This is a genomic window from Pelatocladus sp. (assembly GCF_059505505.1).
In genome coordinates this window covers 1-56,643 of record NZ_JCACKS010000199.1, presented here as the reverse complement: position 1 = coordinate 56,643, position 56,643 = coordinate 1, and the positions used below count along the sequence as shown (strand labels likewise).

The 56,643-nt window shown below is 40.1% G+C and carries 53 protein-coding genes, 1 pseudogene and 1 CRISPR repeat array; of the genes and pseudogenes, 26 read left to right on the top strand and 28 right to left on the bottom strand.

The features are described 5' to 3' along the window. Nucleotides 1-97: 97 nt before the first annotated feature. Nucleotides 98-506: a CRISPR direct-repeat array (repeat unit 37 nt; unit sequence GTTTCAATCCCTAATAGGGATTAATGTTAGTTGCAAC). Between the two features lie 327 nt (nucleotides 507-833). The 3 genes from AC5JMK_RS15320 to AC5JMK_RS15310 form a co-directional block, all read right to left on the bottom strand. Further along, on the bottom strand, nucleotides 834-2,180 hold the full coding sequence (locus AC5JMK_RS15320) for a TldD/PmbA family protein (RefSeq protein ID WP_096675803.1): 1,347 nt from the start codon (nucleotides 2,178-2,180) through the stop codon (nucleotides 834-836). Between the two features lie 275 nt (nucleotides 2,181-2,455). Continuing rightward, nucleotides 2,456-3,898: a TldD/PmbA family protein gene (locus tag AC5JMK_RS15315; RefSeq protein ID WP_096675802.1), complete on the bottom strand. Its 1,443-nt coding sequence runs from the start codon at nucleotides 3,896-3,898 to the stop codon at nucleotides 2,456-2,458. Between the two features lie 100 nt (nucleotides 3,899-3,998). Further along, nucleotides 3,999-4,592, bottom strand: a complete 594-nt coding sequence (locus tag AC5JMK_RS15310) for a chromophore lyase CpcT/CpeT (protein ID WP_096675801.1) — start codon at nucleotides 4,590-4,592, stop codon at nucleotides 3,999-4,001. A 169-nt stretch (nucleotides 4,593-4,761) separates the two neighbouring features. On the opposite strand from AC5JMK_RS15310, the gene psb29 reads away from it, so the two are divergent. Next, on the top strand, nucleotides 4,762-5,469 hold the full coding sequence (gene psb29, locus AC5JMK_RS15305) for a photosystem II biogenesis protein Psp29 (protein WP_495910479.1): 708 nt from the start codon (nucleotides 4,762-4,764) through the stop codon (nucleotides 5,467-5,469). Nucleotides 5,470-5,962: 493 nt separating this feature from the next. Here the strand turns inward: psb29 and AC5JMK_RS15300 are convergent, their stop codons facing one another. The 3 genes from AC5JMK_RS15300 to AC5JMK_RS15290 all read right to left on the bottom strand — a co-directional run bounded on the left by AC5JMK_RS15300 (nucleotide 5,963) and on the right by AC5JMK_RS15290 (nucleotide 8,077). Further along, nucleotides 5,963-6,334, bottom strand: a complete 372-nt coding sequence (locus tag AC5JMK_RS15300; protein ID WP_096675799.1) for a phage holin family protein — start codon at nucleotides 6,332-6,334, stop codon at nucleotides 5,963-5,965. Between the two features lie 206 nt (nucleotides 6,335-6,540). After that, nucleotides 6,541-7,182: an ExbD/TolR family protein gene (locus AC5JMK_RS15295; RefSeq protein WP_096675798.1), complete on the bottom strand. Its 642-nt coding sequence runs from the start codon at nucleotides 7,180-7,182 to the stop codon at nucleotides 6,541-6,543. Nucleotides 7,183-7,303: 121 nt separating this feature from the next. Then, on the bottom strand, nucleotides 7,304-8,077 hold the full coding sequence (locus tag AC5JMK_RS15290; protein ID WP_096675797.1) for a MotA/TolQ/ExbB proton channel family protein: 774 nt from the start codon (nucleotides 8,075-8,077) through the stop codon (nucleotides 7,304-7,306). Nucleotides 8,078-8,639: 562 nt separating this feature from the next. Between AC5JMK_RS15290 and AC5JMK_RS15285 the strand changes: the two genes are divergently transcribed. Continuing rightward, nucleotides 8,640-8,819 carry a competence protein ComE gene (locus AC5JMK_RS15285; protein ID WP_096675796.1) on the top strand — a complete coding sequence of 60 codons (180 nt, stop codon included), beginning with the start codon at nucleotides 8,640-8,642 and terminating at the stop codon, nucleotides 8,817-8,819. 82 nt (nucleotides 8,820-8,901) lie between these two features. Beyond that, nucleotides 8,902-9,291, top strand: a complete 390-nt coding sequence (locus tag AC5JMK_RS15280; RefSeq protein ID WP_096675795.1) for a hypothetical protein — start codon at nucleotides 8,902-8,904, stop codon at nucleotides 9,289-9,291. Between the two features lie 59 nt (nucleotides 9,292-9,350). Here AC5JMK_RS15280 and AC5JMK_RS15275 read toward each other — a convergent pair whose 3' ends face one another. Beyond that, complete coding sequence (locus tag AC5JMK_RS15275; protein WP_495910478.1) at nucleotides 9,351-10,367, bottom strand: zinc-dependent alcohol dehydrogenase family protein; 1,017 nt, start codon at nucleotides 10,365-10,367, stop codon at nucleotides 9,351-9,353. A 472-nt stretch (nucleotides 10,368-10,839) separates the two neighbouring features. Between AC5JMK_RS15275 and ppk1 the strand changes: the two genes are divergently transcribed. From ppk1 to AC5JMK_RS15260, 3 genes are all read left to right on the top strand, one after another. Beyond that, nucleotides 10,840-12,981: a polyphosphate kinase 1 gene (ppk1, locus tag AC5JMK_RS15270; protein WP_096675793.1), complete on the top strand. Its 2,142-nt coding sequence runs from the start codon at nucleotides 10,840-10,842 to the stop codon at nucleotides 12,979-12,981. A gap of 1,103 nt (nucleotides 12,982-14,084) precedes the next feature. Then, on the top strand, nucleotides 14,085-15,791 hold the full coding sequence (locus AC5JMK_RS15265) for a GMC oxidoreductase (RefSeq protein WP_495910477.1): 1,707 nt from the start codon (nucleotides 14,085-14,087) through the stop codon (nucleotides 15,789-15,791). Nucleotides 15,792-16,092: 301 nt separating this feature from the next. Then, nucleotides 16,093-17,265: a GAF domain-containing protein gene (locus AC5JMK_RS15260; protein ID WP_495910476.1), complete on the top strand. Its 1,173-nt coding sequence runs from the start codon at nucleotides 16,093-16,095 to the stop codon at nucleotides 17,263-17,265. 129 nt (nucleotides 17,266-17,394) lie between these two features. Here AC5JMK_RS15260 and AC5JMK_RS15255 read toward each other — a convergent pair whose 3' ends face one another. Beyond that, nucleotides 17,395-17,769: a DUF4870 domain-containing protein gene (locus AC5JMK_RS15255; RefSeq protein ID WP_096675789.1), complete on the bottom strand. Its 375-nt coding sequence runs from the start codon at nucleotides 17,767-17,769 to the stop codon at nucleotides 17,395-17,397. A 322-nt stretch (nucleotides 17,770-18,091) separates the two neighbouring features. Here AC5JMK_RS15255 and AC5JMK_RS15250 point away from each other — a divergent pair, with 322 nt between their 5' ends. Next, nucleotides 18,092-18,490 (top strand): nuclear transport factor 2 family protein, encoded by a 399-nt coding sequence (locus tag AC5JMK_RS15250; RefSeq protein WP_096675788.1) that lies wholly within the window; start codon nucleotides 18,092-18,094, stop codon nucleotides 18,488-18,490. Between the two features lie 16 nt (nucleotides 18,491-18,506). On the opposite strand, the gene AC5JMK_RS15245 is transcribed toward AC5JMK_RS15250, so the two are convergent. Continuing rightward, the gene (locus AC5JMK_RS15245) at nucleotides 18,507-18,971 is read right to left on the bottom strand and encodes a hypothetical protein (protein ID WP_096675787.1); all 465 of its coding nucleotides are present in this window, start codon (nucleotides 18,969-18,971) and stop codon (nucleotides 18,507-18,509) included. Nucleotides 18,972-19,153: 182 nt separating this feature from the next. Between AC5JMK_RS15245 and bchI the strand changes: the two genes are divergently transcribed. The 3 genes from bchI (at nucleotide 19,154) to rbp (ending at nucleotide 21,210) form a co-directional block, all read left to right on the top strand. Continuing rightward, nucleotides 19,154-20,263 (top strand): magnesium chelatase ATPase subunit I, encoded by a 1,110-nt coding sequence (gene bchI, locus AC5JMK_RS15240; RefSeq protein WP_096675786.1) that lies wholly within the window; start codon nucleotides 19,154-19,156, stop codon nucleotides 20,261-20,263. An 83-nt stretch (nucleotides 20,264-20,346) separates the two neighbouring features. After that, nucleotides 20,347-20,646, top strand: a complete 300-nt coding sequence (locus AC5JMK_RS15235) for a hypothetical protein (RefSeq protein WP_096678929.1) — start codon at nucleotides 20,347-20,349, stop codon at nucleotides 20,644-20,646. A 267-nt stretch (nucleotides 20,647-20,913) separates the two neighbouring features. After that, a complete protein-coding gene (gene rbp, locus AC5JMK_RS15230; RefSeq protein ID WP_026719452.1) occupies nucleotides 20,914-21,210 on the top strand; it encodes an RNA-binding regulator in 297 nt (98 codons plus the stop codon). A gap of 150 nt (nucleotides 21,211-21,360) precedes the next feature. Here rbp and AC5JMK_RS15225 read toward each other — a convergent pair whose 3' ends face one another. Together AC5JMK_RS15225 and AC5JMK_RS15220 are read right to left on the bottom strand one after the other, a co-directional pair. Beyond that, the gene (locus AC5JMK_RS15225; RefSeq protein ID WP_096675785.1) at nucleotides 21,361-22,209 is read right to left on the bottom strand and encodes a metal ABC transporter permease; all 849 of its coding nucleotides are present in this window, start codon (nucleotides 22,207-22,209) and stop codon (nucleotides 21,361-21,363) included. A gap of 63 nt (nucleotides 22,210-22,272) precedes the next feature. After that, the gene (locus tag AC5JMK_RS15220; protein ID WP_096675784.1) at nucleotides 22,273-23,094 is read right to left on the bottom strand and encodes a metal ABC transporter ATP-binding protein; all 822 of its coding nucleotides are present in this window, start codon (nucleotides 23,092-23,094) and stop codon (nucleotides 22,273-22,275) included. Nucleotides 23,095-23,169: 75 nt separating this feature from the next. Between AC5JMK_RS15220 and AC5JMK_RS15215 the strand changes: the two genes are divergently transcribed. Together AC5JMK_RS15215 and ygfZ are read left to right on the top strand one after the other, a co-directional pair. After that, complete coding sequence (locus tag AC5JMK_RS15215) at nucleotides 23,170-24,246, top strand: metal ABC transporter substrate-binding protein (protein ID WP_096675783.1); 1,077 nt, start codon at nucleotides 23,170-23,172, stop codon at nucleotides 24,244-24,246. A gap of 234 nt (nucleotides 24,247-24,480) precedes the next feature. After that, the gene (gene ygfZ / locus AC5JMK_RS15210; protein ID WP_096675782.1) at nucleotides 24,481-25,464 is read left to right on the top strand and encodes a CAF17-like 4Fe-4S cluster assembly/insertion protein YgfZ; all 984 of its coding nucleotides are present in this window, start codon (nucleotides 24,481-24,483) and stop codon (nucleotides 25,462-25,464) included. Nucleotides 25,465-25,624: 160 nt separating this feature from the next. Here ygfZ and AC5JMK_RS15205 read toward each other — a convergent pair whose 3' ends face one another. From AC5JMK_RS15205 to AC5JMK_RS15180, 6 genes are all read right to left on the bottom strand, one after another. After that, nucleotides 25,625-28,300 carry a DEAD/DEAH box helicase gene (locus AC5JMK_RS15205; protein ID WP_096675781.1) on the bottom strand — a complete coding sequence of 892 codons (2,676 nt, stop codon included), beginning with the start codon at nucleotides 28,298-28,300 and terminating at the stop codon, nucleotides 25,625-25,627. Between the two features lie 150 nt (nucleotides 28,301-28,450). Further along, nucleotides 28,451-29,263, bottom strand: coding sequence for a pyrroline-5-carboxylate reductase (proC, locus tag AC5JMK_RS15200; RefSeq protein WP_096675780.1), 813 nt, complete (start codon nucleotides 29,261-29,263; stop codon nucleotides 28,451-28,453). 83 nt (nucleotides 29,264-29,346) lie between these two features. Continuing rightward, complete coding sequence (locus tag AC5JMK_RS15195) at nucleotides 29,347-29,946, bottom strand: cell division protein SepF (protein ID WP_096675779.1); 600 nt, start codon at nucleotides 29,944-29,946, stop codon at nucleotides 29,347-29,349. Between the two features lie 666 nt (nucleotides 29,947-30,612). Further along, nucleotides 30,613-31,284 carry a YggS family pyridoxal phosphate-dependent enzyme gene (locus AC5JMK_RS15190; RefSeq protein ID WP_096675778.1) on the bottom strand — a complete coding sequence of 224 codons (672 nt, stop codon included), beginning with the start codon at nucleotides 31,282-31,284 and terminating at the stop codon, nucleotides 30,613-30,615. Then, nucleotides 31,281-31,559: a transcriptional coactivator PipX gene (pipX, locus tag AC5JMK_RS15185; protein ID WP_096675777.1), complete on the bottom strand. Its 279-nt coding sequence runs from the start codon at nucleotides 31,557-31,559 to the stop codon at nucleotides 31,281-31,283. Before pipX ends, AC5JMK_RS15190 begins: the two co-directional genes overlap by 4 nt. A gap of 488 nt (nucleotides 31,560-32,047) precedes the next feature. Further along, nucleotides 32,048-32,281: a hypothetical protein gene (locus AC5JMK_RS15180; protein WP_096675775.1), complete on the bottom strand. Its 234-nt coding sequence runs from the start codon at nucleotides 32,279-32,281 to the stop codon at nucleotides 32,048-32,050. Between the two features lie 134 nt (nucleotides 32,282-32,415). On the opposite strand from AC5JMK_RS15180, the gene rfbC reads away from it, so the two are divergent. From rfbC to AC5JMK_RS15145, 7 genes are all read left to right on the top strand, one after another. Then, the gene (gene rfbC / locus AC5JMK_RS15175) at nucleotides 32,416-32,988 is read left to right on the top strand and encodes a dTDP-4-dehydrorhamnose 3,5-epimerase (protein WP_096675774.1); all 573 of its coding nucleotides are present in this window, start codon (nucleotides 32,416-32,418) and stop codon (nucleotides 32,986-32,988) included. Between the two features lie 24 nt (nucleotides 32,989-33,012). Beyond that, nucleotides 33,013-33,222 (top strand): hypothetical protein, encoded by a 210-nt coding sequence (locus AC5JMK_RS15170; RefSeq protein ID WP_096675773.1) that lies wholly within the window; start codon nucleotides 33,013-33,015, stop codon nucleotides 33,220-33,222. Between the two features lie 534 nt (nucleotides 33,223-33,756). Continuing rightward, a complete protein-coding gene (gene rfbD / locus AC5JMK_RS15165) occupies nucleotides 33,757-34,641 on the top strand; it encodes a dTDP-4-dehydrorhamnose reductase (protein ID WP_495910475.1) in 885 nt (294 codons plus the stop codon). A 51-nt stretch (nucleotides 34,642-34,692) separates the two neighbouring features. After that, the gene (locus tag AC5JMK_RS15160) at nucleotides 34,693-35,769 is read left to right on the top strand and encodes a glucose-1-phosphate thymidylyltransferase (RefSeq protein WP_096675771.1); all 1,077 of its coding nucleotides are present in this window, start codon (nucleotides 34,693-34,695) and stop codon (nucleotides 35,767-35,769) included. After that, the gene (locus AC5JMK_RS15155; protein WP_495910474.1) at nucleotides 35,766-36,614 is read left to right on the top strand and encodes a glycosyltransferase; all 849 of its coding nucleotides are present in this window, start codon (nucleotides 35,766-35,768) and stop codon (nucleotides 36,612-36,614) included. The genes AC5JMK_RS15160 and AC5JMK_RS15155 overlap by 4 nt, the downstream gene beginning before the upstream one ends. Nucleotides 36,615-36,829: 215 nt before the next feature. Beyond that, on the top strand, nucleotides 36,830-37,405 hold the full coding sequence (locus AC5JMK_RS15150) for a Uma2 family endonuclease (protein WP_495910473.1): 576 nt from the start codon (nucleotides 36,830-36,832) through the stop codon (nucleotides 37,403-37,405). Further along, nucleotides 37,406-38,515, top strand: coding sequence for a glycosyltransferase family 4 protein (locus AC5JMK_RS15145; protein ID WP_495910472.1), 1,110 nt, complete (start codon nucleotides 37,406-37,408; stop codon nucleotides 38,513-38,515). A gap of 105 nt (nucleotides 38,516-38,620) precedes the next feature. Here AC5JMK_RS15145 and pyk read toward each other — a convergent pair whose 3' ends face one another. Beyond that, complete coding sequence (gene pyk / locus AC5JMK_RS15140; protein WP_096675767.1) at nucleotides 38,621-40,390, bottom strand: pyruvate kinase; 1,770 nt, start codon at nucleotides 40,388-40,390, stop codon at nucleotides 38,621-38,623. A gap of 472 nt (nucleotides 40,391-40,862) precedes the next feature. On the opposite strand from pyk, the gene crtR reads away from it, so the two are divergent. Next, nucleotides 40,863-41,759 (top strand): beta-carotene hydroxylase, encoded by an 897-nt coding sequence (gene crtR / locus AC5JMK_RS15135; protein WP_096675766.1) that lies wholly within the window; start codon nucleotides 40,863-40,865, stop codon nucleotides 41,757-41,759. Between the two features lie 646 nt (nucleotides 41,760-42,405). Here crtR and AC5JMK_RS15130 read toward each other — a convergent pair. After that, entirely contained in the window at nucleotides 42,406-43,677 is a 1,272-nt protein-coding gene (locus AC5JMK_RS15130; protein WP_096675765.1) for a serine/threonine-protein kinase, read from the bottom strand. Between the two features lie 243 nt (nucleotides 43,678-43,920). Between AC5JMK_RS15130 and AC5JMK_RS15125 the strand changes: the two genes are divergently transcribed. Next, nucleotides 43,921-45,000, top strand: a complete 1,080-nt coding sequence (locus tag AC5JMK_RS15125) for a PstS family phosphate ABC transporter substrate-binding protein (RefSeq protein ID WP_096675764.1) — start codon at nucleotides 43,921-43,923, stop codon at nucleotides 44,998-45,000. Here AC5JMK_RS15125 and aroH read toward each other — a convergent pair. The 3 genes from aroH to AC5JMK_RS15110 all read right to left on the bottom strand — a co-directional run bounded on the left by aroH (nucleotide 44,983) and on the right by AC5JMK_RS15110 (nucleotide 47,073). Continuing rightward, a complete protein-coding gene (aroH, locus tag AC5JMK_RS15120) occupies nucleotides 44,983-45,372 on the bottom strand; it encodes a chorismate mutase (protein ID WP_495910471.1) in 390 nt (129 codons plus the stop codon). The two genes, AC5JMK_RS15125 and aroH, sit on opposite strands and share 18 nt — an antisense overlap. A gap of 157 nt (nucleotides 45,373-45,529) precedes the next feature. Further along, entirely contained in the window at nucleotides 45,530-46,339 is an 810-nt protein-coding gene (sppA, locus tag AC5JMK_RS15115) for a signal peptide peptidase SppA (protein ID WP_096675762.1), read from the bottom strand. Between the two features lie 446 nt (nucleotides 46,340-46,785). Beyond that, complete coding sequence (locus tag AC5JMK_RS15110; RefSeq protein WP_096675761.1) at nucleotides 46,786-47,073, bottom strand: hypothetical protein; 288 nt, start codon at nucleotides 47,071-47,073, stop codon at nucleotides 46,786-46,788. A 502-nt stretch (nucleotides 47,074-47,575) separates the two neighbouring features. Here AC5JMK_RS15110 and AC5JMK_RS15105 point away from each other — a divergent pair. From AC5JMK_RS15105 to plsY, 4 genes are all read left to right on the top strand, one after another. Next, entirely contained in the window at nucleotides 47,576-48,373 is a 798-nt protein-coding gene (locus AC5JMK_RS15105) for an MlaE family lipid ABC transporter permease subunit (RefSeq protein WP_495910470.1), read from the top strand. Nucleotides 48,374-48,423: 50 nt separating this feature from the next. Next, nucleotides 48,424-48,840, top strand: coding sequence for a DUF3119 family protein (locus tag AC5JMK_RS15100; RefSeq protein WP_096675759.1), 417 nt, complete (start codon nucleotides 48,424-48,426; stop codon nucleotides 48,838-48,840). Between the two features lie 131 nt (nucleotides 48,841-48,971). Then, nucleotides 48,972-50,222: a DUF3086 domain-containing protein gene (locus tag AC5JMK_RS15095; RefSeq protein ID WP_096675758.1), complete on the top strand. Its 1,251-nt coding sequence runs from the start codon at nucleotides 48,972-48,974 to the stop codon at nucleotides 50,220-50,222. Between the two features lie 108 nt (nucleotides 50,223-50,330). Continuing rightward, complete coding sequence (plsY, locus tag AC5JMK_RS15090; protein WP_495910469.1) at nucleotides 50,331-51,008, top strand: glycerol-3-phosphate 1-O-acyltransferase PlsY; 678 nt, start codon at nucleotides 50,331-50,333, stop codon at nucleotides 51,006-51,008. 45 nt (nucleotides 51,009-51,053) lie between these two features. On the opposite strand, the gene AC5JMK_RS15085 is transcribed toward plsY, so the two are convergent. The 5 genes and pseudogenes from AC5JMK_RS15085 to AC5JMK_RS15065 all read right to left on the bottom strand — a co-directional run bounded on the left by AC5JMK_RS15085 (nucleotide 51,054) and on the right by AC5JMK_RS15065 (nucleotide 53,441). Next, nucleotides 51,054-51,767, bottom strand: coding sequence for an SDR family oxidoreductase (locus AC5JMK_RS15085; protein ID WP_495910468.1), 714 nt, complete (start codon nucleotides 51,765-51,767; stop codon nucleotides 51,054-51,056). Nucleotides 51,768-52,066: 299 nt separating this feature from the next. Further along, nucleotides 52,067-52,465: a type II toxin-antitoxin system VapC family toxin gene (locus tag AC5JMK_RS15080; protein WP_495910467.1), complete on the bottom strand. Its 399-nt coding sequence runs from the start codon at nucleotides 52,463-52,465 to the stop codon at nucleotides 52,067-52,069. Between the two features lie 6 nt (nucleotides 52,466-52,471). Next, nucleotides 52,472-52,708: a hypothetical protein gene (locus AC5JMK_RS15075; protein ID WP_096675752.1), complete on the bottom strand. Its 237-nt coding sequence runs from the start codon at nucleotides 52,706-52,708 to the stop codon at nucleotides 52,472-52,474. Between the two features lie 60 nt (nucleotides 52,709-52,768). Further along, a pseudogene (locus AC5JMK_RS15070) lies at nucleotides 52,769-53,140 on the bottom strand (DUF4351 domain-containing protein); the annotation flags it as partial. Continuing rightward, nucleotides 53,139-53,441, bottom strand: a complete 303-nt coding sequence (locus tag AC5JMK_RS15065; RefSeq protein ID WP_495910466.1) for a hypothetical protein — start codon at nucleotides 53,439-53,441, stop codon at nucleotides 53,139-53,141. The pseudogene AC5JMK_RS15070 and the gene AC5JMK_RS15065, both read right to left, overlap by 2 nt. Nucleotides 53,442-53,603: 162 nt before the next feature. Between AC5JMK_RS15065 and bchD the strand changes: the two genes are divergently transcribed. Next, nucleotides 53,604-55,637 carry a magnesium chelatase ATPase subunit D gene (bchD, locus tag AC5JMK_RS15060; protein WP_495910465.1) on the top strand — a complete coding sequence of 678 codons (2,034 nt, stop codon included), beginning with the start codon at nucleotides 53,604-53,606 and terminating at the stop codon, nucleotides 55,635-55,637. 32 nt (nucleotides 55,638-55,669) lie between these two features. Here bchD and AC5JMK_RS15055 read toward each other — a convergent pair whose 3' ends face one another. After that, on the bottom strand, nucleotides 55,670-56,422 hold the full coding sequence (locus AC5JMK_RS15055) for a Rossmann-like domain-containing protein (protein WP_495910464.1): 753 nt from the start codon (nucleotides 56,420-56,422) through the stop codon (nucleotides 55,670-55,672). Between the last annotated feature and the right edge of the window lie 221 nt (nucleotides 56,423-56,643).

The window sequence follows — 56,643 nt, the reverse complement described above, 5'->3', positions numbered from 1 at the left end:
AGATGCACAGCTTTATCTTAATAAATGTACTTCATTAGACCGGTAAACGCTATAGTTGCAACATGGTTTTCTTGTGAAGAGTACATTCAAAGATATGGTTTCAATCCCTAATAGGGATTAATGTTAGTTGCAACTTGAGTTTGAGAATAAAGTCACGTCTTATTATTTAATAGTTTCAATCCCTAATAGGGATTAATGTTAGTTGCAACATTAAAATTTGTGGATGTATTTGCTGAAAGATTTTATGTTTCAATCCCTAATAGGGATTAATGTTAGTTGCAACAATGACTAACCAAGAGGTTGTTGATTATCTCTTAGAAAAAGAGTTTCAATCCCTAATAGGGATTAATGTTAGTTGCAACGCGATCGCGCAAGTTAGTAATGCCGTCAGTTTCATGTTTCAATCCCTAATAGGGATTAATGTTAGTTGCAACCCGTTCTGTCATAAGGCCTTTCAATTGAAGGGTAAGTTTCAATCCCTAATAGGGATTAATGTTAGTTGCAACTGCTCAATCCAGTAGCCTTGCTGTATTTGGTTTTCAAGGTTCAGTGGTGCAGACCTGGAGTAAATATAGCGTTTGAGAGATCGCACTGTCAAGAGTGCATAATAAAAAATTGGCTCAAATGCTTTACTGGGAAGAGTTTTAGACATTGCGCGAACCTCTATTTTTATGTAAATGCTTCAAACCCAGAACAGGTAAGGCTTTCAGGCATAAAAATTGAGTCTCCATGTAAAACACCTACAGGTCTGCACCATCACAGAAACTCAACATTTATTTTAATCTTTACATGAAAGGATAATTTTTGTGAAATAGTTGATACAGATCATTACCTTACAATGTATAAGTAAAATCTTCCACCAACATCCCAGGAACCATACTACCTCCCAGTTGCCGACCTTCATAAGTTCCGACTTCGGGGATAAATTCTTGAAAATTGGTGAAATCGAGTAAATTTTCACCCCAAAAACGATAAAGACTATCGTCAAACCGCAAATTCTCTATGGGTGCGATGATTTCGCCATTTTCTACCCAAAAACAGGCATAACGCGTCATACCTGTAATTCTACCCGTGGGGCGATCGCTCCAATTTAAATAATGTAAGTTTGATACATATAATCCTGTATCCAAATTTGGCAGAATTTGATCAAATTCTAAACTCCCCGGATTTACTTCTGGCGATCGCAAAGATTCATGACTATTAGCACCGTTAGGAGTTTTTTGATATTCTTTGGCGGTACGAGAATTTATCAAGGTATTGACTAATCTTCCTTGAGTAATTATTGGTAATTCCAGGGCTGTCATTTCTCCCCATTCATTAAAACGTGGTACTGTTCCTCGTTGAAAGTTTTCTTTGAGATTAAACTTAGAAGAAAGCTGTTTTTCTTGACGCGAAAGAGCAGCTAAAGCACTATTTCCTTGTTGTAAATCAGCTTCACTGGTAGCACCCCAAGAAAGCATCATTAATAAGTTGTCAACCGCTTCTGGGGCAAAATAAGTTCTATATTGTCCCCGTGGTAACTGCTTAACTGGACGAGCCAGTAATTTTAGTTGTTTTTTTGCTTCTTGAATTTTATTGATATAAGCTTGTTGATGCCAATCGCTACCTGCAAATATACCTTTAACAGCTTGTCTTTCGCTGTTAAATATAGAATAATCTAGGGTAAAAGAATCAGTAGCAAACCAGTGTTTTTGTCCTAGAGAATCAGCATAAGCATTAACTACAACTCCGCCAGCATACAAACCTGTAAAATCTAATTCTGGGACTGATTCTAAAATATTTGATACTACTGCTTCTTCAGTCAATAAATTACCAGAATATACTTCTCGACTAGTATTAGTTCCTGATGGCAATACTAAATAAGGATCTAAAAGTACAAAAGGAAGTTCTGCGCGTAATTCTTGCAAAGCTTGATATGTGACTTCCCAATCGATTTCCCAATTTCCAGTAAAAGGAATTTGTCTAAAACTACTGCGCTGGCCTTGTATTAAACTTAGGTCAATCCAGCCATCAGCCACTAAACCAGTTTGTCTAACTTTGGCATGATTAAAGCGAGTAAATTGACTGCGTTCGCTATTTAATCTGACAGTAAATTCTTCAGTTGCTAGTTTTTTAAGCAATAAAGTATCAATCAGTTGGTTAAAGCTGATTTCTAAAGCAGTGAGTTCCTGGTTGTTCATAATGAGGATTGGGGAAGGTAGGGGTCCCCTCTGGGGATAAGGGGCAGGTGGGGGCCACTGGAGGGGATGAGGGGTAACGGGGATTGAGGAGACAAGGGGAGCCACTGCGTTGCGTGGGTCCCCCGCGTTGTAGCAGGTGGTGGGGACAAGGAGGACAAACAGGACAAGGAGCAACAAGTGTAGGTTTTTTATAAAGCAATGAGTGATGAATATAATCATCGTTTCATAAATTCCTACACCCTTACATTCTTATACCCTTACACCCCTAATAATTTTTACGTATCGCCGCCGAATACTTCGACGTTGGTAAATAGACAAACGGGTGAACCATGTCCTACCCAAATAACTTGATTTGGTTCTCCTTTACCACAGTAAGGAGTACCGTACATTTCCCAGGTTGAGGAGTTTCCAATTTTGGTTAAGCTGTGCCAAAATTCTGGAGTCGTAGCTCGATAGTTAGGATTACGCAAGGTTTTGGTTAATTTTCCGTTTTCAACTAATTTAGCGTACTCGCAACCAAATTGAAATTTATAGCGGCGATCGTCTATTGACCAAGAACGATTAGCTTCCATGTAAACGCCGTGTTCTATGTCAGCAATAATTTCCTCAAACGAAGCTTTACCTGGTTCTAAATTTAAGTTTGCCATGCGATCAATTGCGGGTCGATTCCAAGAACAAGCACGCGCACAAGCTACTCCTGGGATACCTGCTCTTTTTTGGCTTTCTAAACTACCTAAACCCCGCAATAGCAAACCTTCTTTGATTAAATATTCTCGTGTGGCGACAGCACCAGTGTCATCGTAACCATAACTAGCTGATTCACCAGGTACAGTGGGGTCAAAAGTGATATTCATCAGGGGAGAACCATACACCAAAACCCCAAAATCATTTTTGTGGACAAAGCTACCACCAGCGTAGTTACGTTCATCACCTAAAATTCTGTCTAATTCTAGGGGATGTCCCACACTTTCATGAATTTGTAGCATCATTTGGTCTGGGGCTAATACTAAATTAGTGCGTGTAGTTGGACATTCTTGTGCTGTTAAAAGTTCTACTGCGCCCTCTCCTATTTGCTGCACTTTTTGCCAAAGATTGTCTGGTTCGAGTAATTCCATACCTCCTTGGAAATAATTGGCTTCCCAGCCGTTGTTGGTGCGTTGTTGGACGATCGCTCCATCTTGGGCGATCGCTCCATAATGGGTACTGAGAAACAGAAATTTTTGATAAACTTCTGAGCCGTTGCTGCTGACAAACCATGTTTCTCGTTCGCCTGTATTTGCACCAGCCGTAGTTTTGACGATTTGCTCGGAAACTTTGAGGGTTTGGCAAATACGGACTAGCAAATCGTTAATTTCCTTAGTATCTAGAGCATCTAGTGGCTCAAGAAATGGCGAAACGTATTCACCAACTACTCTAGGACGTTCGCTAGCAGCTTTAAACGGATGTATCCACCATTGTTGAACTGCGAGTGCTTGTTGATACGCCTTTTTGGCAGCATTTTGTAAACTTGTTAGTTGGAGAGAATTAGTTGCTGCATAGCCAATACAGCCGTTAACCATGACTTCTAGCATGGCTCCTGTGGTGGCAGATTTGCCGTGGCGTTGGGGTAAGCCATCACGAACAGCACGATGAAACAATGTTTCTTTGACTACTCTGATGCCGAGCCAATCAGCAGGAATATTGATGTGAGCGATTGCTAGTGTTAATTCAGACCACATTTAGAAAGTAAAAAGTAAAAAGTAAAAAGTAAAAAGTAAAAAGTAAGATCTCACTGTTCGCGTCATAGACTTGAACTAAGAGGAATTATCCACTAAGTCACTACTGTTCTCGCTTGGTGTAGCGATAAGGACCCATAATCGCTCCCCAAGTTGCGCTACCAGTGTTAGGGTCAATTCCTTTGTCGTAAGTTTTCAACTCTTGTTGAGAAACTTCAAACCCCAAGGAAACTTGTATGGTGTTACCTGCGTAATTAAAGCAGCAACGAGTATTTGCAGGTGGATTGGCAGTAAATTTATATTGGTTGGGAGCTACTGTTTCTTGACTAACGTTAAGAACGCAACCAGGTAACAAATCTAGTTTATCAGGTGTCAGGGTTTTAAGTAACGAAGGGTTACGACCAGCACCCCGTAAAGCTGCTGGGTCTTTAGGCATATAATATTGTACTTTTAGAGGTACATTTTGGTCGTACCCTGACGTGAGCCGCATTATTCTTTGGCGGTAGGGTTGGTCTAATTTAACAATATTGGCTTGTTCGGCAAATAGAGTAATACTGTCTTCTGAAAATAGAGGTATAGGTATTTGCCACAAACGTAGGTGGACGTACCAAGCAGGTTCTGCCAAAGCTTGTTCTCTATTGTCAAATTCACCCGCTAGATATTGAGCTAGGGCTATTAACTCTAGTGAAGAGGTCATAGGATTTTAGATTTTAGATTACTCTTTGAGAAGCCGCTATCGCGTCTATGGATTTTAGCTTAACCGAACTAGCACTTAATCCCCAATCCCCTCAAAACCCAAACTTGGCAAAGTGACCTGTAAGCGAGAAAATAAACATACGTCGCCCTAAAATATTGAAATTTTTTTTGTGAATAACGTCCGTACGGTATCAGATACAAAGCGCACTTTCCACACTCTCCACACCCGACCGATTAATACCATTTATCGGAGAGTGGTAGAGGAATTGATGGTAGAAATGCACCTGCTCGCAGTAAATATTGATTTCAGCCATAACCCAATTTTTGCTTTAGGCGTCGTTACTTGCTTCGACCGATTTATGCAAGGTTATCAACCTGAATCGGACAAGGAATCGATATTTAACGCCCTACTGCGGTCAATAGAAGCAGATCCGCAAATCTATAGACAGGATGCTCAACGTTTGCAAGACATAGCAAAAAGTCTACCACCTCAAGATTTAATTGCTGGTTTAAGCCAACAAACTCAGTTAAATCGAGATGCTGACTTACAATCCCATCTGCAAGCGATCGCCAGCAATCCTAAATTTAAATACAGTCGTTTGTTTGGGATCGGTTTATTCTCTTTGTTAGAACTCTCAGATCCAGAACTAGTCAAAGACGAAAAACAACGCACTGAAGCACTCAAATCCATTTCAGCTGGCTTACATTTATCTGATGATAAACTCAATAAAGATTTGGAACTTTATCTTTCCAATTTAGATAAAATGACTCAAGCATTGGTAGTAATGGCAGATATGCTCTCAGCTGATCGCAAAAAACGTGAGCAACGTGGTCAACAATCTAGTGCTACAGTTACACCTCCAACTGCTAGCGAATAAATAATGATTGTTGGTTATTGGTCAATACAGTTGGTGTTAAGCTCACAATCATTTGTACCAGACGCGTAGCAAGATCCCACAGGGTAATTTCGCGTCTGGTATACATCAATTTTTTTGTACTAAAAATACTTAACACCAAGCGTATTGGGTTATTGATTATTGATTGTTGTAAAGACGTGCTATGATGGCGCGTCTCTACATTTGTTAGTAGGGCTATATATTACCCCTACACCCTTATACCCGCCCCAAAGGGGCTTGGTCAATCTATTTGTCTTATCCGAGTAGTATTGAGAGGGATGTTCCTTGTTAGTAATTAGTTACCAATTTCTACTGATAGCTGATAACTGAATAGCTATAGCAATCCGATTTGATTAATGAATTTACTCGTGGAGGCAGGCAATAGGCAATAGGCAATAGGCAATAGGGAAAGAAAGAAAAAAAGGAAGCTAGATGTGTACTGAGTTTTGTTCAAAAATAAAATAGGAATCCTATACTAACTATTTAATGGTAAAATAGTATAAATTATCTTCATCACTATCGAGAGTGTTAGCGCTCCTAAAATTGCACTCCAAATCCCAAAACGCAGACGAAATCCTTGTACTAAATATGCTGCTATCCCAAAGCAGATAACAGTAATTAAAAATGAGAAAAATCCATCAAGCCATCCAAATGTCAAAATATTTGGTAGCTTAAATGTATACTCTAGTATTGGTTTAACTAATGCTGTCACAACTCCAAATACAGCAGCAGAAACCAAAGTTTTTTGAGGAGTATCAATTTCTACTCCTATAAAAGGCAATTTACTAATAATATAAAAGCTAGCAGCTACTACTAACCAAGCAAGAAAAAGCGATACAATATTCATTGCCACAACCTCTAACACTTGAATGGCGATTGGTCAAAAAAAGGCAAGAAAATTCAATCGGTTGATGTAGAGAAACAAACCGAAGATGAAGCTTTAATTTGTAAGTTAGCAGAAAAACTTTAACTAGCGAAAATTTATTTTAGATATCTTTAGGTTTAGAAAGTTAACAGACGTGCGTTAGCGAAGCCCGTCTGTTAACTTCATATTTAGGGAGCAGAATTAGTTTTACCTGGTGCTGTGGATTGTTGAGGAGAACTACCAGTGTTAGACTGACCAGGTGCAGCAGGAAAGGGAACTGAATTAGGAATAGCAGGAGAGTTGAGGTTAAGCTCACCTTGGGGATTGAATGGAGTAACTGGTGCTGCGCCAGGGTTAACTGGAAAAGAGGGAGGATTAAGAGGTGAAGAACTGGCTGGCTTGTCTGAAGAGCCTGGTATGATTCCTAAAGATACGCGATCGCCTCCCACTTGTCGCAGCAAATCTAATAATTCTATGACATCGTTATAAGTTGCTGAACGAGAAGCATTCAGTACTAAAGTACCATTGGGATTTTTCTGCAAATAATTTCTTAAAATCCCTGCTAGCTGTTCGCGTTGAATGGGTTGTTTTTCTACATAGGTTTGACCAACAGCATCAATAGTTACAGGTAAAATGTTTTGGCTTTGCGATGTATTGATATTACCTGCTGTTGCGGAACTGGCTTTAGGTAAGTCAACATTAATTGCTTGCTGACGAGTAAATTGTAAAGATGCCAAGATAAAAAACGTCAAAATACAAAAAATGACATCAATTAAAGGAATTATCTGAACTTGAGCATCTTCAATGGGAGTATGTAAATTAATTTTCATATTACTTGTTTGGTGTTAAGACCGTAATTAGTAATTGCTGATTAATGCTGATTAATTAATGGTTGATAGTTGATGGTTGATTGTTCCAAAAACAAACAACAAACAACCAACAACAGATAACTTACTGTTCAGAATCAGATGGATCTGGATCTGAAATTTCTGGATGTTCAGAAAATTGATTTTGAGTTCGCTTGCGCGGGGTGATGAATTTTCCACCAGTAGAATCCCGAACAATAACTTTAGGCTCGTCGAAGTTAGATTTACCTTTGCTCAAATCAGGCGATGATTGCAAATAAAGCATTTCCAAATCATTTCCTGCTTGACGAAATATCTTGACTTGATTGACTAGTAAAGCTTGAAAAAATCGATAGAAGATCAAGCTGACAATAGCGACTCCCATTCCTATAGCTGTACTATATAGAGCTTCTCCAATACCTGTAGTCACTCCTGCTGTTGCTTCTGTTCCCAAATCGCCAATCCGAATTGATTCTAAAGATCCAATTAACCCCCAGACTGTACCAAACAATCCCAACAAAGGACAAACAGCAATAACAAGTTCTAAAACTTTTTCACCTCGTCGCATGTGAGCTAATTCAGTTTCTGCTGTTGACTCTAATGCTAGTCGAAACAGTTCAGCATTGCTTATTGGCTGACTTAAAGGAGCATACAAAAACCTACCAATTGGCTGGTCAGTTGCTTGTTGAGCCATATCCCTGGCGATTTCCCAATCGTTACGCGCAGCTTGTAGAACGCGATTAACAATTTCCTTTTCTTGATTTAAAATTCGTAACCAGAACCATAGACGCTCTAAAATCACACTTAACGACAATACTGAAAACAAAAGCAATGGCCAAATCACTGGCCCAACTTTACGAAATATATCTAAAATCTCCACTGATTACATTTCCTCCGTCCGTTTCTGTAGCAACTATCCCACAGCATTTTAATACTAGAGTGGTTAAGGTGGCTTTGTTGAATTTGAGAAATTGAAAATAGGGGACGGGGATCGGGGATTCTCCAGAGGAGACGCTACGCGTACGGGGACAAGGGAGAGATCAATTACCAATTACCAAAACAAAAGCAACAAGCGATCGCTTGCGACTGGTAACTTGAGGCGATCGCTGTAAAGCAGTGTCCCCAGTTTTGCAATCAATAGGAAAGGAATTTTTTTATCAGTAATTTTACAGGAGCTGGACTATAATATTATTTCAATTAACGACAGCATCAGTTACTCCAGAAGTAGTGGACTTAAAAGCGGGTGAATATTGAACATATCGCTTCTGGAAGTAGGTCGAGATCAAATTGCCAAAGGTAAAGGACTTGACAAGCTTGCCTTCACCTCAATTTGCTGAGTTTGGCTAAGACTCAGCACATGTTTTTGTGCAAAAAAACGTTCGTGGTAGTAATTTACTTACTACCACTTTCTTGCTCTTCAATTGCAATGCGCGGAATTATATATGAACAGTAGAAAAGAAAGTGAAAGAAACGGAAAAGCTCATGAAAAGAATATTGGTGAGATATTTACTCCTTTGGGAGGAGGAGAATATATGGAGGAAAGCTCAGGTCATCCGGTTGAGAGAGAACAAATAGTGAAAGAAGATAAAGATGAAAAAGGTAATGGATCTCGTCCCAAATAGATCCTAACTAATTCAATATTTATCCCCACGCCTGATTTTAAGTGTTGTGGGGATAAACTCAGACACTGCTTGAGAGGCAATTATGGAAAAAGAATTTACTCAAAGGTATCAAATTATCAACTCATCTGAAGAGTTGAAAAAAATACCAACTAGAAAATCCTATACTAGACCATTTCACATAGTGACATACTGGAGAAAAGATAATGATTTTTTAATTGAAAAAACTACCCTAACTTTAGGAAAAGCTCTAAAACAATCAGAAATTGAGGCGGCTAAATCTATACATAATTCCATCGAAAAACACTTTGGATTAACTAGAAAAGAAGTCTTCAGTGTACTGTTAGAGCTATATGGAGGACAAAATGGCTACTACGTTGTTGATTTAAAAAATCGGCAATATTTTTACTTCAAAAACTACGAAGAGATGAAAGTCAAGCTAGAAGAATTAGGCTGTAAACCAGTTGATTACTAATCATTCAAATCTCTCCACATCCTCACTTCACCACATCTCCACTTCACCTCATCCCCGCTTCACTGTGTCAGTTTAATCACTACTTTTCCAAAGTGAGCTGCGCTTTGCAAGTAACGATAAGCCTCTTGTGCTTGATTAAACGGAAATACTTTATCTATGATGGGTTTAACTTGATGTTGAGCAATGGTTTGATTCATTGATTCAAACATTTCTCTGCTACCTACGTAAATTCCCTGCACTGTCAGACTTTTAAAAAGTATTGGTAAAGGATCTACTTCCTCTCCCCTACCCGATAGAACTCCAATCGAGCTTACGCGTCCGCCAATTCGGACAGCTTGTAGAGATTTTGGTAAAGTGCCAGTACCACCTACTTCGATCACATGATCTACACCAGTGCGATCGCTCAATTCATAAACTTGTTTTTCCCAGTCCGGTATTATCTTGTAGTTAACCGTCTCGTCAGCACCTAATTCTCTGGCGCGTGCTAGTTTCTCCTCGCTGCTAGAGGTAATAATCACTCTCGCACCATAGATTTTGGCAAACTGGAGAGCAAATATAGATACTCCACCTGTACCAAGTAATAATATAGTGTCACTGGCGCTGATATTGCCTTTAGTTACCAATGCGTGCCATGCTGTCACAGCTGCACAGGGTAAGGTTGCACCTTCTTCATAGGATAGATAATCAGGTAATATTACCACCCCATCTTGGTGTAAAACAACATACTCTGCCAACATACCATCAATACCACTCCCCAAATCAGATTTCATCTTCTGGCGGGTAAGTTGACCATAAATCCAGTCTTGAAAGAAAATACCAGCGACGCGATCGCCTGCTTTAACTCGCGTTACACCTTCACCTACACCCACCACTTCACCTGCACCATCAGACATGGGAATGAGTGGATATTTCTGCGTAGGATTATAATTTCCTGCGGCTACTATCAAGTCACGGTAATTGAGAGATGTAGCGTAGACGCGGATGAGGACTTGATCTGCTTGAGGTTTTGGTTCTGGGCGTTCCACTAATTTCAGGGCGTCAATACCTGCATTACTTTGGAGTTCATATACTTTCATAAGTATTTTGCTCAACTAGATGGATTTTTGTTCAAACGAATACTGATGGACACAGATTATTCTCTATTGTCCTCCTTATCACCCTTGTCCCCTTTTCCTTGTCCTTGCATCATTCTTAATGATAAGTATTAATCAGACAAGGCGATCGCAAGTTTAATTAATTGATACTTAATTTATATTTAAAATTTAGTTAACCTTATATTTAATTTTCATTAATCTAAAATTAAGAGACTGATATAGTTACGCCAAAAAATTAAATAAAAGATAGTGCAATACCTGAGATAACAAATTAAATTAACTATTAATGGATATTAGTGTATTAAAATTTCTAGTTTTAGTCCAAAAATGTTGAGTATTCGTAAAAAATAAACACTAACACGACTAATAATTATTTGATTGTACAGAGCAAGCAGATTCCACGCATTCGAGTCTATCCGAAGTCCAAAATCTAAAATCTAAAATCCAAAATAGAATGACCAAATCCAAAGAAATAGCCAAAACAATCAATCTCAGCGACTCACAATATTACTTGAATCGCGAATTAAGTTGGTTAGAATTCAATCGTCGAGTTTTGCATGAGGCGTCAGATACCCGTACACCGTTACTCGAAAGACTTAAATTTGCTGCTATCTTCAGCTCTAATTTAGATGAATTTTTCATGGTTCGTGTGGCAATAATTAAAGATCAAGTGCAAGCACTCTTAAGCAAACGAACTCCAGATGGACGTACACCACAGGAACAATTAGAAGCGATCGCTCAACTTTTGCGTCCGATGGTCATAGAACAACATAACCTGTTTGAGAAGGTACTGCGAAAAGAAATGGCATCTCACGGTATCCATCTTCTCAATTACACAAACATCAGTGGAGAACAACGTTCCTACTTAGAAGATTTATTTAAACAACGAATTTTCCCAGTTCTCACACCTCTAGCAGTAGATCCTAGTCATCCCTTCCCCTTAATGGCAAATCTCAGCCTCAACTGGGCGGTAGTTGTCAAAGATCCAGTCACAGGAGAAGAAAAGTTTGCTAGAGTCAAAGTTCCGAATATTTTGCCTCGATTTATTGCCTTACCCAAAGAATTAGAACCACAAAATGGCAAATTAAATCATTGGACTGGTGTACCCATTGAACAGGTAGTTGCTCACAATTTAGATGCCTTGTTTCCAGGCATGATTATTAAAGAATATCATCTGTTTCGACTGACTCGCAAAGCTGATCTATCAGTAGTTGAAGAAGAAGCAGATGACTTACTACTAGCAATTCAACAAGAATTACGTGGGCGACACTTTCGTGGTTCTGTGGTGCGATTGGAAATTGAACCATCAATGCCAAAATCTGTGCGAAAGATGCTAGTCCAAGAAATGCAAATATCTGAAAGTGATGTCTATGAAATAGATGGTTTAATCAATTTAAAGGATTTAATGTCCTTCATGGCTTTACCATTGCCGGAACTCAAAGATCAACCTTGGACACCTGTAATTCCCGCACGTCTGCGTCATTTTCATCAACCAAGTAATGTTGCTCAATTAGACGAAGCAGAGAATATTTTCTCTGTAATTCAGCAAAATGATTTGCTAGTACATCATCCCTATGAATCCTTTAGCGCTTCAGTAGAACAATTTATTGCCCAAGCAGCCCGCGATCCTCAAGTTTTGGCGATCAAGATGACACTGTATCGGACTTCTGGGGATTCTGAAATTGTTAGTTCTCTAATTACTGCGGCAGAAAGTGGTAAACAAGTTGCTGCCTTGGTAGAATTAAAAGCCCGTTTTGATGAAGAAAATAATATTACTTGGGCGCAGAAATTAGAAAAATCAGGTGTACATGTCGTTTATGGATTGGTAGGATTGAAGACGCACACAAAAATTGTATTGGTGGTACGTCAGGAAGCCGAAAAGATTTGTCGCTACGTCCACATCGGTACTGGTAACTACAATCCCAAGACAGCCAAGTTGTACACTGATTTAGGAGTGCTGAGTTGCCGAGAAGAATTAGGTGCAGATTTAACAGATTTATTCAATTACCTAACTGGCTATTCTTGTCAGAATTACTACCGTAAGCTGCTAGTATCGCCCGTAACTATGCGCGATCGCATGATTGCCCTAATTCGTCGAGAAATCGAACACAGCCAAAACGGTCAAAAGGGTCGAATCATCGCCAAAATGAACTCATTGGTAGACCCAAAAATCATTGCTACCTTGTACGAAGCATCGCAAGCTGGTGTAGAAATAGACTTGATTATTCGGGGTATATGCTGCTTGCGTCCCGGAATTCTCGATGTGAGCGAAAATATCCGGGTAATTAGTATTATCGGTCGCTTTTTAGAACACTCACGGATTTTTCATTTCCACAACAATGGACGCGATGAAATATACATCGGTAGTGCTGATTGGATGCCTCGTAATCTAGATCGACGTGTGGAAGCCGTGACCCCAGTGGAAGATCCAAATATTTTACAAAATTTGCAAAATATTCTCGAAATTATGCTGGCAGACAATCGCCAAGCTTGGGAATTAAAATCAGATGGTTCCTATACTCAGCGCCATCCTGGCAAGGATGAACCAGAACGCCATACCCAAAATATACTGATGGAAATGGCAGCGAAATTTTGAAAAATCACTGCGATTCGACTTAAATTCTTTTGAGTGGGTTGAGACATCAGTATCGAGTTTAATTTCTACTTTAAAAGTAGAATATACAAAGTTTATATAGCAATCCTATTGCAGTTCTCGGTTGTGTCCAATACGCACCCCACCCCTTAATCTCCTCCCCGCACGCGGGGCTACGGTGTACACATAAATCCTCTGATCCCCCTAAATCCCCCTTTTTAAGGGGGACTTTGATTCTAGTTCCCCCTTTTTTAAGGGGGGTTAGGGGGGATCAAAACGCTACTAGGCAACTTTATAAGACTTCTGTGTACACCGTAGGCACGCGGGGAGGGGAAGAATCGCAAAGCCCAGATCCCCGACAATTCATGCGAAGTCGGAGATCTTGTCTTCTTGATAAGTACTTAAACAGAATTAATTACACATTCTTTAACCTGTTAAGAGTTCCCTGATCTCCACGAATGAATTTAATTTTGTGCGACTACTTATCCCTGACTTTTCACTTAACTGAACCGTACTGGAGACAAGCTCATACTCTAGAGAGATGAAACTTTGTCATATCTTTACAAAGATGAGGCTATTTTTTTGATTTCTAAATACAGCATCAGAAAATTAACTTATAAGCTTAATATCAATTAGTCTTCATACAAATGAGCTAAATTCATAAATATCTAACTTGTTACGAAAAATATTTTATGTAATTGGGAAATAGTTAATTTATCACACCATAAGAGTGTGGCAGTATCTCATGGTGAAAAATACTGTTACATTCGTATGTCTTTAAAATTTACGAGATTTTTGTATGTCAGGATAAAATGTCTATTTTGGCAAAGATTTTTAAATCTGATTAATCTTAAGAACTAAGTAAGTAGGCGGAAATAAAAATCACTATGTCAAGAAAGATAAAACCGTTGAAAACCTTATACCAATGAAAAATGACAAATGACGAATAACAACTCTCACGAGTTAGCTTTATTTGTGCCGACCTACTTATGACTGAGCGTCATAAATATTCTTGATTAGAAAACGCTAGTGAGCTACCAAAAAATATTGCCATGTATGGGGATATTGCTATAGGTATCCAGAAAATACAAGAGGAGATTAAATTGATGTTTATTGATAGCCGGAAGTTATCAGAAAATGAAGTTATTCAAACAGAAGTTTGTATTGTTGGCGCTGGACCTGCGGGGATTACACTAGCACGGGAATTGATTGGGCAAGACTTTCGAGTATGTTTAGTAGAAAGTGGCGATCTAGAATTTAATCAACAGACGCAATCTCTAAGTGAGGGTGAAACTGTTGGTGATCCTTTTCCAAACTTACAAGATATGCGTCATCGTCAGTTTGGTGGACATGCTAATGTCTGGAATGTTGAAATTAATCAAAATCAACTTGGTCTGAGGCATATGACCTTGGACGAGATAGACTTTGAAAAACGTGATTGTGTGCCATATAGTGGCTGGCCTTTTAATAAATATCACCTGAATCCTTACTACGAACGCGCTCATGAAGTCTGCAAACTCGGTCCTTTTACTTATGATGCTCTGAGTTGGGAAAATGCTCAATCTCCTCAGTTACCCTTCATTGGCGATCGCGTAACTACCAGCATGTTTCAATTTGGACCTCGCGATATTTTCACCAATGAATATCGCAAACAAATTAACGAGTCTCCTAATATTACTACTTATTTAAATTCAAACGTTGTAGAAATTGAGACTGACGAAACAGCTAAGAATGTAACTCGTATACGCCTAGCTTGTCTCGACGGTAATCAATTTTGGATAGTTGCCAAAATATTTATCTTAGCTACAGGTGGTATCGAAAATGCACGTTTGTTACTGCTATCCAACAAAATTCAAAAGACTGGATTAGCCAATCAAAACGATGTTGTCGGCAGATTTTTTATGGATCATCCGATTCTTCGCTCTGGTATGCTTTATCCTTCTAGTCGAAAAATCTTCAATTCCACAGCTTTATATGATTTACGCCGAGTTAATAATGTACCAGTCATGGGAAAACTTCACTTGAGTGAACAAGTGATGCAGCGTGAGCAATTACTTAATATGAGTTTTATCCTGTTTCCCAGAGACGAGAAATATAAATCGCCAGCCAAAGCTTCTGCAAAAACTTTGTTGTCTTCAATTCGACGTGGACAGATTCCCAAAAATGCTGTTCAACATTTAGGTAATGTGATCACCCATATTGATCACCTTGTGAGTGATTGGTATAAATATCATATTAAACGGGAATATTTGTTCCCTGATTTGAGTTATGGCGGATGGTCAGATCATGAAGGTAACGAAAACAGATATGTAAAGTTTGAAGTCTTGAGCCAAACTGAACAAGTCCCAAATCCTGATAATCGGGTAACACTTAGTAATAAAGTTGACAGGCTTGGTTGTCCTCAAGCACAGTTAACTTTTCGATGGAGTGAAATAGACATTTGCAGCATCAAGCGATCGCAAGCAATTCTAGCAGAAGAGATTGCTTGTGCAGGCTTGGGTGAATTGCAGATTGAACGTGATGGAGAACTTCCGGTAGTTCTGGCTTTTAGTACGCACCATAATATGGGAACAACGCGGATGCATGTTGATCCCAAACAGGGTGTTGTAGATGCAAATTGTCAGGTTCACGGTATCTCGAATTTATTTATCGCAGGTAGTTCTATTTTCCCAACAGGAGGCTACGCCAATCCCACGTTGACTATTATCGCTTTGGCAATCCGATTGGCAGATCATGTCAAGACTCGCTTTGCTGTTAAGTCAGAGAATTTCACAGCCAAACTTGAAAATAACATGAATGCAAAAATCCTATAGCCATCGAGTTAATTCGCGAAAGATTACTTAGGAATAAAATCTTATCGAAAAGTAAACTTTTATTCTTTGATGGCAATTAGTAATAGCAGCTAAATAGACAAAATCTGCTTCAATTGGTTATTTTAATAAAGTCCACGTAAGTGGGCTTTATTTATTGGGTAATAAATTTTATTCGCCCAATTATTTCTGAGTATCTCACTTAATGATTTCGGATTGCTATAGTAAATACTATTATCGTAATTCCTTTATATTCTCTAGAAGAATATAGAAATTTGAAACAGATTCAAATGGATTTGAAATTATGATTCATGAATTTCTTCTGGGCTTAACCCGTTTGCTAATCTGGTTTCAAAAAGGGAATCCGCGCCAAGATCACTATGTCAAATCATCAACTCCGGTTTCTGAACTTTCTGAAGCAAGCCGCTTGATTCATAGACTTAACTGTATTACCCTCAACCATGATGAGTCTAAGTGTCTGCACGCTCACCTAACAACAATTTTGGAGGCTCGCAATCCGGAGAAAATCTCTAAGAACGCATCAAATTGCATTGTACTTGAAATGAGTCAAGAGGAACTCCAGAAGTTTGCTGACTACGTTGGAGAAAATACTAGCTGTTTGTTCCGCGCTATAGTTCAGACTGACAACAACCAGACTCAAGTCAGAAAACTGAGGATTATTGGTAATCATGGGTTGCGTTTATTTGATGTGATCGTCAAAAGTCACAATAGTAGGGAACCAAATCAAAAATACATTTACAAAGATCGCAATGATCTTTTCATTCAACCCAATGCAGAACTTAGCACGATTAATAAGACTCCTGGGATGAATTTTCAGCACCTCAGCATCAACGAGACTGTACCTACTGATTTGGTTCTTGAAAACCTTCTGCGGGCCTTGCTTGAGAACATACGCACATTCATGAGTTTAGACACGATTACAGTTCTATTACCAACAGAAAATAGTCAGCAATTAGCTGTTTATGCCACCATTGGTCTAGAGGAGGAAATTTTAGAAGGTATCCGAATTCCCCTCGGTTTTGGTTTTGCAGGTAAAATCGCTGCGAGGGGCGAATCTATGATTGTGGACGACTTGTCAAAAATAGAAGTAGTGAGTCCAATTCTGCGTCACAAGGGAATCCGCTCAATACTTGGTGTTCCACTGGTACTTAAAAACCAAGTAAACGGTGTCCTTCATGTTGGTATTTTTGGTTCCCGCAAATTCACGAATGACGATCTCAAGCAGCTACAACTTTTTAGTAAACATCTTGCTTTGGTAATGGAACCTTTATTCAAATATGGGAAAATTATTAGCCAAAATGAATATCACTCTGTTAATAATTATACCACAGATTCTGAAGTTAGAACACAAGAGTCTGTTGGGATATGTACGAAAGAAAATATAATATTTATCGAAGTGATACAATTATTCAAAAACTTGATTTATATGCATCTCACTCAAGCAGGTATTTGCTAGCGCCAAGTGAAGAATATCAAGGTAAACATAAAGCGATCGCCCAACTCAACAGATAAATCCTATCCAAGCAAGCGATCGCTTTTAATATATGGCTTTTGACGCAACCAATGTTCTAAAAATTGATCAGTACTAGAACAGTCGGAAAATAAATGGATAACGCACAGGTTCATCAGGATTGCTGAAACACTTTAACAAAGCCCAAATAGTCAGTCCCCAGTGCAGTAGAAAACCAAAAGCAACAACGGGGAAAAACAAAATTCCGCCAATCCCAAAGGTCAAAAAAGATAGAATCCCAATAGGTACTCCAATTACTGTTGCCCAGAACCAAACATTGAAGTGAAAATTAATTGATTCTTTGGCGTTGCTTTTCACAACTGGGTCATCGGATATTAAGTTAATTACAATGGGAACCCCAATCGAAAATAATGCTGTACTAAAAAAAATTGCCCCATGACACAGAGATGATAGCAATTTACGCTTATCAGAATTGTATGTTGTGTGCATCCTGGTGGCTCCTCCATTCGCTTTCTTGCTTCGCTTCAATTTTAGCGATCGCCAATTTAAACTGAGTATTGCAGGTTGCCGTACCAATAAGTGTACAGCCTTTTTCTGTAGATAGATTAACTTTGGCTACTCTTGATGAGCTATTGGTAATGAGGTTTACCGAACTCTATTAGCCCTCTTGTGTCACTCTCCGAAAAGTTTTGCAATTTCTGAATTCTAGAGCTTTTATATACGAAGCGTTCACGTAGTGTGCCGTATGGCGTATCGCAAGATATGCTTGTTTTACAGGCACTTTTCCACGGTTTTTATGGAGAAGCTAAGTATGACACAAGATTCAGAAAATACTTTAAAAGTTGGTCATCAAGCATTTGCATACTTTCAACATGGTTTAGAAACTGGTGATTGGAACCAGTTTTTAGATATGCTCACGGAAGACTTTACTTTTTGGTTTCCGATGGGAAAATTTCACGGGTTGAATATTGGTAAACAAAGAGCGCAAGAGTTTTTTCAATACGTTACACAAGCTTTCAATCCGGGACTGAAACTAACTTCATTAGACCGCGTTACTAGCAATGAAACAACAGTTGTATTTGAATTTCGAGATCAGGGGATGTTATTGGGAGAACCATACAAAAATCGGGTAGCTGTTTCCTTTGATATACGTGGCGACAAAATTTGCAGCTACCGGGAGTATTTTGGTAGTGATGGTAAGTCAAATTAAGTTATCAGTTATAAGTTTAGTTATTCTCAACAATTGACTTATTTAGTTCTCTACATTTCGCTTCTGCGGCTTGAAAGGCTTGTAAGTATTCTTTACCACCCAACATCACGTCGCCGTAATAGTCATATGGTGCGTCGCCATACACTGGTAATGGATCGTCTTCTGGGTAATCTTCTTGAGATTCTTCGATAATTGCTTTCAGTTTTTTTACGGTTAATAATTGTGCTGGAAAATACCAAATTTCTTCTACATTTTTATGGAGATGGGGTAAGGTAGGATCAATAATGCGATCGCTCAACTCAATCCAAGCATATTCCATTGGTTGATAAGGCTTACCCTTGGTAGCTAAAAATCCTTGCACATAAACAGATCCCTCAATCGCTAAGGCCGCTTTGTAAGCATTATCAAACGGTTTATTAGCCTTGCTTTTGATGCGAGCAGCAATATCAATAGACAGCGCTTCATCCAGTAATTTATTCATCAACCGCGAGGATTCACAGCAGTAACTAAAAGATCCTAACATCAAACTAAGTAGTTGATTGTTGGTTGTTGGTTGTTGGTGGTCAATGCCCAATGCCCAATACCCAATGCCATCCCTTACACTCCCTATCTATGGCACAATAAAAAACGGTAATAAATAAAAATATTGATAAAGGTAGTTTAGTGAGTCCAACAGCTGTTGCGCGTCGTGTGGTATTTCCGTTTACGGCAATTGTAGGCCAGGAAGAAATGAAACTGGCTCTGATATTGAACGTGATTGACCCAAAAATTGGTGGTGTGATGATTATGGGCGATCGCGGTACAGGCAAATCCACAACTATTCGGGCGCTGGCTGACTTACTGCCAGAAATTCCCGTAGTTGCGAATGATCTCTTCAACAGTCACCCCAGCGATCCTGATTTGATGAGCGATGAAATCCGCCAAAAACTCGAAACTGGCGATGATATTCCCGTTGATCATAAGAAAGTCCAAATGGTTGATTTGCCACTGGGCGCTACAGAAGATCGTGTTTGCGGCACTATCGATATTGAAAAAGCCCTGTCAGAAGGTGTAAAAGCCTTTGAACCAGGACTTTTAGCAAAAGCCAACCGGGGTATTCTCTATGTGGATGAGGTAAACTTGCTGGACGATCACCTGGTAGATGTACTGCTAGACTCTGCTGCTAGTGGTTGGAACACAGTAGAACGGGAAGGTATTTCTATCCGCCACCCAGCTCGTTTTGTTCTGGTTGGTTCTGGGAATCCAGAAGAAGGTGAACTACGTCCCCAGTTACTCGATCGCTTCGGAATGCACGCCGAAATTCACACTGTCAAAGAACCAACATTGCGTGTGCAAATTGTGGAGCAACGGGCCGAATTTGACCAAAATCCACCTGTTTTTGTCGAAAAGTACCAATCCCAGCAACAGGAACTACAACAACGCATTATCAATGCTCAAGAACTTTTGCCCTCAGTTAATCTTGATTATGACCTGCGGGTGAAAATTTCAGAAGTCTGTTCTGAACTTGATGTCGATGGTTTACGAGGCGATATTGTCACCAACCGCGCCGCCAAAGCTTTAACAGCTTTTGAAGGGCGTAACGAAGTGACTGTTGATGATATCCGTCGTGTGATTGTACTATCTTTACGTCACAGACTGAGAAAAGATCCTCTAGAATCAATTGACTCTGGTTACAAAGTGGAAAAAGCCTTTGCACGTGTCTTTGGTGTAGAACTATCACAAGACACCGCACAAACAAATGGTACTGGTCAATTGAAAACAGGTGTTCGTTAATTTATTGTTGCTAGTTGTTTGTGACAACCAACAACAAACAACTAGCAACAAATGACAAAAATGTCAAAGATGGTCGATTTGTGATGAGAAGCTGGCGTTTTTGGTTAAACACTCTAATTTTATCTAGCCAATACAACCCACCTCGGTTTGTGGAACTGTTAATGTTGACGCTAGCAATTACCATGTTGGCTATTTCTAGTGTTGTACCAAGAGAAATACCTTATATGGTACTGGGTTTAAGTTTTGTGGTCGGTGCTTCAATTTCTATTTTAGTCCGAGAAGCGATCGCTCCCTCTCCTCAGACACGAGTTACCCAATTCACAGCATTACTATTATTAATTGTTAGTTTTTATGGCTTTGCTGACTTAATTAAGATTTTGTGAACTATAATGGTATGTTATCCTCAGTTTAATTTATTTACTAATAAAAATTAAACTTATACTTAGTTATTAATTGCTAACATAACTTTTTATAACAGTTTTTCAAACTTAGCTCCCAATATTTTGGTTGCTATGTCATGCTGGTAGGGTGAGAGTTCATTCGGCGACCGTGTTTGTTCTTAGTATTGATGGGTTTTTTCCTTTTGGTATTGACAGACTTTTCTCCGAAGTCGCTCATCTCTACACACTTAATGATTTTGGAGAGAATCTATGTCAATTTATGTAGGCAATCTTTCTTACGATGTTACAGAAGATAGTCTCAATGCTGTTTTTGCAGAATATGGTACTGTAAAGCGGGTTCAGCTACCTACTGACCGTGAGACAGGCCGCTTGCGTGGTTTTGGTTTTGTAGAAATGGGTACAGAAGCTGAAGAATCCGCAGCCATTGAAGCTCTTGATGGTGCTGAGTGGATGGGACGCGACCTCAAAGTGAATAAAGCCAAACCTAAAGAAAACAGGGGTTCGTATGGTGGTAACAGAGGAAACAACTTCCGTAACCGCTATTAATCCTAAATAGGGTAGAAGTTGACACTCCTACACTCTTTTAGTCGTGGAGTGTTAACCAGTACAAATGTACTAAAATAACAAAGCTTTTCAATCCCACGCTTTTAAGCGTGGGTTTTTTCTGACATGAGACTGAATTGTGAATTCTCAGTGTTAATTTTTCAACTTTTGTCTGTGATTAAAAACACCATGATTAGGACTCAATAGCAACGCCAACACAAATAATCCTGATACTACTAAAACGATCGCAGGCCCAGAAGGCAAATTATAAAAGTAACTTAAATACATACCACTGATACTAGAAATTACCCCAATTACTGCACCTAAAATCATGACTTCGTGCAGGCGTTGAACTAATAAATAGGCAGTAGCACCTGGTGTAATTAATAATGATAAAACTAAGATGACACCAACAGCTTTCATACTGGCGACTATTGTTAACGCAATCAACAGCATTAGTCCAAAGTTGAGACGATTGACTGGTAAACCTGCGGCTTGTGCGCCTAAAGGATCAAAAGTATAAAATAGCAGTTCTTTATAGAGTAAAAAAACGACTATAAATACTATAGCGGCAATGATCGCTGTATCTCTGACATCCTGTGTAGTCACACCCAGAATATTACCAAAAAGAAAATGATTGAGATCAATTTTATTTTCTTTCTGGATAACAGTAATTAAAGTTACACCAAGAGCAAAAAATGCCGAAAATACTATCCCCATTGCGGCGTCTTCTTTGATTGGCGATCGCGTCCTGATCAAAGCGATGCACATTGTACTCAAAACACCAGCAATGAATGCTCCAATAAAAATATTACTACCTACCAAAAAAGCGATCGCTAGTCCAGGTAAAACCGAGTGACTGATCGCATCACCTAGCAAAGCTAATCGTTGCACCATTAAGTAGCTACCGACAACTGCACATAACATCCCTACCAAAATGGCGATCACAAGCGATCGCTGCATAAAGCCATATTGTAAAGGCTCAATCAACGCTTCTAACATACTTATTTTTTGTTCTTTGTCATACCAGTGACCAATGACTAATAACCAATGACCAATGATTAATTAAGCTGCCTCTTTCCAAAACATTACATTACCACTGTAGGCGCGGGACAAGTTTTCTTCTGTTAATACCTGTTGTCGAGAACCTGTGGCGACTAATTCACGATTTAATAAAATCAATTCATCAAAATGAGAGATAGACTCACCCAAGTCATGATTGACAACAAGAACTATTTTTCCAGCCTGGGTGAGTTCGCCGAAGACTTCAAAAATCACTGACTGAGTTTTTTGATCGATTCCTACAAAAGGTTCATCAAAGCAAAAAATATCTGCTTCCTGTGTTAGAGCGCGTGCTAAAAATACTCGTTGTTGTTGTCCACCAGAAAGCTGTCCGATTGGGCGATTACGGTATTCACCCATCCCTACTCGTTCTAGAGCAGCTTTTGCTACGTGCCGACTCACCGTACTAAAACCACGTAACCAGCCTGTTTTTTTTACTCTTCCCATCATCACTACATCCCAAACAGTAGCGGGATAAGTCCAATCGATTTGACTGCGTTGAGGTACGTAGGCGACTTGATCTAGTTGCTGCATTAAGGGTTTACCTTTATACAGTATTTGTCCGCTACTACTAGGAACTAACCCCAACATCGCCTTCATCAGCGTACTTTTACCAGCACCATTCGGACCAAAAATACCTGTGAGTTGTCCCGGTTTGATAGTGCAATTTATATCTCTGAGGGCTTCTACTGCTCGATAATACACGCTTAAATGAGCAATGCTAATGGCATTACTAGGATTATTTTCAATAGTTTTGATCTCTGCACTAAGCATTTCTACTGTTTTCTTTTGGGGTTGGGTTGGGTGTAAAAATAGCATTTCCATAATTGTTTTTTTATAGTTCTTGCTTCAGCTTACTATAAAAATGAAAAGAATATGAGAACATCTATAGCTGGGATAATGTTGAATATAAGTAAAACTAATACTCAAGACAGAGGACTGGAAGCAGTAGGAGAACACGAGCGACAAGGAAGCTATTTTTATCCTTTAGTTTTCCTAGTCTGTGCTTCTTTACGCTGGAGATATATCTGCCAAAATGCTTGTTTAGTAATACTTTTACCGATTGCTTTATTTGCTTGTACAGGATCGAATTCTTCTAACTCAAGGGCGGATGACAAGCCACAAGTTGTCGCAACTAGCACGATTATTGCTGATTTGGCTGAGGAGGTTGGAGGAGATGAAATTCAACTAACAGGAATTCTCCAACCGGGTACAGATCCCCATGTATACGAACCTAGACCACAAGATAGTAGATTCTTAGAAGAAGCAGATTTGATTTTGTATAACGGGTATAATTTAGAGCCTGGACTGATTAAGTTAATGAATGCTGCTGGAACAAAGGCGCGGAAGTTAGCGGTGGGGGAAGTAGCAAAACCGTTACAGCTAGACAAAGGTAAGGGTGAAGTAGTACCAGATCCGCATGTTTGGGGTGACGTGAAAAATGCGATCGCGATGGTGAATGCAATTCGAGATGGTTTAATTAAGTTATCACCCGAAGACAAAGCCGAATTTACTCAGAATGCACAGCAATTAACTACAGAATTACAACAGTTAGATAGCTGGATTACCCAACAAATTCAAACTATCCCCCCAAATAAACGCAAACTTGTAACCACTCACGATGCATTTCAGTATTATGGACGTGCTTATCGAATACCCATTGCAGGTACGCTGATCGGTATTAGCACTGAAGAACAGCCAAGCGCTCAAACTGTTAAGCAATTAGTAGAATCAATCAAAAAAATTGGTGTATCAGCAATTTTTGCGGAAACGACAATTAACCCGAATTTAATTCAAACAGTTGCACAAGAAGCAGGAGTGAAGTTAGCACCGCGTCAACTCTATTCTGATTCCATAGGTGCTGCTGAAAGTGAGGGTGATACTTACAGCAAAATGATGGCAGCAAATACACGGTCTATTGTAGAAGCATTGGGAGGCAAGTATACGCCGTTCCCTGCTGAGACGCAGAAAAAATAGATTTCTAAAAGTTAAAGAATCAATTTTTTGTATCGGTTCAATAAACAGGGGTAGCCGAGAAAAATAAAAAACCGCCTGCGATTTCAATAGCAGTCTCATAGCATGGGAATATCCCTTTTCAATATACCGCTAAAAATTTAAACCCAAGCGCGATATATTGAAAAAATTGAGATGCTCTCTCGATGGTTGTATTTTCAAAACATAGATTTTGTCGTAGTTTCAATTCACATTACTATGTCTACATTTGCTATTGACACTCAAGACACAGCAGCTATCGAAGCGGCAAAAACTACAGTTGCAATATGCGATCGCTCACACTGGGGACGAATTAAAGTATCTGACGATGAGCGTCTGCGCTTTTTGCATAATCAAAGCACAAATGATTTTCAAACACTGCAACCAGGACAAGGCTGTGATACAGTTTTTGTGACATCCACTGCTCGTACCATTGACTTAGTAACAGGCTATGTAATGGCAGATGCAGTGCTACTTTTGGTTTCGCCTAACCGTCGTGAGTATCTGTTGCAGTGGCTGGATCGTTATATCTTTTTTGCAGACAAGGTACAACTTATTGATGTCACTGATGAAACTGCAACTTTGAGTCTAATCGGGCCAGCTAGTGACACCGTAATTGAAAAGCTAGGCGCTAGCGCCATTATTGGTCAACCCTACGGGAATCACCAAGTATTTAATGGTATAGATATTGCTGTTGGTAGTGGTTTGGCTTCTCCTGGCTACACTCTGATTTTGCCAGCTTCTATTAAAGAAACCGTTTGGAATCAAATTGTTGAGTTAGGCGCAGTAGCAATGAGCGATCGCGCTTGGGAAGCGTTACGAATTACACAAGGTCGCCCCCTTCCAGAGCAAGAACTGACTGATGATTACAATCCTTTGGAAGTGGGTTTATGGCAGACAGTTTCTTTTAACAAAGGTTGTTATATTGGTCAAGAAACTATTGCCCGTTTAAATACTTATAAAGGTGTAAAACAATACCTTTGGGGTCTAAAATTGAGTGCTGCTGTCGAACCAGGAACAGCAATTACAGTAGGGGATGAAAAAGTCGGTAAATTGACCAGTTGTATTGAAACTGTCGATGGTTATCGTGGTTTAGGCTATATCCGTACTAAAGCTGGTGGTGTCGGTTTGCAAGTTAAAGTTGGAGAAGTCCCAGGTGAAATAGTAGAAGTTCCGTTCGTTTCTCACCAATACCCAGATTGAAAGGAGGGGTTGGGGATTGGGGATCGGGGATCGGGAAGTAGGACAAGAAAGACAAGGGGTGAAACACTCGTGGGGTTTTTGCGTTGTCTTGTGGATTGTTGAAAAACTGCGATTGACACCCACCCCTATAGCCTTACCCCCTTACACCCCTTTTTCTTGACTATTCCACAACTTCATTGACTGGGAACCGATCAATTAACTGGATAGCACGTAAAGCATTACGTCGTAAGGAGTCTGACATGTAAGGTACATGGGGAATTTGGGATAATAAATCCAGTGTCCGCCTTAAAATTCGCACGACATCACCTTCATCTAAAGTGGTATGGTCGCACAGTTCAACCCAATCCATCCCTAATGCCCACTGTTCAACTAAGGCGATTAGTTCAAACTCCAACCAGATAGGTAAAGCAACATTATAGCGGCGTTGTAGTTGGAACATCTTGCGGCGAATTCCACGTAATTTCGCTAAGGCTTCTGCAACTTCATCACTAAGTTCAAAGCGCACTCTACTATCTGGACGTGGAGTTTCTGTCACTAATGCTGCTGCTGCTGCTGCTAAATAGTGGGGATCAAGGTTATCTAGTTCTCCACTAACGAGGACTAAACCAAGCCACAGTTCATTTTCACCTCGAATTGCTGCGGCAATTTGTCCTAATTGTGTAGGTAATAAGTTATCTAAGGCTTCAAAATACTGCAAAATTTCAATCAGGTTAAGAAACTCTTCCCAATGTCGTTGGGACTGTTGCTCTATCTGTGTTTGCAATTCTTGAATTTCTTCTTCTAATTCGGCAGCCCGTACCTTACGTTTGAAAATAGTACCAACATTGCCAGTTTTATGCAGTGGGTGAGCTTCTATTTGCTCTCGTAAACTCGCAACTACATGAAGTTGTTCTATTACTTCGGGCGCTGTGTGTAGAAACTCTTCTGGTTCGGGAATTTGTAGAGCGATCGCTCTACTTTCTTCTTCACCACGACAGGACTGTCCTGGCTTTAAATTCATCTGTGCAGGTGGTAGCAAGTCAGGAGGTACATCAATTCTCGGTAATTCTGCATATAAGTTGACTACATCTGCTGTAGTTGCTACATACCAACGGTTATCTCTCCCTAAACACACTAAATAAGGTGTTTGGCTAACACCTTGAGTTTTGCCTACTAGCACTGCGGTTACTGGCAGAGACATTGTTAAGTATTTACCTTTAAGACTAAGTAATGTCCCTGATACAGCAAAGTTGAGCATCATTGTTAATTCTTCTTGTTGCCCTTCGTCTGCTTGCTCTTGCAGTGTGTTTAATAATTTTTGTTCTACTTTCAGGCGTTGTCGCAGTTTTTCATAGCTAGCGATTTCGCTTTCTTCTACCGCAGCAATTTGTGTATTAATTTCGTCTAATTCTCCTTGCAACTCGGCAATATATTGCTGCCTTGGTTGGAGATGTACATTTGCTAGATACTGACCAAAGCTCCGCTCAATGAGTTCTCTAGCTTCATCAAGAGTATGGATTTGCAGTAAGTTCAACACCATGCCGTAACTAGGTGTAAAATGGCTGACCAACGGATCTGGTTTTTTGATTGCCAAAGCTGCGGCGTGTTCTGCTCCCTCAAAGGGAGTTTGTAATGTCACCACATGACCGACTTCATCCATACCCCGACGCCCTGCTCTTCCTGCCATTTGCAGAAATTCAGAAGCTGTCAACATCCGGTGTCCAGTATCAGTACGCTTAGATATGCTAGAAATAACTGTTGTTCGAGCAGGCATATTAATTCCTGCTGCCAGTGTTTCTGTGGCAAATACTACTTTAATTAGTCCTTGCTGAAATAGTTCTTCTACTAGCACTTTCCACGCTGGTAAAATTCCGGCGTGGTGTGCAGCGATACCACGGTAGAGGGGGGCAATATGTCCGGCTCGCCCCGCATCTGGGTTCCGGCTGAAAAAGTCGTCAATTTGTCGCCGTAACTGCTGCGCTTCTTGCTCATTAACCAGCCACATATCACCGACTTCTGCCACTGCTTTATCACAGCCGCGACGGCTGAAGATAAAGTAGATTGCTGGCAGCATATCTCGTTGCTGGAGATGGCTAAGAATAAAATTTATACTAGGTGCTTCTGGTCTGCGATTGCCTTTGCCTTTTTCTAATTCTTTTTTTCTGTTTCGTTTGAGCAGACGCCCGTTAATTTGAGTTTTATTGTCATTGAGCAGTGGAAATACCCCTTTGAGATTTCCAAAATGAAATTCCAAAGGAACGGGACGAAAATCTGAGTAGATCAGATCAGTTGGGCCGTGGACTTGATTCAGCCAGTCGGTGAGTTGTTCACTATTGGCGACTGTTGCTGATAGAGCAATCAGTTGAATTTCGTGGGGACAATAAATTATTGATTCTTCCCAGACTGTTCCCCGTTGGCGGTCATTCATGTAGTGGCATTCATCTAATACCACTGCTTCTACGTCTGTTAAGGAGATACCAACTTGCCCAATGGGTGTGCCGTAAAGCATGTTGCGGAAAATTTCTGTAGTCATAACTACAATTGGCGCATCCCGATTAATGGAAGCATCTCCTGTTAACAACCCAACTGCGTCAAAGCCGAATTGTTCACGAAAGTCACGTAATTTTTGGTTAGAAAGTGCCTTCAGGGGGGTAGTGTAAAATACCCGTTTTCCTCGCACCAAGGCACGATAAATACCATACTCTCCAACTAAGGTTTTACCTGAACCTGTTGGCGCACAAACCACCACAGAACGTCCAGCATTTAGAGAAGCGATCGCATCTAGCTGGAACGCATCCAGTTCAAAAGGAAATACAGAACTGGGGTCTACTTCTGAAGACAGTGCAGAATAATTCACTCAATAAAAATTGCAACCAGACTTTTTACTATATTATATGAGGCCTTAGCAAGTAGGGCATTAGGGATTGGGGATTGGGGATTGGGAACAGACTTGTTAAATAATTCTCCCTTGTCCCCCTTGTCCCCTTTTCGTGATCTTCAATCTCCTTCACTTTCCCAATTCCTGAGAACGGATGGTAGCAGCTTTCACTGCTTCAATCAGAGCAGAGCGAAATGCTGAACGTTCTAGTTGGGCAATACCAGTAATTGTAGTTCCGCCGGGACTGGTAACACGATCTTTGAGTTCTGCGGGGTGGAATTTAGTTTCGTGTAATAACTGAGCAGTTCCCAACACTGTTTGTAAAGCCAGTTGATTGGCGATCGCTCTGGGTAAACCTGCGGCGACTCCTCCATCTGCAAGTGCTTCTACCATTATTGCCACGTAAGCTGGTCCACTACCTGATAAACCAGTTACTGCATCCATTTGTGATTCGGGTACTTCTACTACTTCCCCGACTGCTGAAAATAGCTTACGTGCTATTTCCAAATGTTTGATGTGGGTATAAGCACCAGGAGTAATAGCAGTAATCCCTGCACCTACGGTTGCTGGCGTATTTGGCATTGCTCGAATCACTGGTAATTGCCCAAAAGCTGCTTCTAAATTGGATAAAGTTACACCCGCCAATATAGAAACTACTAGCGGTGAATGCCCTTGATTAAGAACATCCGCTAATTCTTGAGCGATCGCGCTGAAAACCTGTGGCTTAACAGCTAAAAATATCACATCTGTTGTTTGGCTAAAAACCAAGCGGTTATCACCTGTTACAGCCACATTGTACTGATGCGCTAAAAAAGTTTGGCGTGTGGGCTGTGGTTCACTAACCATCACTTCTGATGGATGATAAATCGAGCGAGCAATAAGGCGGGATAATAAAGCTTCTCCCATTACCCCGCCGCCAATTAATCCAAATTTATGAGTCATTAGTTAGTAGTCAAGAGTCAATAATCAAGAGTCAATAGTCAAAACTCTGGACTGTGGACTATTGACTTTTGACTAATTTTAGTTTACTGTACCATGCGATTGGGTTCACTTCCCCAAGTTTGATTGCCAGGTGCGGGACGTGGGGTACGCACTGGTGGTTGAGGTACTTCGTGAAGAACTCCGCCTTGGGTACTAACTTGGACACAACTGGGTGTAAACAAAAAGATGCTTTCGCCAATACGTTCTTGATGTCCATCCAATGCGTAAGTGCCACCTGCAACAAAATCAACTGCTCGTTGTGCTTGATCAGGGTCCATAATTGTCAAGTTTAATACCACTGACTTTCGCTCTCGTAAGGCTTGAATTGCCTGTGGCATTTCTTCAAAAGTACGTGGTTCTAGTACTAAAACTTCTGAAATACCATTAATAGCACCGGGCATACCAATAACATTACTCATTGTTTTTGCAGAAGCAGTTGCTACATCTGGATTTGCATTCATTGTAGGCATGGGTTCACGCCAACGTCGATTTGCTGAGGTAGCTTCTTGGGGTACAGGTTGTTGATTTTGCTCCTGATACAGATTCTGATAGGTTTCTGCTTCAGGTTCTTCTTCATAATACTCGTATTCTACTGGCTCATTTAAACCAACAAAGTCTCTCAGTTTAGAGAAAATATTGTTCATAATTGTTACGCTCCTGGTGCAAATCACCTTCAAAGGATCTGACAACAATTAATGTTGTCAACCTGTGCCGCTATACAGAGCGGACGTTTTTGCAATTCTATAAGTTGTTTGTAACATGTACTACAGCGCCAAGTTTTGAACGAACGCCCCCCTAGAACGTTTGTATCTAGCTTGCACGCAATAATGAGTCAAGATTATAGCCTAACTATTTTTGAATGCAAAGTTGCTTTAACCCCAAAGTTTTTATGTGTTTGCTTTTGTTTATACTATATACTCAGTTATTTGCTACACCAACATCTTTGAGAATTTCTTTGCAATAATCCTTAATAAAGCAAGCGTTAGCATCTGCTCACTCAAAATTTAAGAAAACAAGGTTCAATGTTTCATTTATTACCAAATTAAGATGAAAGCGAGAAAGCAAAAAACCGTAGAGGTAGATTTTAAAAGCTATCTCTACAGTTTTAACAATGTAATAAAATATTTTTTGAAGACAGAATAATCAACAGATCATCAAAATTGTGAAGAAAGGACAAGGGAGACAACTAATCACTTAACAGTGATCAGTTTAATTTGATAAGAGTTCACTGTTAACTGATTCATCCTCAATCCCCGAACGCGAGTGCGTCTCCTCTGGAGAATCCCCAATCCCAATCCCCGATCCCCAATTCAAGCACCACGCTCTCCAAACAAGATTGTTCCCAAGCGCACTATTGTTGCACCTGCTTGTATGGCTAGTTTGTAATCACCTGACATTCCCATCGAAAGATGCAGCATTTGAATATGAGGCCAGTTTTGTTCGCGGATTTCTTGAGCTAGTTCACGTGTGCGATTAAACACTGTCATAATTTCCTGCTCAGTTAATCCCAGAGGTGGAATTGTCATCAAACCTTGAATTTGTAAATTTTTGCATTGATTCAGTGTTGGTAAGTCAGCTAAAAGTTGAGGTACACTCCAACCCGACTTATTGGGATCAAGAAGAATTTTGACTTGCAGACACACATAGGGACTGACACCTATTTGCTGCGCCAACTCGTTCAAGCGCTGTGCTAGCTTCAAATTATCTACAGAATGAATCCACTGAAAATTTTCTAAGGCTTTTTTGGCTTTATTGCTTTGCAAGTTTCCAATAAAATGCCAAGTTATATCAGATAAGTCTTGTAATTCTGCTTGTTTTGCGATCGCTTCTTGAATGCGATTTTCGGCAAAATCTCGAATTCCCGCAGTATAAGCAGTACGAATGACATCAGTTGGTACTTGCTTGCTAACTGCAATCAACCGAACTGAAGGTGGTAGTTCTGCACGCACAGTATTAATACGTTCGCTAATCGGGCTACTCATTGGAAGGTGCGTTTGAAAATACTCTGCAACTGATCGTACTCCTGAGCTTGTCCTGCACGACGAAGGTTACGCAAGCGATTTTCTAGCAACATTCTGGCTTCAGTACGTCCTATAGGCTGAAATTTGACACCTTTAGCATCAGTTATTACTAAAAAAAATAGGCGTTGAGCATACAGTGTAGTGAATAACTCTTGGTTTTCATCCACCATACAGATCCTATAGAGCAAACCCCAAGTTGGATGATTGATGTAAGTTTCTGAGCTTTCTGGGTTCATTTAAATACTTGAAGGTAAGAATAGTATAGATAGTATGTTTTTGCAGTTGAATGCCAAGATTGGTGAGGCTGACGGTTTTATTTGCAAAAGTCAGGGCTAGGGCTAAAACAAAAGGTGAAACCTCCTGGAGGGGCTAAGGGGAAAATGGACTTAAAAGCCTTTGGCATCTAACCTTTTTCCAAATTAATAGTAATGCCTTTACCCTCTAACTTTTACCCAAACTGTAGATAATGCGTAGCTAAGGCATATTGCTGTCGTAACTAAATGGCACTAGCATCTGGGGTAAAGCGTTCAGAGGGCTTGGGGAGGTAGAGACATGAAAGGAAAATTTGCCCATTCCCTCCTGTTTTACTCTCATCCTCTGTTTGTTTCCCCTCTACCAATGCTGCCATAATTGCCGTCTTTTTGTTATACAAATTCGCAAACAGCCTAACAATTTTGGATTTTAGACTTCGTCGTGACACTTCGACAAGCTCAGTGCGAGACGCTCAGTCAAACGATTTTGGACTGACCCCAATTAGATCATCCGCTTGCTCTGTACCCTGGGAGGAATTATTGATCAATATTTTTCCCCAAGATGTTTGAAAATAGCAAGCAAAAGAAGAAGGATTAATTTGCTGCAAAGCACAATATGTCTGTTTATAACCAAATAAAGCAGCGAAAATATCGGAATCAGTGCGATTGTTTAAAGGAAGCGATCGCCAATACCAAGGTTGTGTCATAAATTTGACTAGCTCAATCGGTAGTAATTTAGGAGATAATTGAAAGTTAATTTCGAGTTTGTTTTTGCTATATTTCGCTTATTCAATTTACTATAAATTGAAATACATTTGCACTCAGTAAAATTGCTAAGACAATGAAGATTGTTTGTACTGAAATTCCTGATATTCTCATACTTGAACCTGAACTATTCCAAGATGATCGTGGCTTTTTCTTTGAAAGCTTTAATTTCAAAAAATTTGCTGAAGCTACTAGTAATTTATTTAACTTTGTCCAAGACAACCATTCTTACTCCAAACAAAATGTTTTGCGTGGTTTACACTACCAAGTTCGACAACCACAGGGAAAGTTGGTCAGAGTAGTTAATGGTAGTATATTTGACGTTGCTGTAGATATCAGAAAAAGCTCCTCGACTTTTGGTAGATGGATAGGTTGTGAAATCAACGCCGAGAACAAACGCCAACTCTGGATACCACCAGGCTTTGCTCACGGTTTTGTTGTACTTTCAGAATTTGCCGAAGTCCTTTATAAAACCACAAACTATTATGCACCCCAGTATGAACGATGCATCCTTTGGAATGATCCCGATTTGGGAATAGACTGGCGTCTAACCGCATCGCTGCCAATCCTATCTGCTAAAGACAAAGCAGGTAAACCTTTTAAAGAGTCCGAAGTTTTCACCCAATCCCCTATTTTAGCGATGAAGTAGATGATTGTGGTTGTAGCGTAAACTATGGCAGCATTTTTGCAGAACGAACTAAAACTGGATTTTGAGGGCGATCGCTTACAAATAAATCACTTAAACTGGCATGGCAAAAAAATCGCGAAGTGGCACATTTCGAGTATGAAGCTAAACAACACTAAATTAACTGGCTATTTCACTGCAATGATGGCAAACCAGTCCTACAGTGTTGGAACTCAATATCAGCAAACCAAACCATAAAACGCACCAATTTTTATGGTTGAGATTTAGCGAACTATAAAATGGGAACACACAGAATTCATTATATCAAAAAAACACAACTAAATGTGTAACATGATGTAAAGAAATAAAAGAAATAAAACACAAGGTTGCAGTATTACTAATGCAGCTTACAGGCAATCACTATTTAGTTCAAAAGGTTAAAAAGCCTGTGAAGAATGAAGTATGAAGAATGAAAAAGTAATTTAGTAAGTCGGTGTGAATAAACAGAACGCGAGCAACAAAACGTAATCACCATTGAGACCCTTACCAATGACAAATAACAAATGACAAATGACAATCATAGCCAGTAGTTTTAGTGTACCGACCTACTTTAAGCTTTTGCCTTTTACCTCCTGTAGTGCTACTTTTTTGTACTAAACCATGAAAAAGGCGATCGCTACATGCTTATATCTTTGTTCATTATTCACATAATGATATCCGCTAACTTGACATTAAAAAAATCTTAAAAACACAAAAAAATGCTTTAAAATCAGTATTTCCAAGTATCAATTTATGAGTAAATTAATTCTACTAATCGGTAGTAACGGTCAAGTAGGTCAAGAACTGCAACAAATTTTATCAACCTACACAAATGTAATTTCAGTCGCGCGTCCTACTTTAGACCTTGCTCAACCAGATACTATATGCAGTTTAATTAGAGAAAAGCAACCACAAATAATCATCAATGCTGCTGCTTATACTGCGGTTGATAAAGCTGAAAGCGAACCAGAATTAGCAAAACTTATTAATGCAACAGCCCCACAAATTCTGGCACAGGAAGCCAAAAAACAACAAGCTTTTCTAATTCACATATCAACTGATTATGTTTTCGATGGCAACAATTGTCGTCCTTATCAAGAAGAAGACCAAACTAACCCCTTAAGTATCTATGGTCAAACTAAACTAGCAGGAGAACAAGCTATTCGTGATACTTACAATCATCATCTCATTCTACGTACTGCCTGGGTTTATGGAACTTTTGGCAAAAGCAATTTTGTCAAAACGATGCTACGACTAGGAAGAGAAAGAGAAAAAATTCGCGTTGTCGCAGATCAAATCGGTAGTCCTACCTGGACTAGAGACATAGCAGAAACTATAGCTAAATTAATACCCTTATTGAATTCAGACATTGCTGGGACTTACCACTATACCAACAGTGGCGTTGCTAGCTGGTATGACTTTGCTGTTGCGATTTTTGAAGAAGCCCAACAATTAGGCTTCCCACTGAAAATACAACGAGTTGTCCCGATTACTACTCCCGAATATCCCACACCTGCTCATCGCCCAAGCTACTCAGTCTTAGCATGTGCCAAAATAGCAAAGATTTTGGAAAATCATGCGCCCCATTGGCGACAAAGATTAAGGAAGATGTTGAAAGAGTTAGTTGTTAGTTGTTAGTAGCTGTTTTTCTACGACTAACCAACATTCACTATCTACTAACCAATACTTATGAAAGCATTAATTCTTGCTGGCGGTAAAGGTACTCGTTTACGTCCTCTAACTTATACAGGGGCAAAACAACTTGTTCCCGTTGCAAATAAGCCAATTTTATGGTATGGCATTGAAGAGATGGTTGCGGCTGGCATAACTGATATTGGCATCATCATCAGTCCAGAAACTGGAACAGAAGTACAAGCTAAAACCGGAAATGGCGATCGCTTTGGGGCAAAAATTACTTATATCTTACAAGATCAACCAGCAGGACTTGCCCACGCAGTGAAAGTTGCTTATCCTTTTTTGAGAGATTCGCCTTTTGTTATGTACTTAGGCGATAACTTAATTCAACAAGGTGATTTAAGCTACTTTTTGCAAAAATTTACTACTAAACAGCAAGATGCGATTATTCTCTTGCGTCAAGTCAATAATCCTAGCGCCTTTGGTGTAGCTAAAGTTGATGAAACAGGACGAGTTTTGCAGCTAGTCGAAAAACCCAAAGTACCCCCCTCTAATTTTGCATTAGTGGGGGTTTACTTTTTTTCTCGCATTATTCATGATGCGATCGCCTGTATCCAACCTTCTGCACGAGGTGAACTGGAAATTACTGATGCAATTCAATACCTTATAGATCAGCAAAAGCAAATCCTGGCTTGTCAATTGGAAGGCTGGTGGCTAGATACTGGTAAAAAAGATGACTTACTGGAAGCAAATCGCCTGATTCTTGATACCTACTTAAACACAAAAATTTTAGGTGAAATTGATGCTGAAAGTAATGTCATTGGGCGAGTTCAGATTGGTGCTAATTCTAAAATAATTAACACCACTATTCGTGGTCCTGTAATCATAGGTAACAATTGTTATTTAGAAAACTGTTTTATCGGCCCTTACACCAGCATTGCCGATAATACTAAACTAATTGAAAGTGACATAGAACATAGTGTAGTTTTAGAAGGTGCTAAAATAGCAGGAATTCATCAACGCATTATTGACAGTGTGATTGGACAAAGAGCGCAATTAACCAATGCTCTACGACGTCCTAAAGCCTTGCGATTTATGATTGGTGATGACTGTCAAATCGAATTAACGTGATCTACTTTTTAACAGTCAACTATTATTCCACGCATCTGATTGCCAAATTAATCGCTTCTTTACCCAATCAGAAAAATTTAGATTTCAAGGTAATTATCATCAACAACTCTCCTGATGATGATTCAATCGACAATCTTAAAGATGATTATGTCATTATTTTAAATGCTGCAAATAATTTGGGTTTTGGCAATGCTTGTAACTTGGGTTTGAAATTTATATATGCTGAAGACTCCCAAGCTATTGTTTGGATAATTAATCCAGATGCATATTTCCAAGAAATTAATTTAGAGAAACTGCAATTATTTTTGAAATCTCACCCCAAAATTTCTATTCTTGGTACAGTTATTCATACTCCTGCTAATGAAGTTTGGTTTGCGGGTGGTTATTTTAATGCCAAAACAGGCGATATTTCGACTCGCAATTTATTTACAGAGGAAAACCCAGATTTTGTGAAATGTGATTGGGTAACAGGTTGTAGTTTCATAATTAATTTTTGTAAATTTGGTGAATGTCCTTTATTTGATCCGGCTTATTTTCTTTATTATGAAGACTTTGATTTTTGTCAACGCTACGCCCAACAAGGACATTTAATAGCGGTTACTCAAAGATTTGGAGTCATACATCAGCCTTCTTCTATTACAAATAAATACGTATTCAGGAAAATCACAAATAGCACCTATGGTTATTTATTAAGTTTAGATAGATATACAAATAAACTAGTTTTCAGCTTGAGATTAACCAGGCTGATTTTTTATGCGTTAGTCTTGATGTTTATCAAACCTCAGATAGGTTTGGGTAAAATTTATGGAGTTTTTCTTTATTGGTGGAAAGAACGTAATGAGTAAACAACAAGATCCCCGACTTCTCAAAGGTTTTTTGGGGACAATGCAAATGAGACTGTGATTTCAATCGCAGGCGGCTTTTTTGAACATTGGAATGCTCCCCTTCTCAAAGAAGTTGGGGATCTGACTCTCACAACTCATTTATCATCGCTATAACTGAATAATTTAAATGTTAGGCTAAGGTTATCTTAGTGAGTTTTAAACTACAGACTAGTCTTATGATTGTGCAAACTCTACCCCGTTACTACTCAACAGCAGAGTACTTGGCGCATGAAAAAACTGCTGATTACCGTAGCGAATATTGTGATGGAGAAATTGTTCCAATGACAGGAGGTTCGATTAATCATAATCAAATCATTGTTAATTTGATTATTGCTCTGACTCTTGCGCTTAAAGAACAAGGTTACAGCATTTATGCCAATGATTTACGCTTGTGGATTCCTCGCTATCGTCAATACACTTATCCAGATATCTTAATTATTAAAGATGAACCTATTTTTGAAGAAGGACGTAGTGATACAGTGCTTAACCCTTGTATAATTTTCGAGGTTCTCTCAAAATCTACCAGCAGTCGCGATCGCGGTGATAAATTTACTTATTACCGTTCTATCTCTGAATTTCAAGAATATATTTTAATTGATCAGTATGCAATTCATATTGAGCAATTTAGTAAAACCTCAGATGGAAATTGGTTATTTAGAGAATCTGATGCTCAAGATGGAATTTTAACTCTATTTTCAGTCAATTGTAAAATACCATATGATCAAATTTATGAGCGGGTTAAGTTTGAATAAATGAGCGATTTATTAATTAATTTATCAGTTGTATTTTCTCAGCCTACAGGTATAAGTAACTATGCCAAAAATCTTTTTCCTTATTTAAAATCTCTTAATCCTACTTTATTAACTACCCTAAATTATCCAGAATTTAAATGTTATTCAATTCCAGGTAATATGACACCTGCGGATGGAACAACAGGTCATCTTAATCGCTTGATATGGACACAGTTTAAATTACCAAAAATATCTAAAAAGCTAAAATCTCAACTAATTTTTTCCCCGATTCCAGAAGCGCCACTCTATTCTAATTCTCGTTTTGTCGTGATGTTTCACGACTTAATTCCATTGCGTTTTCCTAAACGCTTTTCACCTCTGACACCCTACTTTCGCCACTATATTCCCCAAGTTCTTCAGCAAGCGCAACACATTATTTGTAATTCCCAAGCTACCGCTAAAGATATTACTAATTTTTACCAGATTCCTGCAAGGAAAATTACCCCAATTCCCTTAGCGCATGATGTGAATCATTTTCGACCGTTTATAGAGCAGGGACAAGGGTACAAGGAAGAAACGGGGAATTTAGCTTTTTCCTATCCCTATTTTCTCTACATTGGTAGACATGATCCTTATAAAAACCTCAACAGACTGATTGCTGCTTTTGCAAGCTTACCAAATCATCATGATTACCAATTGTGGTTAGCAGGGCCAGAGGATAAGCGTTATACTCCCTTATTGCAAGCGCAAGTTGAGGAATTGGGTATCAGTAAGCAAGTCAAATTTTTAGATTATGTTCCCTACAGCGAATTGCCAAAAATTATCAGTGGGGCGATCGCACTCGTTTTTCCTAGTCTCTGGGAGGGTTTTGGTTTCCCGGTTCTAGAAGCAATGGGTTGTGGTACTCCTGTGATTACTTCTAATATTTCCTCTCTCCCAGAAGTTGCTGGTGATGCTGCGATTCTCATCAATCCCTATGATATCAGAGAAATTACAGAAGCAATGGATAAAATTGCGACTGATACACAACTGCGCGATCGCCTATCTGTCGCTAGTATCAACAGAGCAAATCTATTTAGTTGGGAAAAAACCGGACTAGCAACAGCAGAAGTCCTGAAAAACTTGATGTGAACTCGTGGGTTTGTAGTGAGGACTACCCTGCGGGAACGCTGCGCGTACAGTCCTCAAATATTCAAGCACGCGCATTGCTTACTACAAACACTTTAATTTTTATTTTTAAGGAGTTCCTACTGCTCCAGAGTAAACTAAACCCCGTTGCATATCCATTGTGAGAATCGAGCCATCTCGAATTACTTGTGTTGCTTTCTTGACGCCAACTATAACAGGAACGCCGAGACGTAAACCAATGACTGCTGCGTGACAAGTGAGACTTTCTTCCTCAGTAATAATACCCGCGGATTTCCGAATTACTTCCACAAAATCGGCACTGGTGCGAGGTGCAACCAAAATATCACCAGGATTAAAGTCACTTACATCCATACTGGTGTGTCCTACTCTCGCGCGACCACTGACCGAGCCTTGTCCAAGTCCAATTCCCCGCCCTAGTATCGCTGTTACAACTTCTACTTTAACTAAATCCGTGGAGCCAGAAACGCCTTGCAGTGTACCGGCGGTCATCACCACCAAATCTCCCTCAAAAACGAGATTATTTTCTAAGGCTACGTTTAAGGCTGCTTGGAACGTCTGACCAGCTGATGGTAATTCTAATACCAATAAGGGTTTGACTCCCCATACCAGTTGCAGTTGTCTGGCGACATTTACATGGGGGGTAATTGCTAAAATTGGTGTCCAAGGACGGAATTTGGAAACGTTACGAGCCGTGGAACCTGTTTGAGTCAAGCTCATAATAGCTGCGGCTCCCAATTGTTGGGCGATTTGTCCTACTGCTTGGCTAATTGCGTTCGGAATAGAACGCTTTCGATCTCTGACTTGGCTAGCGTTATTGTTTTGGATGTTTTCTTGCTCGATTTTTTCCGCAATCCGCGCCATGGTCGCCACAGCTTCAACTGGGAACTTACCAACAGCAGTTTCATTGGAGAGCATCACCGCATCCGTACCATCGAGAATCGCATTTGCCACATCCGATACTTCCGCACGTGTCGGACGGGGATTGCTCACCATGCTGTCTAACATCTGGGTGGCGGTGATGATCGGAATTCCCAAGCGATTAGCAGTAGCAATTAATCGCTTTTGCAGCATGGGAACGTCTTCAGCTGGTAGTTCTACACCTAAATCGCCTCTAGCAACCATCACACCATCACACAAAGCCAAAATTGCTTCCATTTGTTCGATGGCTTCGTGCTTTTCAATTTTGGCAATCACTGGTACATTTTTACCAGCACTGGAAATTAGTTCCTTAATTTCCATCACATCCTGGGGGTTGCGAACAAAGGAAAGTGCTACCCAGTCAACACCTTGATCCAGACCGAACATCAAATCCTCACGGTCTTTGTCGGTCATGGCTTTAACGGAAAGGTAAACTCCAGGGAAGTTTACGCCTTTGTTATTGGAAAGAGGGCCAGGGACGGTAACACGACAGTGAAGATCGCCTTTTTCCTTGTCGATTTCCTCAACGACCATTTCGACTCGTCCATCATCAAGGAGAATTCTCGCTCTTACAGGTACTTCGTCTGCTAAATAATCGTAGGTAACGCAGCTAATTTCTTGTGTACCAACTACTGGACGATTGGTCAAAGTGAAGCGATCGCCTTTTGCTAGCACTATCGACCCATGATCAAACTTGCCCAAGCGAATTTTTGGCCCTTGCAAGTCTTGGAGAATTCCCACCGGTTGATTTAGTTCAAAGGCTGTTTGCCTAATTAAGCGAATATTACGCTGATGGTCAGCATGAGAACCATGAGAAAAGTTCAATCGGAGTGTCGTTGCACCAGCTTCGATAATAGCTTTGAGCATTTCTGGACTGCTAGTGGCAGGGCCAATGGTGGCAACAATTTTGGTACGGCGTAAAGAGTCTTTCAGTTGCATAAAAGATGAATCGAATCTAGGGAGCTACTCAGGGAATTAGCTTCACCAAGGGTTTATGAGGTGTATGGGTGTAGGAAAATTAAAACCCTTACCATCACATCCTTACACCCTTACACCCTAAATTCAGTTATCAGTTGTCAGTTGTTCAGTTTTCAGGTTGATAAATGTTCACTGATGACTGTTTACTGTTTACTGTTGGCTGATTTAATGGCGGTAACTTATAGGAGGTTAAAGATCAAAGCTAAAAGCTTCGACTCGAATCATACCGTTATTTTGCCCATGATATGCGAAGATTATCGATAAATCTTGCTACACAAAACTTTAAAACTTTATTATTTTTCAGAGCGGATTGAGTGCTATCACTTTTCCTCTAGGGAAAACTGAAAGGAAATGTTTTTTACTTGACCCTTTTAGCTTTACTCTTACCCCTTAGTTAACAACTATCAAAATTTGATTAATGAAGGAGTTCACGATGCTGACGTCGGAGGTACAGAAGCCACTGACAGTCCCCCCCAAAGAATTGTTAGCGCCTCCTGGTGGCTTCAATCCGACGCTGCTAATGTTTTTTGCAGCTGTAGCGATCGTTGTGTTATCTTGCCTTGGTTACTGGGTTTGGCACTGGCCGCACTGGGTATCATTTGTAATGAATATCCTTGCCTTACATATTTCCGGTACGGTAATTCACGATGCCTGTCACCAATCTGCTCATCGCAATAAGATTATTAATGCGATGTTAGGGCATGGTAGCGCTTTGATGCTAGTTTTTGCTTTTCCGGTGTTTACACGGGTACATTTGCAGCATCATGCTCATGTCAACGATCCAAAAAACGATCCAGATCATTTTGTCTCTACAGGTGGTCCACTGTGGTTAATCGCAGTGCGTTTTTTCTATCACGAAATATTTTTCTTTAAAAGACGTCTCTGGCGGAAGTATGAACTTCTAGAATGGTTTCTCAGTCGCTTATTTGTGGTGACAATTGTCTTTACCGCAGTCCATTATCATTTTTTGGGTTACATTCTCAATTTTTGGTTTGTACCTTCTGGTATCGTAGGGCTAGCTTTGGGATTGTTTTTTGATTATTTGCCCCATCGTCCTTTTGCGGAACGCGATCGCTGGAAAAATGCTCGTGTTTACGCTAACCCAATTCTCAACATTCTGATTCTCGGACAGAATTACCACTTAATTCATCATTTGTGGCCTTCTATCCCTTGGTACAATTATCAGCCCACATACCATCTTATGAAACCTCTGTTAGATCAAAAAGGTTGTCATCTATCTTTAGGATTACTCCAGAAAAAAGATTTTTTTGATTTCCTTTACGACATTGTTTTAGGAATCCGTTTTCATCGAAAAAAAGCAGTGGAGTAAAATCGTTTACATTTTCTAGGGGCGTAGTGTGTGAACAAATAACTTTTTGTACAAATTCTTCGTCCGTACAGTAGTTAATAGTTAGGATATCCAGAACCCGGACTTCTTGAAGAAGTCCGGGTTCTTGCAATAAAGTTCGTTTAAGGATTTTTTGTCATAATTTTGGCATTGTAGGTCTATACAAGGTTTAAATTTCAATCTATAAATTAATATAAATAAAGATACATTAATTAAAATTTGATATTTAACTAATTTTTCCTTGTTCGTCAATATAAGGAAAATTCCTGTTAAAATACAAGCTTTGAGTGTTATTTAAATAGGTTAAGTATGGATATAAAGCTTAAAATCCGACAGCCATACTAGGCGATAACATTACACTGTAGATAGTAGATCTGCGTAAAATCTCAATGCTATTTCCTAGTAATTACAAATTCTATGCAATAGCTATTCGTGAGGAATAGTACGCAAAACACTAGCTAAAGTCAGCACTGGTGATCAAGATGAAAATGTGGATGTGGAGTACTATTGGACTGCTAATTACTAACTTTGTTGTTGTTGGAATTGTAGCGTTTTTAATTTATAGAGATAGTGTCCAACCGAACCAGAATCGGTCACTTGGCGAACATAGGTTAGTAATAAGCGAAACTTAAGGGGAGACATTTTTGTGCAATTGCAAGTCTTGCATTTTAGGAGCAGGAGTAACTATCTGCACAGACCAATAACTGACAATCATTAAAATTAAACCAGAGATCGTACCTAGCACTAGCCCAATCAACAAAGCTGGTCTTTTGATAAAAATTGTCATAGTGGAATTTCTTGCATGACTATCGTTATCAAAAGCTTGGTTATTACTCTCTCCAGATGGGACATTTTGCAGTTCCAATTTTTCATGATCTTGGGTTGATTTGTAGATATTGGTTGGTGAAAGTAATGTCTCTGGAACTGTGAATTTGCTTGTTTGGTCGTTAAACTGTGGTACTAAGGTTTTGTGATCTCCAGAAATTAGATAAGTATCTTCTTTTGGTGGTAGGGTTTGAGGTGAAAAATTGAATAGTAATGTAGAATTTGCTGCTTGTGTGGATGTGTAAATACTAGCCAAAGGTAGCAATGCTGATAGTACTTCTTGTGCTGATTGATATCGGTCTTTAAAATGATAATGCACCATTTTATTGAGTACTAAGGCTAACTCAATACTTACTGAGGCTAGGTTTTGCCAAATTATTTCACCTGTATGATGATCTTCTGGTAGATGTGTCGGATGAACTCCCGTTAGTGCTTGGATACCTATCATACCTAGAGCATAAATATCACTATTAGGACGGGGTTTACCTCTTTCTTGTTCATGAGGCATGTATCCGGGTGTACCGATCGCAATGGTAGTATTTTGATCGTGGGTAATAAAATCTTTGACCAATTGATTCCAGATGGGTTTGACAGCACCAAAATCAATCAAGATTAAGCGATCATCTCGCTTACGTCTGAGAATGTTGCTTGGCTTAACGTCGCGATGAATCAACCCGTGAGTATGAATAAAATTCAGGATTTCTAAAACTTCTACCAGTAATTGAAAGACTTCCGTTTCTGACCAACGCTTACCAACAGGAAGTTCTACACTGAGGGGATGTCCATCAATGAATTCCTGTACCAAGTAAAACTCAAGGTTATCTTCAAAATGAGTCAGAAGACTGGGAACTAGGTCATAATTGTCCAGCTTTTTCAGGGCTTCTGTTTCTCGAATAAATAAACGCCTACGTATTTCTATTGGTATAGGACATTTGTTACTTGGTAAAAAATGCTTGACTACACAGATATGAGGGTCACGAGAGTAAATGTCCTGGGCTATGTATGTTTGACAAAATATACCTTGACTTAAAACTTGAACAATCTGGTATCGCTCTCCTAGTAACTGACTTAACATTATAGTGGTGTGTTTTACGGCTATATTAAGTAAGTTTACTTAACAAAATTTACTTATAATTTACTTATAAATTTAATATACAGTTTCTACTAAAATATATATACCTATAACCACCAAAAGTAATATTTCAATCTTATCAAGAGTTATTAAGAGTGCATTAAAAAATAGTAAGAAATTCGGAATTTTAAATTTTTTATTTTAAATTCCGAATTGGTATAATCCAGTAAACGCCAGTAAAAAAAGATGACTAATGAACGCAGAAGAGGCGTACCACTGAGCAGAGACGCTGTACAAATAGTCAGAGGCCTAGTTGTCGGCGAACTGATCACAATCATAATTATTGGTGGACTGTGGTTATGGCTCAGACCGCGCTTGCAAATTGATAACGGTACTTTTTCCAGACCTATTAGTCAAGGTACAAGTACTACCTCTGGTCGTAGTGATTCAAATTTCCAGACGATTACTAATGTTCCCATTGGCTCATTTAAACACGGTGGAAGTACAGCTTGGGCATCAATTAGACCATTAGTAGATGCTCAAATCCACAATGTTCGCCCAGAACTACAGCTACGTTATGTAGATCCCACTAGTAGTAGTCCGGGTTCTGGATCGGGAATTGAGATGTTACTTGACGGGGAATTGGATTTTGTGGAATCTTCTCGTCCCCCCAGCACAGCAGAACAGGAAATCGCTAGTCAACGAGGTTTCAAACTTGCATCACGTCAGGTTGCTGTTGATGGTATTGCGATCGCAGTTAACCCATCGCTGCAAATTTCAGGTTTAACTGTCGAACAATTACAGCAGATTTATTTAGGAAAAATCACTAATTGGAAACAACTAGGCGGGCCAGATCTAGCAATTACTCCCTTCTCTCAACGCCCAGAAAGTGCAGATACAGCCATCTTTGATGACAAACAAATTTTAAACCCACAAACTTTTGGTTCTAACATCCAGTTTGTTTATTCTCCAACAGAAGCAGTGCGCCGAGTGAATCAGACTCCTGGTGGTATTTATTACGCTGCTGCTCGCACAATAGTACCTCAATGTACAGTTAAACTTTTAGCTGTGGGTTTGGATTCGACAAAATTAGTTTCACCCTACATTGAACCTCCAGTATCAAAAAATCAGTGTCCCCAAAAACGCAATCAAGTTAATACACAGGCTATCAATGACGGTAGTTATCCAATAATTACTAAGTTATATGTGATTACCAAGCAAAACAACAGTCAACAGCAGCAAGCAGGAGAAGCTTATACAAATCTTTTGTTGACTGATCAAGGACAACAGCTAATAGAGGAGGCTGGTTTAGTCCCGATGCGCTAACGGTAAACACCAATCAGGACGCAATTTTTGAGCCTGACGTAAATAGATATGAGACACTGGAGCAGATACAGGCAAATAGACATGAACTAAAAAGCGAATGCAATATTCTAAGCTGCGTTCAACATACATTTGTTGTACATCTAGCATAGCGACAGTATCCCAGTGGGGGCGTTGGCGTGCGATCGCAGCCGGAAAAGTTGCATCCAAATCTTGTGTGACTGTAAAAGTAATGCTAATAATATCCGACGGATGCAGTTGATTACGCTTTTCCAGTTCATCTAATAGTTCCATTACTGATTCTCGCATTGCCTCAACCGTATTTCCTGAAACGGTTGTTGCGCCGCGAATTGCACGCATTCGCCACTCCACCATTTATCCTCCTTAAATTAGTCATTAGTCATTTGTTATTTGTCATTAGTCATTGGTGATTTGAGAAAAAGTGATTAAACAACAGATCATTGCTGATTGGTTAAAAGTCATTACAATTAACCAATCACAAAGGACAAATGACCAATGACAATTGACGTTTTTATGGTCTATACAACCACAAAGGTAGACCACTTGTAGACACTTCAAATTCTAGCCAGCTAATTCCAGACGCAGCCTGGCGGTTCCCTGGTAGTAAGCGACTCAACAAAGGTTTGCGTTCTTCTAGGGTAAAGACGGGTGTTTTTTCTGGATCAAGATCAACTAGTTCTGCTGCCCAGCGACGGGCATCTTCTTCTGTGCCTAACCTGTCTACAATACCCAATTCTACGGCTTGCTGACCAGTAAAAATCCGGCCGTCAGCAAAAGTTCTCACAGTTTCTACGGCTAAATTTCTTCCTTCGGCGACTGTTTGCACAAACTGTTGATAACTAGTATCAATCAATTCTTGCAAAATATTCTGTTCTGGTTCAGTCAGTTCTCGGTCAAATGCCAAAATGTCTTTGTAAGGACCGGACTTAATGACCTTGAAGGACACACCGACTTTTTCGAGCAAGCGTTCTAAGTTGTTGCCGCGTAAAATGACACCAATACTACCCGTAATTGTCCCTGGGTTAGCCATGATGTGTTCAGCGCCCATCCCAATGTAGACGCCACCAGATGCGGAGATGTTACCAAAACTAGCTACGATTTTTACTTTTTCACGTAAGCGTTTGAGGGCGCTATAAATTTCTTGCGAATCACCTACCGTACCCCCAGGGCTATCAATACGTAGCAGTAAAGCTGGGAATTTCTTCTCTTCTACGGTTTCTAGGGCTTCTAGTACCCGTTTACGAGTATTGCTAGCGATCGCACCAGTAATTTCAATTCGAGCTATTTGTTTACGAAATCTAGGCTTAAAAGGCCAAACCATGTGCAGTCAAAAATACTTCTAAATGTCAATAGGATGCAAAAGTGCTAATCCGAATTTTAATGGAATTTTTATCTTTTGCGTATTTATTCTTGAAAATAGGCTGCTTGTTTTGCTTTAATCTATAAAAGTTTTGCTTTAATTGTTGACTATTTAGTTTACGCCACAAAAAAGATTATTATAGGATAGTTTTTCTTTATGAAGTTTATTTTTATAAATAAAACTTAAAACTTAACGATACAAGCTTATTGTTATTTTTGCTTATTTCTGCTTAATATACTTTACACTGAAGGGGCAAAAGTAGGGGAAGGCATCTAGGGAAATGCCTCTGGCATAGAGAAAAACGCTAAGATTCTACGCCCACATACAGCATAGCTATCTTCTTTTACTGAGTGCATCTTGACGTCTAATATAAAATCGGCTGGAATAACGCTGCTGTGCTACAAAGGTTAGCGTAAAATTTGACATCTGTAATAAGCATAAGTGTCAAACAATCCCCCAACAAAACTACAGGTCAAACTAATAGTAAATAACCCTTCGATAGCATTGCCACTACCAAAAATCGCGAGAAACTGCATAATTGGGTTAGCGATCGCTTCGTTTACAGCTTGCAAGATAGGGATATGACCCATTAGTGACACAGTTAATAGTATGCTGCCGACAAGGAACAGAGGTGCGACAAAACTAAAGATGATCGTCAGCAGTAGCGAGCGAAGAAAGTTAATCCAAATCGTCATGAAGACTGGCTCCCTGAATTAAAAAGGCAATAGCCGTTTATCTGAGTAGTCACTTTCTACAATAAGTGCGATCGCCATACAATGGACGAGAGTTCAAAAATCTTAAGTTTTCATTAAAATACCTACACACAAATTTTCAGATGTGCTTTTAACCCGAACAAGGCATCCAATCTAGATAATCTCAAAAAATCTAGCCTAACAGGACTCTTTATAAGCATACTTAGAGACAAACTCCTACTGATTTAAATGTTAATTTCTGAGATGAGATTTAAAGTTAGTTAACCAAGAGTGGCGAGGTAGGGGACAAGGAAGACAAATCAATTCAAAATACCCTACGGGAAAGCTTGCGCCTACAAAATACCTGCGGTAGGCGCGTAAGCGACTTCTGTAAGTAGCCGCTTACGCGTCTACAAAATTAATAATTTTTCCCCGATCCCTAATCCCCTATCCCCATTGACTAAATTGCTATTCTTATTGCAGTTACTGAGTTAGCTGGTGAACATTGAGCGAGACTACATCTAGATCTAGTTTGGGAAAATGGAGTCAGCGATTGCTGACGGCGGTTTTCTTATGTGGACAAGTTATAGTCCATTTGCTTAGAGGCAAAATCCATCGTCGAAATACTGTAGAACAATTGGCTGTAGTAGGGCCAGATTCGCTATTTATTGCCTTATTAACGGCTGTTTTTGTAGGTGCAGTATTTACTATTCAGGTAGCGCGGGAGTTTATCAACTTTGGTGCAGGAAACCTGGTTGGTGGAGTATTAGCAGTGGCGTTAACACGAGAACTATCGCCCGTCCTAACAGCTGTAGTTATAGCAGGACGTGTTGGTTCGGCGTTTGCAGCCGAGATTGGGACAATGCGGGTAACTGAACAAATAGATGCTTTATTAATGCTCAAAACTGATCCAATTGATTATCTAGTTATTCCCCGTTTACTTGCTTGCTTATTGATGATGCCAATATTAACCTTGCTGTCGTTGGTAACGGGAATGCTGGGAGGCTTGATCATTGCGACAAATGTTTACAACCTGTCTGACACGCAGTTTCTGGACTCAGCCCGTAATTTTCTGGACACTTGGGATATTGTCAGCGCCATGATCAAGGCGTGTTGCTTTGGAGTGTTGATAGCTATTATTGGTTGCAACTGGGGTTTGACCACAACGGGAGGAGCCAAAGGTGTGGGACAATCAACGACAACTGCTGTCGTTACTGCCTTGTTGGTCATATTTGCTAGTAATTTCTTTCTTTCTTGGTTAATGTTTCAAGGAACTGGTAGCGCATTAACGCAGGGATTTTAGTCAATGGTCAAACACGGTTCGACTAACCACTAACTCCTAAAATAGGAATAATGTCTACTAACAAAACAGGATTTGAGACTGTGACTACAACAAGCACACCATTATCAACTTCAACTGTGGAACTTAAGCCTAGTTACAACATCCCTGTAGTGTTAGTGATGGCGGCTATTCCACTGCTGTTGGTGCAACCTTGGATAGGAGGTGCGATCGCACTATTTGGATTATTTCTCATGTTTCAGACAGTAACATTGCGCCTACAATTTACTGCTACTGACTTAGATGTATATAGAGGAGAAAAATTAATTAGGCGCTTTCCTTACCAAGAATGGCAAAATTGGCGGATATTCTGGGATCGTGTTCCCATCCTGTTTTACTTTAAAGAAGTTAAAAGCATTCATTTTCTACCAATTTTATTTGATCCCAAAACTCTAAAAACTTGTTTGGCACAACGCTGTCCACGTATCTAGGAAATCAGTGATTAGTGATCAGTGATCAGTGATCAATTAGTAGCTGATAACTGATAACTGATCACTGTTAACTGATTTGTATATTTGCTAAAAGTTCTTTAAATTGCGTCGTAGGAATTACACTAATTTTTATGTATCCAGAGGAATATCAAAATCAACAACCCACAGATGAATCTTTGCAATCCATAGACGAAAAAAGCCCCATACTTACAAATGGAGAAAATGAAAACTTAGCTGTTGAAGCAGTCTCAGAAGCAACAATGCAAAACTCCACAGAGGATACAGAACAAAATCAAAACCATTTAACAGCAAACTCACAAGCAAATAACTCTAATGATGAGTTTGCAGTGCAGCGACAAGAAAAAATCACCACTTTCGGATCAGAAAATCAACCAGAAATTCAAGCCAAACAGCAACAACTGGCTGAATTACAAGAACAAAAACAAGCCTTAAAAGCAGAAATTGCTAACTTACAAGCTTCATATAAAACCCTGCAAGCGCAAATGAATCAAACGCAAATTGCAATGGGGAATTTTGTACAAGAGACGCTTTTTGGTTTAGAACAACGTAAAAATGCGCTGCAAATTTCTGTAGAACAACTAGAACGGCGTCAAGAACGCATCCGCAACGAGATGCGAACCACCTTTGCAGGTGCTTCTCAAGAATTAGCAATCCGGGTACAGGGTTTTAAAGACTATCTTGCTGGTAGCTTACAGGATTTAGCAATAGCCGCAGAACAATTACAATTGGTTCCTGCATCAAAGCCAGAACCAGAAAAAGTTTTGATCAAAGAAGTTAGAGCGGCTGAAACTGAACTAGGAACACCACAATTTACCCAACAGCAATTTCAAGATACCAACAAGCAAATTCGTCGCCTCATCGACCAATACCGCACCAAACCAGATTACTATGGTCCAGCATGGCAGTTGCGTCGTACTTTTGAACCAGTCCACGCCGAAAGAGTTTCTAGCTGGTTTTTCAATCAAGGTGGACGGGGTGCTTTACGGACAATGGGTAGCAGGTTGCAAAATATACTGGTAGCCTCCGCAGTGATTTCGATATTGCACAAACTTTATGGCGATCGCATCCGTAGTTTAGTTTTAGCTAATACACCGGAACGCTTGGGTGAATGGCGACGCGGTTTACAAGATTGCTTAGGAATTGGTCGTCCAGATTTTGGCCCGGATCGGGGTGTTGTATTATTTGAATCTCCAGAAGCAGTCGCACAAAAAGCCGAACGCTTAGAAAAATCCAAACAACTGCCTTTAATTATTATTGATGATTCTGAAGAAGTAATTAGCTTGGCACTGTTGCAATTTCCCTTGTGGTTAGCCTTCGCCCCTGACCCCAAAATGATGAGAAGTTACGAAGATGATTTTTAATTAGTCATTTGTCAATGGTCATTAGACATCTGCTGAAAAAGAATGTAGAGACGCAAAAACTCGCGTCTCTACTATCAACAATCAATCAAAAACCAATAATTCAAAATTATGTCTACTTGGTTAAGTTTGTGTGGGGCAATTTTATTTGTAGCTTATGTGTTGGGTTCTCTCCCCACTGGCTACACACTAGTGAAGGTATTAAAAGGTATTGATATTCGCGAAGTTGGTTCTGGTTCTACTGGCGCAACGAATGTGTTAAGAACATTGGGTAAAGGGCCTGGAGCATTTGTGTTGTTAATTGATTGCCTTAAGGGAGTTTTAGCCATCTTTCTTGTTTACTGGTTATTCCATTTTGCTCAAACTCAAAATATCATTCCCTTAACAGTCAATCCTGAAATCTGGGAAGCATGGATGGTGACTTTAGCTGGATTTTCAGTAGTACTTGGACACAGCAAATCTATTTTTTTGGGATTTACTGGCGGTAAATCTGTTGCTACCAGTTTAGGAGTTTTGCTGGCGATGAATTGGCAAGTTGCTTTAGCAACAGCAGGAGTATTTGCCGTTGTTGTGGCAATATCAAGGATTGTGTCTTTAAGTTCAATTTCGGGTGCGATCGCAGTTTCCATTTTCATGACACTTCTGCATCAACCCTTACCCTATATTTTGTTTGGTGTTGCTGCTGGTTTATACGTAATTTTGCGCCATCGTAGTAATATTGAGCGCATCATCGCAGGTACTGAACCAAAGCTAGGACAAAAATTACAAACAGAAACATCTGAAGCTTGAAGAAGACGCGGGGAAACTTTGTTTTTCTGTTCCCCGTTCCCTTTTTTACCAAGCCAGAGGCTTACCATCGCGGAAAAATCCACCTGTAGGCCCATCATCGGGTAACATTGCTGCCCACACAACCCCTGCTGCACCATCTTCAACTGGTCGTCCTCCTGCGCCACCCATCTCAGTCGCAACCCAACCTGGACAAACTGAGTTAACTAAAATACCAGTTCCTCTTAATTCTTCAGCTAGCATTCGAGTCAGTGCATTAAGTGCTACTTTCGATACACTATACGCTGGTGTACCACCACTCATGCTAGTCAACGATCCGGCTCCACTGGAAACATTAACGATTCGTCCATGTTTGCTTTGACGCAACAAGGGAATAAACGCCTGACACATGCGCCAAGGGCCAAAGGTGTTCGTTTCTAGTGCTTCGTATACTGTGTCAAAATTAGCATTGATTGCTTGCTGCCAAGTGTCGTAAAGAATACCAGCATTATTAATCAGGATATCTAATCGCCCAAATTCTTCTTTGACTTGAGTTACTAAGCGATCGATACTTTCTTGATTAGTCACATCCAGCCAACGCGGTAAAACCTCAAGTCCTTCTTTTGCTAATGTTTCTGCTGCGGCTTTTCCCTTTTCTAGGTCACGCGCCCCTAAAATTACAGTAATGTTTTGACGAGCAAGTTGACGTGCAACTTCCAGTCCGATACCTCGATTTGCACCAGTGGCGATCGCTATACTTGGTATTTGCTTTTCTGAGTTCATTTGCGCTCCAAGGATTTAGCAAACTAACTAACCTGTGACAAACCAGGATAACTTGTATCAATTGATGCTGTTCATTTTCATGGAATATTTTAACTCAATTAACCAGTATTGCTATTTCCACCAGTAACTTTGTGATTACCAGCCCTGCCAAAGTCTTGGAGTATAAGGGCGTAACTAAGCAATAGCAGATAAATTTGGTAGCTTCACTAAAATATTTTTGCTGTCCCCGCTTCAAGATTCTCATAGAGACGCATTGCGATCGCACTAACGATGTATTTACGTTATTTCCATCGACTTACTTACCAAGCAATTGTTACCAATCCTGAAGCGGTAATATTTTGGTCGCAGGTTAACAAGACAACTGTCTCCCCTTGATTTGCTAAAAAAATAGCAGTTGCAACAATTTGTCGATCATGCATTTCTGCGATCGCAGATAAACCAATAGTTTGTTGAATAACGTTTATGTCTAGTGGATGTACCATGACACGACTGTCTGCATTTACTGCTGAAAGCAAAGCAGTTGCAGAAGAAATCGATGTTCGTCCACGTTCTACAATCCAAACAGCCTCAGCTAAAGCTGTAGCAGGTATGACTAATTGGCTCTCAGGGTTTGAAAGAATAGTTTTCGCATTACTTCCCAAGCGGAGATTACCTTCTAGGAACCAAATGAAAGCATGGGTATCGATAACATATTTCACTTTTACCTAAGACCAGTCCAATCCGTCATCAAAATCACCATGAAATTCTGCTATTTTGAAATCTTCTTCGGTTGAGTGTTGATTTGAAGTAGCCAACATACCAAAGTACATCATTTGTGGAGTGAACTTAACTGGCTTTGCTTCTAAAAAAGTAACAATGACGCGGCTTTCTACCACGTCAGATGGAATTTCAGACAACTCAATCGTACCGTATTTGTAAACTCCTTCAACTGACTTCAACATTACCACTAACCTCGTTGGTTGGAATATAGTATAACCCTTAATTTGCCGTACTTAAACTCGCTACTCGCTTTGATTTGCTTGCAACCAATCCAGCAAATCTGAGCTAGCAGTGAAATCTAACAAAGCTTCACCAAGTGCTTCTAACTGAGAAAGAGTTAGAGATTGAATACGCTCTTGTACTTCTGGTGATAATTCTCCCACCCGTCTTTGTAATAGTCGTAGAATCAGAGCCTGTGTCTGTTCCTGTTTACCTTCTTGCTTACCGCGCTCGTAGCCAATGCGCTCACCTGTAGTAACGTATCTCATAGTACGCTCCTGCTCAAATTGTTTGAACTGTTCCCAAAACTGTGTTTCCAACGCCTTTGGCAATATCATAACCCAATCAATAAACCGATACAGGTTGCGGATATCTTGCTCTTGCAAACCTAAATCATTTTGTAAACTGTATCAGAAAGCCTGTCATTGCATTGCCATCTGCCTTCCCTGTAGCAGCTTCCGCTTTCCTTGCAGCAACATCCGCTTTCACGTTTGCGTGTTTCGCGCAGCCTGTAGCAACTTCCGCTTTCCTTGCAGTAACATCCGCTTTCACGTTTGCGTGTTTCGCGCAGCCTGTAGCAACTTCTGCTTTCCTTGCAGTAACATCCGCTTTCACGTTTGCGTGTTTCGCGCAGCCTGTGGCAACTTCTGCCTTGACATTACTATATGTTAGGGAAATAAACTTAAGTGAATCCATAATTATCTTGCTGTTACTTGTGATTCGCACTAACAATGCATCTATACAAGCTGCTGCAACTCTGGTGAAATGCGTTACCAGTGTTTGAGGCTAATCTCGTCTTTTTCCAAAGATGTCCCAGATTTGGTAAGCTAAAAACCTAGACAAGCTATTATAAAAACCATGCCTGCGCCTACTATAACTGCTACAACTACAAGCTTTCCCTTGGCTGCTGTCGTCGGTCAAGAAGCAATCAAACTAGCCTTACTTTTAGCAGCAGTTGATCCGGGGTTGGGGGGAGTAGCGATCGCAGGTCGTCGTGGTACGGCAAAATCTGTAATGGCGCGGGCGATTCACGCTCTACTACCACCGATTGAAGTTGTCAAAGGTTCACTCAGCAACTGCGACCCCAACCACCCAGAAGAATGGGATGATAAATTGTATGGAGACGTTACATGTAACGTCTCTACAGAAAATGTGCCAACCGAGGTTATTCCTGCACCCTTCATCCAAATTCCTCTAGGAGTAACAGAAGACCGACTCATCGGTTCTGTAGATGTAGAACAGTCGGTGAAACAAGGACAAACTATTTTTCAACCAGGATTACTCGCAGCTGCAAACCGGGGCGTTCTCTACGTCGATGAAATCAATTTATTAGATGACCAAATTAGCAACCAACTTTTATCAGTATTATCTGAGGGGCGTAACCAAATTGAGCGGGAAGGTATAAGTTTTCAGCATCCTTGTAAACCCCTATTTATCGCGACGTATAACCCAGAAGAAGGTGCTTTGCGGGAGCATTTACTCGATAGAATCGCTATTGTGCTTTCTGCGGATGGTGTTTTAGGTTTAGACCAAAGAGTGCAAGCAGTTGAAGTTGCGATCGCCTACTCTCAATCTCCTCAAGAATTTCTCCAGCAATACAGCGAAGATATCGACGCCCTCAAAACTCAAATTATCTTTGCGCGGGAATGGTTGAAGGATGTCTGCATTACTCATGACCAAATTACCTACTTAGTAGAAGAAGCAATTCGCGGTGGTGTCCAAGGACATCGGGCTGAGTTATTTGCTGTGCGGGTGGCGAAAGCTTCGGCGGCGTTGGATGGACGTACTCAAGTCAACGCTGATGATTTGCGTCGGGCGGTGGAATTAGTCATCGTACCACGAGCAACTCAAATTCAGACACCCCCGCCTGACCAACAACAACCCCCACCACCACCTCCTCCTCCCCAAGATCAACAAGAACCTGAAGACGAAGAACAAGAACAGGAGGAAGAGGAAGATAACGAAGAACAACAAGAACCGCCTAATATACCGGAAGAATTTATCTTTGACCCCGAAGGAGTTGTGCTGGATCAAAGTGTGCTTTATTTTGCTCAGATGGCACAGCGACACGGTAAATCTGGCAGTCGTAGTATAATTTTTTCAGAAGACCGAGGACGTTATGTCAAGCCAATGTTGCCCAAGGGTAAAGTCCGGCGAATTGCTGTAGATGCCACCATGCGAGCCGCAGCGCCGTATCAAAAAGCACGACGCGCTCGTCATCAAGGAGATGCACAAAAGCGGGTATTTATCGAACAAGGCGATATTCGCTCGAAGCGGCTAGCACGTAAAGCTGGGGCGTTGGTAGTATTTATTGTCGATGCTTCTGGCTCGATGGCGTTGAATCGGATGCAGTCTGCCAAAGGTGCGGTGATGCAACTGTTGACGGAAGCATACCAAAATCGTGATCAAGTAGCTTTGATTCCCTTCCGAGGAGAACAAGCTGAGGTTTTGTTACCACCGACACGTTCAATAGCTTTAGCACGAAACCGTTTGGAGAGATTACCTTGTGGTGGTGGTTCACCGCTAGCACACGGTTTGACCCAAGCTGTGCGGGTGGGATTGAATGCTCAAATGAGTGGAGATATTGGTCAAGTTGTACTGGTCGCGATCACCGATGGTCGGGGTAATATTCCCCTGTCGCGTTCTTTGGGCGAACCACAAGAACCAGGAGAAAAGCCAGATATCAAAGCCGAACTGTTAGATATTGCTGCGAGAATCCGGGCATTAGGAATGCAATTATTGGTGATTGATACTGAAAGTAAATTTGTTTCCACTGGCTTTGCCAAAGAAATAGCCAAAACAGCAGGAGGTAAGTATTATCATTTGCCTAAAGCTAGTGATAAAGCGATCGCTGCGATGACTAAAGGAGCGATCGCGGATATTAGAAAGTAGTCGCCATGAACTGTGTACAGCAATGATACAATCTAAAACTCCAAAACCCGATACTGTACTCCAGTGTCAAAAATTCTGGTACCTCCCCCTTCGGCTATTGTCTGACGTAATGCTTCTGGATCGGTGACAGCAACACCTGCTAAATAATCAATTCCCATATCTGCTAAATCTGGCAACCAGGGTAAAGTAGGCCCCATCAATACTAATTTTGCATTTTGCGACAACTCTACCAAACGCGGAAATGTCTTATTTACTATAGAAGTTGCTGTCAGAAACACCCAATCTGCTTCGGGTAGAAGATACTCGCAAGCTGTATCGGGTAAATCTTGGGGACTTGGTTGACGTTCGAGTACCGTTAGATCTATTTCTTGTTCATACTCAAATAGTCCCGGATAGCGCCCAATTACGACTACTCGTTTCCCTCTAATTAACGGTAAAAAATGCTCAAAAACAGCCAAGTTTGCCGAACCTTTTGGTGAAAGCGGTTTTGCTTTCAAAACAAGTGGCGAAGATGGGTTAATCACAGCATTAACCGCTGCCATAGCAACAGTAGCTTGGTAGCTATCCCACGATTGTAACCAAGGTGCTAAATCTGCTACAGCTGTATTTACCAAGGTTCCTGACCAGGGTAAGGTGCGCGTTGGCTGACCAGGACTCATACACAGTCCAATTCCATCCGCTCGGCATAATGTCCAGGTTAACCCGATGATAATCTCCCGTACTAATTCATTTGTCTGACTTGATTTTTGCAGCAGATTATAGATTTTCCGTGGGTCTACTCTCATAATTTAGGTTTGATGACTGTGGTTACAATATCAGAATGACCACTAATACCATTTTAGATTTTGGATTGACAATTGCTGTCTGCGCCCGACTTCTATCAATCTATCTGTATCAATCATTTTGGGAATTGGTATAAGCTCCTGTAACCAAAGATAGGATGCTCTTTTTACCCACATTCCGCACTTCAAAATGTAGCGCAAGAGATTACATGGTGATTCCTGAG

Coding starts and splice junctions, on each gene's coding strand:
- AC5JMK_RS15320 (WP_096675803.1), bottom strand. CDS start 2,180: ATGAACAACCAGGAACTCACTGCTTTAGAAATCAGCTTTAACCAACTG.
- AC5JMK_RS15315 (WP_096675802.1), bottom strand. CDS start 3,898: ATGTGGTCTGAATTAACACTAGCAATCGCTCACATCAATATTCCTGCT.
- AC5JMK_RS15310 (WP_096675801.1), bottom strand. CDS start 4,592: ATGACCTCTTCACTAGAGTTAATAGCCCTAGCTCAATATCTAGCGGGT.
- AC5JMK_RS15300 (WP_096675799.1), bottom strand. CDS start 6,334: ATGAATATTGTATCGCTTTTTCTTGCTTGGTTAGTAGTAGCTGCTAGC.
- AC5JMK_RS15295 (WP_096675798.1), bottom strand. CDS start 7,182: ATGAAAATTAATTTACATACTCCCATTGAAGATGCTCAAGTTCAGATA.
- AC5JMK_RS15285 (WP_096675796.1), top strand. CDS start 8,640: ATGAACAGTAGAAAAGAAAGTGAAAGAAACGGAAAAGCTCATGAAAAG.
- AC5JMK_RS15280 (WP_096675795.1), top strand. CDS start 8,902: ATGGAAAAAGAATTTACTCAAAGGTATCAAATTATCAACTCATCTGAA.
- AC5JMK_RS15275 (WP_495910478.1), bottom strand. CDS start 10,367: ATGAAAGTATATGAACTCCAAAGTAATGCAGGTATTGACGCCCTGAAA.
- ppk1 (WP_096675793.1), top strand. CDS start 10,840: ATGACCAAATCCAAAGAAATAGCCAAAACAATCAATCTCAGCGACTCA.
- AC5JMK_RS15265 (WP_495910477.1), top strand. CDS start 14,085: ATGTTTATTGATAGCCGGAAGTTATCAGAAAATGAAGTTATTCAAACA.
- AC5JMK_RS15260 (WP_495910476.1), top strand. CDS start 16,093: ATGATTCATGAATTTCTTCTGGGCTTAACCCGTTTGCTAATCTGGTTT.
- AC5JMK_RS15255 (WP_096675789.1), bottom strand. CDS start 17,769: ATGCACACAACATACAATTCTGATAAGCGTAAATTGCTATCATCTCTG.
- AC5JMK_RS15250 (WP_096675788.1), top strand. CDS start 18,092: ATGACACAAGATTCAGAAAATACTTTAAAAGTTGGTCATCAAGCATTT.
- AC5JMK_RS15245 (WP_096675787.1), bottom strand. CDS start 18,971: ATGAATAAATTACTGGATGAAGCGCTGTCTATTGATATTGCTGCTCGC.
- AC5JMK_RS15235 (WP_096678929.1), top strand. CDS start 20,347: ATGAGAAGCTGGCGTTTTTGGTTAAACACTCTAATTTTATCTAGCCAA.
- rbp (WP_026719452.1), top strand. CDS start 20,914: ATGTCAATTTATGTAGGCAATCTTTCTTACGATGTTACAGAAGATAGT.
- AC5JMK_RS15225 (WP_096675785.1), bottom strand. CDS start 22,209: ATGTTAGAAGCGTTGATTGAGCCTTTACAATATGGCTTTATGCAGCGA.
- AC5JMK_RS15220 (WP_096675784.1), bottom strand. CDS start 23,094: ATGGAAATGCTATTTTTACACCCAACCCAACCCCAAAAGAAAACAGTA.
- AC5JMK_RS15215 (WP_096675783.1), top strand. CDS start 23,170: ATGTTGAATATAAGTAAAACTAATACTCAAGACAGAGGACTGGAAGCA.
- ygfZ (WP_096675782.1), top strand. CDS start 24,481: ATGTCTACATTTGCTATTGACACTCAAGACACAGCAGCTATCGAAGCG.
- proC (WP_096675780.1), bottom strand. CDS start 29,263: ATGACTCATAAATTTGGATTAATTGGCGGCGGGGTAATGGGAGAAGCT.
- AC5JMK_RS15195 (WP_096675779.1), bottom strand. CDS start 29,946: ATGAACAATATTTTCTCTAAACTGAGAGACTTTGTTGGTTTAAATGAG.
- AC5JMK_RS15190 (WP_096675778.1), bottom strand. CDS start 31,284: ATGAGTAGCCCGATTAGCGAACGTATTAATACTGTGCGTGCAGAACTA.
- pipX (WP_096675777.1), bottom strand. CDS start 31,559: ATGAACCCAGAAAGCTCAGAAACTTACATCAATCATCCAACTTGGGGT.
- AC5JMK_RS15180 (WP_096675775.1), bottom strand. CDS start 32,281: ATGACACAACCTTGGTATTGGCGATCGCTTCCTTTAAACAATCGCACT.
- rfbC (WP_096675774.1), top strand. CDS start 32,416: ATGAAGATTGTTTGTACTGAAATTCCTGATATTCTCATACTTGAACCT.
- AC5JMK_RS15170 (WP_096675773.1), top strand. CDS start 33,013: ATGGCAGCATTTTTGCAGAACGAACTAAAACTGGATTTTGAGGGCGAT.
- rfbD (WP_495910475.1), top strand. CDS start 33,757: ATGAGTAAATTAATTCTACTAATCGGTAGTAACGGTCAAGTAGGTCAA.
- AC5JMK_RS15160 (WP_096675771.1), top strand. CDS start 34,693: ATGAAAGCATTAATTCTTGCTGGCGGTAAAGGTACTCGTTTACGTCCT.
- AC5JMK_RS15150 (WP_495910473.1), top strand. CDS start 36,830: ATGATTGTGCAAACTCTACCCCGTTACTACTCAACAGCAGAGTACTTG.
- AC5JMK_RS15145 (WP_495910472.1), top strand. CDS start 37,406: ATGAGCGATTTATTAATTAATTTATCAGTTGTATTTTCTCAGCCTACA.
- pyk (WP_096675767.1), bottom strand. CDS start 40,390: ATGCAACTGAAAGACTCTTTACGCCGTACCAAAATTGTTGCCACCATT.
- crtR (WP_096675766.1), top strand. CDS start 40,863: ATGCTGACGTCGGAGGTACAGAAGCCACTGACAGTCCCCCCCAAAGAA.
- AC5JMK_RS15130 (WP_096675765.1), bottom strand. CDS start 43,677: ATGTTAAGTCAGTTACTAGGAGAGCGATACCAGATTGTTCAAGTTTTA.
- AC5JMK_RS15125 (WP_096675764.1), top strand. CDS start 43,921: ATGACTAATGAACGCAGAAGAGGCGTACCACTGAGCAGAGACGCTGTA.
- aroH (WP_495910471.1), bottom strand. CDS start 45,372: ATGGTGGAGTGGCGAATGCGTGCAATTCGCGGCGCAACAACCGTTTCA.
- sppA (WP_096675762.1), bottom strand. CDS start 46,339: ATGGTTTGGCCTTTTAAGCCTAGATTTCGTAAACAAATAGCTCGAATT.
- AC5JMK_RS15110 (WP_096675761.1), bottom strand. CDS start 47,073: ATGACGATTTGGATTAACTTTCTTCGCTCGCTACTGCTGACGATCATC.
- AC5JMK_RS15100 (WP_096675759.1), top strand. CDS start 48,424: ATGTCTACTAACAAAACAGGATTTGAGACTGTGACTACAACAAGCACA.
- AC5JMK_RS15095 (WP_096675758.1), top strand. CDS start 48,972: ATGTATCCAGAGGAATATCAAAATCAACAACCCACAGATGAATCTTTG.
- plsY (WP_495910469.1), top strand. CDS start 50,331: ATGTCTACTTGGTTAAGTTTGTGTGGGGCAATTTTATTTGTAGCTTAT.
- AC5JMK_RS15085 (WP_495910468.1), bottom strand. CDS start 51,767: ATGAACTCAGAAAAGCAAATACCAAGTATAGCGATCGCCACTGGTGCA.
- AC5JMK_RS15075 (WP_096675752.1), bottom strand. CDS start 52,708: ATGTTGAAGTCAGTTGAAGGAGTTTACAAATACGGTACGATTGAGTTG.
- AC5JMK_RS15065 (WP_495910466.1), bottom strand. CDS start 53,441: ATGGATTCACTTAAGTTTATTTCCCTAACATATAGTAATGTCAAGGCA.
- bchD (WP_495910465.1), top strand. CDS start 53,604: ATGCCTGCGCCTACTATAACTGCTACAACTACAAGCTTTCCCTTGGCT.
- AC5JMK_RS15055 (WP_495910464.1), bottom strand. CDS start 56,422: ATGAGAGTAGACCCACGGAAAATCTATAATCTGCTGCAAAAATCAAGT.